This is a genomic window from Curtobacterium sp. NPDC089991, from assembly GCF_044748425.1.
Classification (GTDB): Bacteria; Actinomycetota; Actinomycetes; order Actinomycetales; family Microbacteriaceae; genus Curtobacterium.
The window spans coordinates 622,050-678,042 of record NZ_JBIVGB010000002.1; the positions used below are offsets into that span (position 1 = coordinate 622,050).

Here is a 55,993-nt window from a genome sequence, read left to right on the forward strand (position 1 = left end):
ACCCTCCAGTGACGCGACCACGTGGCGAGACGTGACCGCGTCCCGGGAAGTCTAACGGGCCTCCCGTCCGCCGTGCGCGTCAGCGCATGCCAGGGTCAGCGCGGCAGGGAGTCGAGCGCTACTGCCAGGCCGTCGTCGGACACGCCACCGGTGAGTTCGTTGCCGGCGTCGACGACGTCGTCGGGCGCCTGGCCCATCACGACGCCGCGACCGGAGGTCGAGGCCCACCGCAGCATGTCGATGTCGTTGCGGCCGTCGCCCGCAGCGAAGACGCGCGACCGCGGGATGTCGAGCCACTCGCGCACGCGTTCCATCGCGGTGGCCTTCGTCACGCCCTCTGGTGCGATGTCGAGCCACGCGGTCCACCCGACCGTGTACGAGACCTTGTGCAGGCCCATGTCCTCGACGATCTGCAGGAACTCCTCGAGCCCGTGCTCCGGCGAGATCACGACGACGCGGGTGGCCTCGACCGTGAGCAGCTGCTCGAACGGCACCAGCTCGCCGGCGTTGGTCATGGTGTCGGCGGGGAAGTTCTCGGACAACCGGAAGTGGCCGGTCTCGTCCTCGACGCCGAAGGCCGCGTTCTCCAGAGCACCACGGATGGTCTGCAGGACGTCGCTCGGGTCGAAGTGCTCGACGTGGACACGCTCGTAGGACCCGTCCGGACGACGGGCCAGGGTCAGCGCGCCGTTGGCGCAGACGAGGTACTTCGGCTCGATGCCGAGGGTCTCCAGCAGCGGAACCGTCATGCCCTCGCTGCGGCCCGTGGAGAGCATGACCTCGTGCCCGGCGGCCTCGGCATCGCGCACGGCGGCGACCACGGCCTCCGTGATGACGCCGTCCTCGCGCATCGTGGTGCCGTCGATGTCGAGCGCCACCAGCCACCGCTTCGTGCGGGCGGGAGCACCGGCGCCCGCGCCCTGCGCCGCACCGTCCACGAACCGCCCCTGCGTGCTCATCGGGGCTCGATCACCTCGACGCCACCGAGGTAGGGGCGCAGCACCTCGGGCACGACGACGGAGCCGTCGGCCTGCTGGTGGGTCTCGAGGATCGCGACGATCCAGCGGGTGGTCGCGAGGGTGCCGTTCAGGGTGGCGACCGGGGCCGTCTTGCCGCTCTCGGTGCGGTACCGGATGTCGAGGCGACGGGCCTGGAACGTCGTGCAGTTCGACGTCGAGGTGAGCTCGCGGAACGTGCCCTGCGTCGGGACCCAGGCCTCGATGTCGTACTTCTTCGCCGCGCTCGTGCCGAGGTCACCAGCGGCGACGTCGATCACGCGGTAGTGCAGCCCGAGGTCCTGCAGCATCTGCTCCTGGTACGACACCAGCTTCTCGTGCTCGGCCTCGGCCTGGTCCGGGTGGACGTACGCGAACATCTCGAGCTTGTTGAACTGGTGCACGCGCAGGATGCCGCGGTTGTCCTTGCCCGCCGAACCGGCCTCGCGCCGGTAGCAGGTCGACCAGCCGGCGTAGCGGTGCGCGGTCTTCTCGATGTCGAGGATCTCGTCGGCGTGGAAGCCGGCGAGTGCGACCTCGCTCGTGCCGGTCAGGTACAGGTCGTCGGCCTCGAGCCGGTAGACCTCGGCCGCGTGCTCGCCGAGGAAGCCGGTGCCCGCCATCGTCTCGGGGCGGACGAGCGTCGGGGTGATGAGCGGTTCGAAGCCGGCGGCGATGGCGCGGTCGAGGCCGAGCGACATGAGCGCGATCTCGAGCCGGGCGCCGAGGCCGCGCAGGAAGTAGAAGCGCGAGCCGGAGACCTTCACGCCGCGCGGGATGTCGATGATGCCGAGGTGCTCGCCGAGGTCGGCGTGGTCCTTCGGCTCGAAGTCGAACTCGGGCTTCGTGCCGACGGTGCGGAGGGTGACGAAGTCCTCTTCGCCACCGGCGGGGACGCCGGGCAGCACGACGTTCGGGATGGCGCGTACGACGGAGTTGAAGGTCTCCTCGGCCGCGGTGACGGCCGCCTGGGCTTCCTTCACCCGGGCCGAGAGCGCCTGGGCCTGCTGCACGAGCGCGGCCTTCTCGTCCTTCGGGGCCTTGGCGACGGTCTTGCCGAAGGCGTTCTGCTCGGCGCGGAGCGACTCGAACGCGGTGATCGCGCTGCGTCGGGCGGCGTCGGCGGCGACGGCCTCGTCGACCACGGCGACGGATGCGCGGCGGGACTCCTGCGAGGCCTTGATGACGTCCGGGTTGTCACGAAGCAGCTGGGGATCGATCACCGCTCCATCCTAGAGGCGGCGACATGGGGAGGAACCCGCCGCTCGCAGCGTCCGATCGGTACCGTTGATCGCATGTCGACCCCTTCGGAGACCGCGCCCGCGGACCAGGACGCCCTCCCCACCGAGCACCGGACGGCTGCCGTGGTCTACAACCCGGTCAAGGTCCACCTGCCGACCCTCAAGGCCACCGTGGAACAGCACCAGCAGGAAGCCGGCTGGGCCGAGACGCTCTGGTTCGAGACCACCGAGGAAGACCCGGGCGGGGGCATGGCCCGCGCAGCGCTCGAGGCGGGAGCCGACGTCGTCGCCGCCGCGGGTGGCGACGGCACCGTGCGCGCGGTCGCCGAGGTCGTGCACGGCTCCGGTGCCTCACTCGCGCTGCTGCCGAGCGGGACCGGGAACCTGCTCGCCCGCAACATGAAGCTCCCCCTCGACGACCTGGCGAGCAGCGCGCACACCATCTTCTCCGGCCACGAGCGGGCGATCGACTTCGGCCTCATCGGCATCGAGCGGCCGGACGGTGCCCGCGAGCAGTTCGGCTTCGTCGTGATGGCGGGCCTCGGGCTCGACGCCCGGATGATCGCGAACACCCGGCCCGAGCTGAAGAAGCGCGTCGGGTGGCTCGCGTACCTCGACTCGCTGCTGCGCTCCGTGCGGGACACCGACGGCTTCGAGTTCAAGTACCGGCTCGACGAGTCGGCTCGCAACGGTTCGGTGCGCGCGCACTCGGTCATCGTCGGCAACTGCGGCATGCTGCAGGCGAACGCGATGCTGCTGCCCGACGCCGAGATCGACGACGGCGTGTTCGACATCGTCGTGATGCGACCGCGCGGCTTCTTCGGCTGGGTGCGGATCGGTGCCCGCGTGTTCTGGGAGAACGGGATCCTGCGCTGGTTCCGGCGTTCGGCGCTGTCCGAGACCCTGATCGGTCGACGCATCACCACGGCGGCGAAGCAGGAACGTCCGCTGCGGTACATGCGCGGCGAGGAGTTCACACTGCGACTCGAGAAGCCCGACGAGTTCGAGATCGACGGCGACCCGGTGGGCGAGATCATGGCGTTCCGCGCGCGGATCGACTCCGGTTCACTGACGGTCAAGGTGCCGACGGTGGAGCCGCGGCCGAGCTGGGTGCGCGGCCGCAAGCGCTGAGCGGCGGCGGGCCGTGCGGCCCGTGCGGCGTTGCTCACTCGGTGCGAGGTTGTTCGGGCGCACGGAGTGATCAACCTCGCACCGGGCAGCACCGACCGACGAGCCAGCGCCGCGCGGAAGGACGGCAGAGCGCGTCAGCCCGCGTCAGGCTCGCCGGACACGATCGCGCGCAGCCAGTCCCGCGCCTCGACGAACGCGGCGTCCGAGTAGCGCGCCGGCACCTCGGGCTGCGCGCCGTCGGCCCGCGGGTACGACCCGAGGAACGTCACGCGCGGGCTGAACCGCCGCAGACCGAGCAGTGCGTCGGCCACGCGCTCGTCCTGCACGTGCCCGTCCAGGTCGATGACGAACCGGTAGCGGCCGAGCTCGTCACCGATCGGCCGCGATGACAGCAGCCCCATGTTGATGCCGCGGGTGGCGAACTGCTCGAGCATGTCGACCAGGGCGCCGGGGTGGTCGGCGGGCAGCTCGACGATGACGCTCGTCTTGTCGGCACCGGTCGGCTCGGGCAGCGCCAAGGTCTTGGACACGAGCACGAAGCGGGTCACGGCCGAGGCGTTGTCGCCGATCGACGACGCGAGCACGACGACGTCGTGGTGGTCGGTGATGCCGGGCGGTGCGACGGCGGCGTCGGCGGTGGGGTTCGCCTCGAGCAGGGCGAGCGCGGCGGCGACGTTCGACGACGCCGGGATGTGGCCGTGACCGGGCAGGTTCGCCTCGAGCCAGTTGTGGGTCTGCGCGTAGGCCACCGGGTGGGCGTTCACGGTGCGGACGTCGGCGAGCACGGTGCCGGGGCGCGCGACGAGCACGAAGTCGACCGGCACGAGGTACTCCCCCACGATCCGCACGCCGGGGATCCGGGCGAGGGCGTCTTGCGTCGCGCTGACGCCGCCGTCGACGCTGTTCTCGATCGCGATGACCGCGCCGACCGAGCGGCCGGACATGACGTCGTCGAGCGCTTCACCGACGTTGTTGACGCTCCGCCAGGGCTTGCCGGCCGCGGCCTCGACGAGCTTGAGGGCCGCCTCGGTGAAGGTGCCGGCGGGTCCGAGGTAGGAGTACGTGTCGGACGGCGCGGCGGGGTCGGTCATGGGCCGAGCCTATTGCAACGACCGAGCCCGCAGACGCGGGCGCAGACGCGGGCGCACAGCGCCGTTCAGTCGGTGCTGGCACCGGTCAGCCGGGCCTCGCAGATCGCGGTGTCGTCGTCGTCCCGCGGGTACGTCAGGGCAGCGAACCGCCCCTCGGGGTCGAGCCGTGTGAGCAGTGCGGCCGCGATGCCGTCGAGCTGGACGACCTGCTCGTCGCTCAGGGCGTCGATCACGACGTGGCGTGCGGTGCGGACGTGGTCCGGAGCGGCCTCGACGATCGTGGCGTACCCGGCGTCGGTGAGCCGGACGTCGGTCGCACGGCGGTCCGAGGTCGAGGGGCAGCGCGTCACGAGCCCGCGCTTCTCGAGCCGGGACACCACGTGCGACAGCCGGGGCAGCGAGGCGTTCGTCGCCGAGGCGAGGGCCGACATGCGCAGCGTGCGACCGTCGGTCTCGGAGAGCATCGCGATGACCATGTAGTCGAAGTGCGTCAGGTCCGCGTCACGCTGCAGCTGCTGGTCGAGCGCCGCCGGCAGGAGTTCCATGACGGCCACGAGCTTCATCCACGCGCGCAGCTGCTCGCGGGTGAGCCACGGGGTCTCGTCGGTCATGTCTGCATCCTACCGAATGGTTGTCGCTTTAACCAGTGCCGTCCGCCGCGCACGAACCACTCCGACGACGAGCACCGCCACCACCACGAGCAGCAGCACCCCCTCGACGATCAGCAACCGCGTGCCGTAGTCGAACGGCAGGATCGTGGGGTTCTTCTGCCCGTGCCGCTTCGCCGCGATCTCGGGCAGCACCACGAGGGCGAGCACACTGCCGAGCACGATCACCGTCTGCACCACGACGAGCACCCACGCCCGGAGCGACCGCCCCGCCCGACGCAGGAGCAGTCCGGCGCCGACGACGAACGGCGACAGGATCGCGTCGTGCAGGATCACCGCGCCGAGCAGCCAGGTCGCCAGCCCGCCGATCCGGTTCGGCTTGACCGACGTCACCAGGACGTAGGCACCGAACGCGATCACCAGCACGCCGAGCACGACGAGCACGATCCGCGCGGCCTTCACCGCAGCACCTCGATCTTCTCGATCCACTTGGTCTGCAGCACGCCCGGTCGCCCCGGAGCGATGATCCGCGCCGGGAACCCGTGGTCCAGGTCGAGCGTCGAACCGTTCAGCTCGAGCGCGACCAGGGTGGTCGGGTCCTCGGCGTACTCCGGCCCCATGTCCATGATCCGGTAGCCGCCGTGTCGTTCCAGGCTCGTGACGCGCACGTGCGATCCGGGTTCGGCCTGCACGGCGCCGAGCAGGTCGCGCATCCGCACGCCCTTCCAGCTGCCCATCTGGCTCCACCCCTCGACGCACGAGATCGGCAGGTCGACCTCGGTGCTGCCGAGGGCGACGAGTTCCGCGCGCACGAAGGTCCGGGTCACGTCGGGTCCGACGACGGTCAGCGTCCAGTCCGCGGCGGTCGCGCTGGCGAGCACCCCCGCCGCGCGGGCGGTGCGGTTGACCGGCAGGCCGTTCGCGCCGAGACCGCGCTGGCGCGCGCCGAACACGTTGAACGGTTCAGCGAGCTTCGAGGACTGCCCCGCCGTCAGGGCGACGACGCCGACGACCGCGGCCGTCACGCCGCCGAAGAACCCGCGTCGTGCGATCCGCTGGCGTCGGCCCTGTGCGCGCTCCTCGACCGACCGGGAGGCCCGGGTCGGCTCCGGCGCATCGGCCGCCGGTCCGTCCGGGGCTGCGTCGACCGCCTTGACCGCGTCGACGCCGTCGATCCAGCGGAACACGCGGCCGAGCAGGCCGGGGGCCGTGGACTGGGCCGTTTCGGCACCCGCAGCCGGCGGGGCGGACGCGGGGCGGGCCTCCCGTACCGGGGGAAGCAACTCGCTGCCGGACGCGGGGTCCACGATGAACCGGCCCTGCTCGTCGTAGGAGTCGCGCTTCCGCCAGTAGCGGGCGATCACCGGCAGCTTCGACGCGATGTGGATGATGAGCGACCCGATGATCACGTACGCCATCGCGTTGTGGACCTGGCGGAACGGGAACGGCCACGGGTACCACTGGTACGTGTTGAGCAGGCCGGTCGTGACCTGGATGATCGACGCCGACACGAGCACGGCGATCGACAGCCGCTCGAACAGGTGCAGCACGCCGCGCACCGGCGGGACCTGCACCAGCGCGGGCATGACGGTGTTGAGCTTGGCCAGCAGCAGCGGGATGATCGCGATGCCGGTGGTGATGTGCAGGCCCTGGGTGAACTGGTAGAGCTGCGTCGGCCGGGTCGGGAACCGCATCCAGCCGAGGGGCTCCTGCAGCAGGTGACTGTAGATGCCGGTGCCGAAGCACACCACGAAGGCGATGCCGAGCAGTCGTCCGAGCACCACCGCGGAGCGCGCGTTCCGGTTCGGCGAGGCCAGAGCGGCCCGCGCCTCGAACAGCAGGTGCCGCACGCCCGCTAGCCTCGACGGACCATGAGCGACCGACTGCGTGCCGTCCGACCGTCCTCCGCCGTCGGACCCGGTGCCCGCCTCGCCGTCGTGGGCGCGGTCGTCGGGGTACTGGCCCTCGCGGGCGTCATCGCCTTCGGCGTCACGCATCTGGGGTTCCTCCGATCCGACACTCGTTCGTCATTCGTTGCGTGGACGCTGATCGCTTGGACGGTGTTCGTGATCGCCGTGCTCGCGCTGCGGTTCGTGCCCGCCCGGTGGATGACCGCCGTGGTCATGGTCGGGGCAGTGGTGGTCGGTCTCGCGTCGTTGGCCGGCCCCCCGAGCACGAGCACCGACTCGGCGCGGTACGCGTGGGACGGCATCGTCCAGCATGCCGGAGTCTCACCGTACGCGCACACCCCCCAGTCCACGGCACTGTCCGGTCTGCGGCCGGACTGGCTGTTCCCGGACAAGGTGAACGGCACGTGCGACGACATCAAGCCCCGGTTCCGCGGCCTGGGCGACGGCGCGGACGGCCACTGCACCGCGATCAACCGGCCGGACGTGACGACGATCTACCCGCCGATGGCGCAGCTCTGGTTCGCCGCGGTCCGTGCGTTCGTGCCGGCGACCGCGCAGTACATGCCGTTCCAGGTGGCGGGCCTGCTCCTCTCGCTGGTCGTGACCGTCGCCCTCGTCGTGGTGCTGCGGAAGACGGGTCGCCCGACGTGGTGGGCAGCGCTCTGGGCCTGGTCGCCGCTCGTGGCGTCCGAGGCCGTGACGAACTCGCACGTCGACGCCCTCGGCGCGGCGCTCGCGACCGCGGGTGCCGTCCTCGTCGCGTTCGGTCGACCGATCTGGGGCGGGATCGCACTCGGTGCGGCGACGGCGACGAAGCTCATCCCGGCGATCGTGTACCCGCCGTTGCTCGGCCGGTGGCGTTCCTGGTGGGCGATCCCGGTCGGCATCGCCGTGTTCGGCCTGCTCTACGTGCCCTACGTGCTGACGACGGGGCTCGACGTGCTCGGGTACCTGCCCGGCTACCTGAGCGAGGAGGGCTACGAGGACGGCTCGCGCTTCGCCCTGGTGTCGCTGGTGTTCCGGGGTGACGCCGCGACCGTCGTGGTCGGGCTCGCCGTGCTGCTCGCCGCCTTCCTGGCCTGGCGGCTCTCGGACCCGTCGCGGCCGTGGTCCGGCGAGGTCCTGATGATCGGCGTCACGTTCCTCGCCGTGACCCCGCGCTACCCCTGGTACGCGCTGCTGCTCATCCCGTTCGTGGTGCTGTCGGGGCGGTGGGAGTGGCTGTCGATCGGGCTCGCCATCGCGCTGCGCGGGGTGTGGCCGTCGACGGACGCCTACCGGTGGTGGCTGCTCGCCGCCGTGGCCGTCATCGTGGTGGTGACGCTCCTGCGCACGAGCCGGTCGGACTGGCGGCGCTGGTGGGAACGGCTGTCGTTCCGGAGCGTCGAACACGTACGCTGAGCCGCATGGCACCTGCGACCCTGCTCGGCACGACCGTGGACCCGGCGTCCGCCGGGCTCGTCGACCGCTTCGGGCGTCGTGCGATCGACCTGCGGGTGTCGCTGACCGAACGGTGCAACCTGCGCTGCACCTACTGCATGCCGGCCGCCGGGCTGCCGTTCGCCCCCGACGACGCCCTGATGACCGCCGCCGAGATCGAACGGCTGGTGCGGATCGGGGCGTCGCGGTTCGGTGTGCGCAAGGTGCGGTTCACCGGCGGCGAGCCGATGCTCCGGCACGACCTGGTCGACGTGATCGCCCGGTGCGCCGCGCTGCCCGACGCCCCGGAGCTGTCGCTCACCACGAACGCCATCGGCCTCGCCCACCGCGCCCAGGCCCTGTACGACGCCGGGCTGCGGCGCGTGAACGTGTCGCTCGACACCGTCGACCCGGACGTGTTCACCACCGTGACCCGCCGCCCGTTCCTCGACAAGGTCATCGCCGGGCTGTCCGCCGCCCACGACGCCGGCCTCGACATCAAGGTCAACGCGGTGCTGCTGCGCGGGATCAACGACGACGCCGCGCCGGAGCTGCTGCGCTGGTGCCTCGACCGCGGCTACGAGCTGCGGTTCATCGAGCAGATGCCGCTCGACCCCGACCACGCCTGGGACCGCACCGAGATGGTGACCGCTGCCGAGACCCGGGCGTTGCTGGCGTCGTCGTTCGTGCTGACGCCGGACGAGGCACCGCGTGACGGCGCCCCGGCCGAGCGGTACCGGGTGCACGCACGCGACCACGCCGCTGCGTCGGGCATCGGCGTGCTGCTCGGCACCGTGGGCATCATCGCGAGCATCACCGAGTCCTTCTGCGCCGACTGCACCCGCACCCGGTTGACCGCCGACGGCAACGTCCGGAGCTGCCTGTTCTCCGACGCCGAGACCGACGTGCTCGGCCCGATGCGCGCGGGGGTCTCCGACGACGACCTGGCCGAGCTGTGGCGCCGGGCGATGTGGGCGAAGCCGCGCGACCACGGCGACGACAGCGACGAGCTCGTGCACCCGACGCGCGGCATGAGCGCGATCGGCGGCTGAGACATGACCACGATCCGGTTCTTCGCCGCTGCCCGGGCGGCGGTCGGCGCGGACACGCTGACCACCGCGGCCGACACGCTCGACGAGGCGCTGCGCGAGGCCACCGCCACCGACCCATCGCGCTGGAGTGCGCTGCAGGAGCGGTGCTCGTACCTGGTCGACGGCGTGACCACCCGCGACCGGGCCACCGCGCTGTCCGGGGTCGCGGTCGTCGACGTCATGCCCCCTTTCGCCGGCGGCTGAGCGCCCCTCGCCCGTTCTTTCCCAGAACGCCCGCGATGCCTGGTGTTTCCGGGCATACCGGGTCGAAACTTCCGACCAGGTACGCCCGATCCGACCAGCTACGCCCGATTCGACCAGGTACTCCCGACTCGTCCCCGTGTCTGCGCGCCCTGTGTCCGTTCTTTCCCAGAACGCCCGCGATGCCTGGTGTTTCCGGGCATACCGGGTCAGAACTTCCGACCAGGTACGCCCGATTCGACCAGGTACGCCGCCGCCGCCGCGCCGCCCGGCCGCGGCCGCCGCGCCCCCCTACGGCGAGACGGACAGCACGATGAACGCGGCGAAGATCACCAGGTGCACCCCGCCCTGCAGTCGCGTCGCCCGACCCGGCAGCACGGTGAGCACCGCGGCGACGATCGTCAGCGCGAGCAGCACGATCTGCGACGACCCGAGGCCGAGCAGCAGCGTGCCCGGCATGAACAGCGACGCCACCGCGATGGAGGGGATCGTCAGACCGATCGACGCCATCGCCGACCCCATCGCCAGGTTCAGGCTCGTCTGGATCCGGTTGCGGGCGGCAGCCTTCGACGCCGCGATGCCCTCGGGCAGCAGGATGAGCAGGGCGATCACGACACCGACGAACGACGGCGGGAACCCGACCGCGGCCACGCCGGCCTCGATCGCGGGCGACTCGACCTTGGCGAGCCCGACGACGGCGACGAGCGCGACGACGAGCAGTGCGAGCGAGATCATCGTCGCGCGTCCGGTCGGCCGGGCGGCGTGGGCGTCCTCGGACTCCGTGAGCACGCCGCCGGAGCGGTTGACCGGCAGGAAGAAGTCGCGGTGGGCCACGGTCTGCGTCACGACGAACAGCCCGTAGAGCACGATCGACGCCACAGCCACGAAGACGAGCTGCGTGCCGGTGAAGGACGCGTCGTCGGTGCCAGTGGTGAACGTCGGCAGCACCAGGGTCAGGACGGCGAGCGCGGCCACCGTCATCGTCGCGGCGCTCGCGCCCTCCTGGTTGAAGCGCACGGTGTTGTGCCGGAGCGTCCCGATCAGGATCGCGAGGCCGACCAACCCGTTCATCGTGATCATCACGGCCGAGAACACCGTGTCTCGCGCCAGCGTCTCGGCCTGGGCACCGCCGGAGCTCGACAGCGAGATGATCAGCGCGACCTCGATGATCGTGACCGCCACGGCGAGCACGAGTGACCCGAACGGTTCCCCGACCCGGTGCGCGACGACCTCGGCGTGGTGCACCGCCGCGAGCACGGTGGCGGCGAGCACGACCGCGACGATCGCCACGACCACGGTGCCGAGTCCGTAGCGGCCGTACGAGAACGCGAGCACGACGGCCGCCAGGATCGGGATGGCCACGGGCCACGCCTTGGGGAACCAGGAGGTCATCCGTCCATTGTCTCAACCGCGCGGCGCGTACACCGCCAGTTCGGACGCGGGAACGTCCGCGTGGACCGCATCGCCGGGTCCGATCCCGAGCGCCGTGACCCGCGCCAGGGTCAGGTCCGCGACCAGGTCGCCAGCGCGCACCCGCACCAGACCGTCCCGCGGCTCGAGCGACGTGACGGTGCGCTCCGGTCCGGCGCCGTCCCGCGTGAGCACGGCGGCCGTCGGGTGGAAGGCGCCCAGGGCGGGCCGTCCGGGAGGCACGGCGTGCGTCCCGGACGCCAACTCGCCCCCGCCGTCGGTCGCGATCCCACCCGCGGTGGCGGTCCCGCGCACCAGCGCGAGTCCGGAGAACGCCGCCGCGAAGGCACTCGTGGGCCGTCCGAGCACGGCCGCTGGGGTGCCGTCCTCGACGACCCGGCCGTGCTCGACGACGACCACCCGGTCGGCCAGGGCGACGACCTCGACCGGGTCGTGCGTGACCAGGATGCTCGGACGCCCGCCGATCGCGGTCCGGAGGGCCGCACGGACCTCGTCGCGCGCGGAGACGTCGAGCGCCGACGTCGGTTCGTCGAGCAGCAGGACCGCCGGGTCGGTGGCGAGCGCCCGGGCGATGGCGACGCGCTGGGCCTGCCCGCCGGACAGCGCATCGGGGCTCCGTCCCGCCAGGTCGTCGATGCCGAGGGCCGCCAGGGCACGGAGCGCGCGGGCACGGGCCGCGGCCCGTCGGACACCGGCGGCGCGCGGGCCGAACGCCACGTTGCCGACCACGTCGAGGAACGGGAACAGGTCGGGCCGCTGGGCGACGAGTCCGATGCGGCGGCGGTGGGCGGGGACGGTCCGCCGCTGGTCCGACACGACGGTGCCGCCGAGGACCACCCGTCCGGCGTCGATCGGCAGCAGGCCGGCGAGGGCCTCGACCACGGTGGACTTGCCCGCGCCGTTCGGCCCGATGACCGCCACGCACTCCCCCGTCGCGACCTCGATGGCGACGTCGACCCCGCGTCGCTCGACGACGATGCGTGCGGTGACCCCGCTCACGCTGCCACGCCCCGGGTCCGGAGCGACGAGGCGCCGATGACCACGACGGCGACCACGACGAGCACGACCGCCAGTGCGACAGCGGTGTCCGGGTCGACCTCGCGCTGCAGGTAGATCTCCAGCGGCAGGGTCCGGGTGACCCCCTGCAGGCTGCCCGCGAACGTCAGGGTCGCACCGAACTCGCCGAGTGCTCGCGCGAAGCAGAGCACCAGTCCGGAGACGATGCCGGGCAGGACCCTCGGGGTCGTGACGGTGAGGAACGTGCGGGTGGGACCGGCGCCGAGGGTGGCGGCGACCCGCTCGTACCGGTCCCCCTCGACGCGGAGCGCACCCTCGATCGAGGACACCAGGAACGGCATGGCGACGAACGTCTGCGCGATGACGACCGCCGTGGTGGTGAACGCGATGTGCAGCCCGTGGTCGTCGAGGAACGACCCGACCACCCCGAGGCGACCGAACGCCGCCAGCAGCGCGAGCCCGCCGACGACGGGCGGCAGCACGAGCGGCAGCAGCACGACGGCGCGGGCGACGCCCACCCACCGTGACCGGGACCGGGCGAACAGCACGGCGAGCGGGTACCCGAGCACGAACGCGACGGCCGTGGCGGTCAGCGCGGTGCCGAGGCTGAGCCCGAGGGCCGTGAGCGACGCCGTCGAGGTGACGAGGGCGACGAACGACGACCAGTCGACCCGACCGAGCATCGCGAGCACGGGGACGACGACGAACAGGCCGCCCAGCACCGCGGGCAGCGGGAGCCACCAGGCGACCGGTGGCCGTCCGTCAGCCCGCGAGGCCACGGGTCACGGCTTCCCGAACCCGGCGGCGGTGAGCACCTTCTGGCCGGTGGCGGACCGGACGTAGTCGGAGAACGCCTGCGCGAGCTCCGGGTCCTCGGACGCCTTGAGCACGCCGATCGGGTACGTGTTGACGGCCTTGCTCGACTCGTCGAACGGGACACCGTCGACCTTGCCGTCGGCACCCTGCACGTCGGTCACGTAGACCAGCCCGGCGTCGGCCTGACCGGACTCGACCTTGCCGAGCACGTCGGTGACGGACTGCTCCTCGCTGACGGGCTGCAGGTCGACGCCCGAGGCGGACTCGACCTTCGCCGTTGCGGCACCGCACGGCACCGGGGCGGCGCACGTGACGAGCTGGACGTCGGAGCCGGTCAGGTCGTCGAGGCTCGTGATGGCCTTCGGGTTGCCCGGCGCGACGGCGATCTCGAGGACGTTCGTCGCGAAGTCCTCCGGTGACCCGCTCGCCAGGTCGGTCGCGGACAGCTTCGCCATGTTCGCCTCGTCGGCGGAGGCGAACACGTCGGCGGGGGCGCCGTTCTGGATCTGGGTGACCAGGTCGCTCGATCCCGCGAACGAGAACTCGATCGAGGCGCCGGGGTTCGCGAGCTCGAAGTCCTTGCCGAGCGTGGTGAAGGTCTTCTGGAGCGACGCCGCCGCGAACACCGTGATCGAGCCCGACACGCCTGCGTCCGCGCTCGACGACGACGGCGACGGCGACGACGACCCCGCCGGAGCGTCGGCGGTGGAACACGACGCCAGGCCGAGGGCCGCGACGACGGCGAGGGGCACGAGCAGCGAGCGGGAACGACGGGTCATCGGGGGTCCTCCTGGTGGGTGGGCGCCTCGACGGTGACCATCGTGGCCTTGACGGACGCCACGGCGACGGACCCGACCTCGAGCCCGAGGTCGCGCACCGCCTCGGCGCTCATGAGCGAGACCACGCGGTGCGGGCCGCACTGCAGTTCGACCTGCGCCATGACGGTGTCGACGACCAGGTCGGTGACGATGCCGACGAAGCGGTTCCGTGCCGAGCTCTTCACGCCGGTGTCCGGGGCGGCCAGCTCGGTGCTCCGCGCCCGGGCGTACTCGGCCACCTGTCGACCGTCGACGACGGCGCGACCGGCGTCGTCGGTGGCCCGGTCGAAGGTGCCCCCGTCGACGAGTCGACGCACGGTGTCGTCACTCACCCCGAGGAAGGCAGCAGCATCGCGGATCCGCAGTTGCGTCATGATACGACGATCCTAGCCGCGGAAGCGGCGCTCTGGACCCGATCAGTGTCGGATCAGGACATCAGCCCGTTCACCACGGGCAGCCCTTCGCGGCGCCAGGCCTCGAACCCGCCGTCGAGGACCGCCACGTGCCTCCAGGCCGGTTGTGCGGCAGCCCACGCGTCCGCACGCGGACCACGGGCGCAGTAGACGACCACGTCCGCCGCCTCGGCGTCGCCAGTGACCGCGTCGCCCGTGACGGCTCCGGCGACCACACCGTCCGCCCGTTCGGCGTCGGTGCGCACGTCGACGACGACGACCGGGTCCGCGGGGTCGGCCAGGCGCGCGGCGAGCGCCGACGGGGCGATGCGGTCGGTCCGAGCGGGAGCGACCACGACGGGTCGGCGTGATGCCGGCCCGCGCCGGACGAGGCTCTCGCTCCACCGCCAGCGGCGCGCGTCGACGGTCAGGACGCGTCCGAGCAGCGGTTCGCCGGTGCCGGTGACCAGGGCCAGTACCTGTCCGGCCATCACCGCTCCGACGGCGCCGCACAGTGCCGGCACGACGCCGTCCAGGGCGCAGGAGCCCTCGTCGGGCAGGGCTTCGGGGTGCAGGTCGTGGAAGTCGACGCCGTCCGGTCCGGCGTCGCGGAACACGCTGACCTGGCCGTCGTGACCGAGCACCGTGCCCCAGACGAACGGCACGCCGGCGTCGGCGCAGGCGTCCGAGACCGCCCGGGTGACCAGGACGGAGTCCGCCGCGTCGACGACCACGTCGTGCCCGGCGACGAGCTCCGGGGTGAAGGAGCCGACCACGGCGACGGCGTCGAGTTCCGGGTCGACGGCGCGGGCGCGGGCGACGGCGACCTCGGCCTTCGACGATCCGACGTCGGCCGCGGTGAAGAGCGTCTGACGTGCGAGGTTCGACGCGTCGACCACGTCGGGGTCGACGACCGTGAGTCGGCCGACCCCGGCGAGGTACGCGACGACGGGCGCGCCGAGCCCGCCGGCGCCGACCACCAGGACGCGTGAAGCGGCCAGCCGGCGGAGCCCGACGCCGCCGACGTCGGACAGGGCAGCGGTCCGCGAGCCGAGCCGTGTCCGCCACGGGGAGAGCGCTGCGACGGGGGCGACGAGGGGGTCCATCCCGTCATTCTGGCCGGTCGCACCGAATCCCTGCATGTGAATGCTCAGCGGGTGGACGCGGCGGATGCTCAGTGCCGCTCGGTACGGTCGCGGGCGTGAGTTCTCCCCGCACCGGCACCGGCACCGTCACGGTCCGACGCACGACGTCGGACGCGTCGACGCGCGCACGGCTCCAGGCACTCGCCCTGTCGACCGTGCGGACCCTGGTGCGTGCGCCGGAGATCACCGTCGGCGTGGTCGGAGTGGTCGTCGCCGCCGCCTTCACGTGGGTGCCGTCGGTCTGGTACGACGAAGCCGCCACCCTGACGAGTGCGCAGCGCAGCTGGCCGGCGCTCTGGGCGGAGCTGCAGAACGTCGACGCCGTGCACGGTCTGTACTACGCGCTCATGCACGTGTGGCTCGCGCTGGTCGGCTACTCCCCGTTCACGCTCCGCTTCCCGAGTGCCCTGGCGATCGGGATCGCCGCCGCCCTCGTGGTGGCGCTCGGCCGGCGGCTCGGCGGTGTCCGGCTCGGGGTCGTCTCCGGTCTGGTCTTCCTGCTGCTGCCCCGCGTCGCCTGGGCCGGCACCGAGGGCCGCCCGTACGCGACCGTCACCACCTTCGCCGCGCTGCTCACGCTCGTCGGCCTGACCGCGGTCCGTCGCACGCGGGTGCGGCACCACGCGACGCGGTGGTGGGTCGTCTACGGCGTGCTGGCGGCCGTGGCCGTGCTGTTCAACGTCTACCTGTCCCTCGCCGTCGTGGCGCACGGCGTCGTGCTCGCGTGGACCGGCGTCGCCGACCGGGCAGCCCGACGGCGGGCCACGGTGACGGATCGCAGCGGCACGGTGCCCTCGGCGATGGTGGACCGCGCCGTCGTCGTCCGCTGGGCCGTCGCCGCCTCCGCCGCAGCCGTGGTCGTCCTGCCGTTCATCGGACTCGCCGCCGGTCAGGCCAAGCAGGTCGGGTGGATCACCGGCATCGGTTGGGCCACCCTGCGCCAGGTGTTCGCGACCGCGTGGTTCGGGGTCGTCTACCCGTACGCCGCCCTCGGGTGGCTGCTCATGATCGTCGCCGTCGTGCTGGCGGTGCGCGCGGCCCGACGCCCGTCGCCGGCCGCCCGCGACGTGCTCCGCATGCAGGCCGTCCGGGTCGCCGTGCCTCTGACGATCGTGCCCACCGCGCTGCTGGTCGCCGCGACCGCCGCCGGCGAGCACCTGTACTCCCCCAAGTACGCGAGCATCAGTCTGCCGTTCGTGGCGCTCCTGATCGGACTCGCGATCACGGCCCTCCGTCCGCGGCGCTGGATCGCCGGCGCGGTCGTCGCGATGCTCCTTGTGTCCGTGCCGACGTCGACGATCGTGCGGCTGCCGCACGCCAAGCAGTCCTCGCACTGGGCGAACGCGGCGGCGATCATCGAACGCGAGCGGAACGTGACCACCGACGCCGACGAAGGGGTGATCTACGGCAGCGTGTGGGAGCACCCGACCGCGACGGCGCAGGTCATCGCCGACGCCTACCCCGAGGCCTTCAGCGGCATGCGGGACCTGGCGGTGGCGAGCACGGGTGCGCAGCGCGGTCAGCTGTGGAACGTGAACGGCGACATCGCCACGACCGTGCCGGCACGCCTGGCCGACATCGACACCGTCTGGTTCGTCGGCGCCAAGTCGCGGAACATCCGCCCCGAGGTCTCCGAGACGCTCAAGGACCAGGGCTTCCACGTGGTGCGGTACTGGCACACCGACACGGTCATCCTGTGGAAGTACAGCCGCTGAGCTGACGGCCGGTCAGCGTTCGTCGTACGGTCAGCGTCTGTCGTACGGTCAGCGTCTGTCGTACGGTCAGTGCACGAGGCGGGCGCCGTGCACCGGACCGGTGGCTCGGAGCGCGACCAGGCCGGCAGCGCTGAGCTCGACCTGCAGTTCGAGCGCGGCGTCACGGTCACCGACCAGGAACGCCACCGTCGGACCGCTGCCCGACACCAGACCCGCGAGCGCTCCGGCCTTCTCGCCGAGTTCGAGGGTCGACGCGAGTCCGGGCTGCAGCCGCATGGCCGGGGCCTGCAGGTCGTTGTGGACGCAGTCGGCGAGCAGGTCGGGGTCGCCGGCACGCAGCGCCTGCAGCACGTTCGACTCCACCACGGGGTGGGACGGCGCCGGTGCGATGTCGGCGCGGTAGCGCTCCCGGTGCTCGTCGAGCGCACGGTACACCGCCGGGGTCGACAGGCCGTCGTCACTCAGCGCGAGGACCCAGTGGAACTCGCCCTTCGCCAGTGCGGGGCTGAGTTCGTCGCCGCGGCCGGTGCCCACGGCCGTGCCACCGGCGAAGGCGAACGGCACGTCCGCGCCGAGCTGCGCGGCGAGACGGAGCAGTTCCTCACGCCCGAGGGCGGTGCCCCAGAGCGTGTCCACGGCGAGCAGCGTGGCCGCGGCGTCCGCCGAGCCACCACCCATGCCGCCGGCCACCGGCACCTGCTTGTCGATCGTCAACCGGACTCCGCCCCGGTGCCCAGCGGCGTCGGCCACCAGCCGGGCCGCACGGATCGCCAGGTTCGACTCGTCGACCGGCACGTTCGACGTGTCGATCGGGCCGGTGAAGGTCACCGAGAAGTCGTCGGCGTGCTCGGCCGTGACGTCCTCGTACAGCGACACGGCCTGGTACGCGGTCGCCACGTCGTGGTAGCCGTCGTCCTGCAGCGCACCGACGGACAGGAACACGTTGATCTTGCCGGGGGCGCGCGTCCGCACGCGGGTCGGGGCGGCCAACGTGGTCATGCCCCCAACCTATCCCGCTGCGGCTGCCGCGAAGCCCCGCGCCAGGTCGGCGAGGACGTCGTCGATGTGCTCGAGGCCGATCGACAGCCGGATGAGCCCGTCGCCCACACCGGCCGCAGCCCGCTCCGACGACGTCATCTGCACGTGGGTCGTCGACGCCGGGTGCACGACGAGCGACCGGACGTCACCGATGTTCGACACGTGGTCGAACAGCTCGAGGGCGGCCACGAACCGCCGTCCGGCCTCGACCCCGCCGTCCAGGTCGAACGCCAGGACCGCCGACGGCCCCTTCGGCACGTACCGCTGCTGCAGGTGGTGCCACGGCGACGACGGCAGTCCCGCGTAGTGCACGCCGAGCACCTGGTCGTGCGCGTCCAGCCACGACGCGACGGCGGCGGCGTTCGACACGTGCCGCTCCATCCGCAGGGAGAGCGTCTGGATGCCTTGCAGCACCAGGAAGGCGTTGAAGGGGGCGATCGCCGGACCGAGGTCGGCGGAGAGCTTCGACCGGGTGCGCTGGATGAACGCGCGCCGCCCGAACTTCGACGCGAAGTCCGTGTTCGCGAACCCGGACTGTTCGGTGGTCGCGAGCTGCGGGAACTTTTCGGCGTGGGCCGCCCAGTCGAAGTTGCCGCTGTCCACGATGAGCCCGGCGATGGCGCTGCCGTGACCGGCCAGGTACTTCGTCGCCGAGTGCAGGACGATGTCGGCACCGTGCTCGATCGGACGGACCAGGTACGGCGTCGCGATGGTGTTGTCGACGATGAGCGGGACTCCGGCGTCGTGCGCGACCCCGGCCACCCCGGCGAAGTCCAGGACGTCACCGCGCGGGTTCGGGATCGACTCCCCGAAGAACGCCTTCGTCTCCGGACGCACCGCGGCAACCCACTCGTCCAGGTCCGTGGGGTCCTGCACGAAGGTGAACGCGATGCCGAGGTCGTGCAGCGTCGACGCGAACAGCGTGTACGTCGCGCCGTACAGCGAGGCACTCGACACGACGTGGTCACCGGCCCGCGCGACGCCGAGGACGGCCAACGAGGTGGCCGCCTGGCCGGACGCCAGCGCGAGCGCGCCGACGCCGCCCTCGAGGTCCGCGATGCGCCGCTCGAGCGCCGCCGCCGACGGGTTGTTCACGCGCGAGTACGTGTGCCCCGGGGCGTTGAGCATGAAGCGGTCCGCCGCGTCCTCACCGGACGGGTAGACGAAGGCCGCGGTCTGGGCGATCGGCGGGACGTTGCCACCGAACCCCGGGTCGGCCTTGAAGCCCGCGCGGATCTGCCGGGTCTCGAACGCCCACTCCTCCTCGGTCGTGCCCATCAGACGACCGCCTCGGACGCCGCGACCACCGACGGGCGGACGAGCGGGATGACCTGTTCGCCGAAGCGGTCCATCTCCTCGAGCTGCGGCGAGAACTGCAGCAGCAGTGTGTCCACCCCGGCGTCCTCGAACTCCTTGATCCGGGCAGCGACCTGCGCCGGCGTGCCGACGAAACCGGGGCGCAGGCCGCGGTTCGACACCGAGTAGTCCTCGAGCGAGGGGACGTGCTCGAGCTGCGACTTCGAGATGAAGTCCTGGTACGACTCGTACGCGTTGCCGTGCTGCACGTCGGTGATCCGCGCGAGCTCGGCCTGTGCCTCTTCCTCGGTCTCGCGGACGATGACGTACGCGGCCATGCCGAACGCCTCGAACGGCGGCAGTCCGGCGTCGATGCGGCGCTGCTTCATCTCGGCGATCTTCGTGCGGAGTTCCTCGACCGTGCCGCCGTGGGTCACGTAGGCGTCGGCGTACCCCGTGATCGCGGCCTTGCCCGCCTCGCTCTCGCCGCCGGCGTAGATGCGCGGGGTCACGCGGGGCTTCGGCTCGAGGTGCGCGTTCTCGATGTCGTAGTACTCGCCCGAGAACGAGTACGGCGTCTCCCGCCACATCCCCTTCATGACCTCGACGAACTCCGCCGTCCGCTTGTAGCGGTCGTCGTGCTCCGAGAAGATGCCGCCGTACTGCTTGGCCTCCTCCGCCCACCACGCGCTCACCACGTTGAAGGTGAAGCGACCGCAGGAGATGTCGTCGATCGTCGCCGCCTGCTTCGCCGTCACCGCGGGCAGGTGGTAGCCGGGGCGCATGGCCGCCATGATCTCGAGGCGCTCGGTCGTCGCCGCGATGGCCGCGGCGAGCGACCAGGCCTCGAGCGACGGCGCGGCCGTGCCCTTGATGTCGTTGAGGTTGAGCTCCGGCACGAGCGTCAGGTCGAAGCCGATCCGCTCGGCGCGCTGCGCCAGCCGCTTCACGTAGTCGAAGGTGACCGGCATGTTCTCGTTGTCGACGTTGCGCAGCCAGCCGCCGAAGAGCGGGGTCCAGTATCCGAATCGCACGGGGTGAGTTCCTTGGGGAGGTGGGGAGTGCCCGGGAAGGGGCGCGGAACGGACGGGAGGCCCGTGGCGGGCCCGCCAGGGGCCTCCTGTCCGGTGGTTCTTGCGTGCTCAGGCCGTGAGTTGCGCCGCGTACTGCGTCTCCAGCAGGCCACCGAGGTAGCGCGCGATGGAACGCGGGCCGGAGGCCGGCGCGGACTCCTCGACGGCAGGGTTGTAGTTCGTGTTCGTGTTGATGTCGTAGACGACCGTGCGGCCATCCGTGGTCTCCATGAACTCGACGCCCGCGATCGTGACGCGCTGGTCGGCGAGGAACGTGCGGAGCTGCTGGACGAGCGGGTGCTCGGCCGTGACCTCGGTCCGGACGGAGAACGCGCTCGGCTGTTCGGCTCCCGGCACGTCGCAGACGGCCCCGGCGATGACCTGGGGGACCTCGCACGCGTCCGCCGGGCACAGCTCGAAGCTGCCGGCGCTCGTGTCGACGCGGACGGCGTACACGAACTCGCCGCCGACGAACTCGACGCGGGTGATGAAGGGCTCGCGGGCCGTCAGGAACTCCTGCAGCAGGGTGATGCCGTCGACCGGCGCCTCGAACTCCGGGGAGTCGACGTAGGCGTCGAACTCGGCGAGCGAGTCGAACCGGCGGACGCCCAGGCCCTTGCCGCCCTGGTTGTGCTTCGTGATGAACGGGACGTCCTGGCCGTTCGTGAAGTCCCGTGCCGCCTGCTTGAGCGTCGTCGTGCCGAACACGGCGGTGGTGCGGGGCACGTCGAACCCGGCGTGCTGCAGCAGCCCGTGCTGGGCCACCTTGGAGACCTCGAGCTCGAGCACGTGGCTGCCGCCGACGACCTGGCGACCCGCTCGTTCGAGCCAGCCGAGGACCGCGCGGGTGTACTCCTTGCTGTGCTCGTGGCCGCGGGTGTGGCTCGACGCCGACATGCGCGACCAGTACACACCGGGCTCCGGCTCGGCACCGAGGTCGATCTGTCCCTCGGTCAGCAGGATCTCCTGCACCGGGACGCCCTCGGCCTCGAAGGCTGCAGCGAGCGGCGGGAACCACTCGGGGTTTTCGTGGATGACGTACACGCGGGGAGTGCTCACCCGCCCACCCTAGGCACGGTATACCGCACGCGGCCAAGTGTGTGACGCGCGGTTGCTCCGTGTGGTGCGCCCGGGTGCGTCTTCGTGGTGCGAGGTTGGTCACTCGGTGCCGGCCTGTAGGGCGGCACCGAGTGGTCAACCTCGCACGAGCCGCGCGGGCCCGCGCCGCGTCAGCCGGCGAAGGCCTGCTGGCCGACGACGCCGAGGAGCTCGAGCTTCTGCGCGTCCTCGGACCCTGGGGGTGCGGTGAAGAGCAGCAGCGCCTGGGCTTGGTCGTCGGTGTGCAGGACCTGGCAGTCGACGGTGATCCGGCCGAGCTGCGGCTGCACGATCGTCTTGTTATCGGACCAGCGACTCGTCACCTCGTGCAGTGCCCAGAGCTCGCGGAACTCGGGGCTGCGGGTCTCGAGCTCGGCGATCAGCTCGGTGGCCCGACGGTCCCCCGGTCCGGCCAGCCCCGCCGCCGCCCGCAGCGACGCCACCACGACCCGGGCCAGTCGCTCGTGTTGCTCCGGCGCGTACTTCGCGAGCTCGTCGCCGGTCACGAACCACCGCCACGCCTGGTAGCGCTCGTTGCCGGGCAGGCTGACGGACGACCCGAGCAGCGCCGCCGCGAGCCGGTTCTCGACCAGCGTCTCGCCCAGGTGGCTGACCACGATCGCGGGGGTGTCCTCGAGCCGGTCGAGCACCCGCAGGATCGCGGGGTCGACGTGGTCGGCCCGGTGCAACCGGGTCGGGGCGTTCTGTCCGGCCAGGTGGAACAGGTGGTCGCGTTCGTCGAGGCTGCAGCGGAGCGCCCGGGCGATCGCGGCGATCATCTGCTCCGACGGCTGCGGTCCGCGCTGCTGTTCGAGGCGTGTGTAGTAGTCGACTGACATGCCCGCGAGCGCAGCGACTTCTTCGCGCCGGAGACCAGGCGTCCGGCGTCGTGGTCCCTGACCGAGGCCGACGTCCTCGGGGCGCAGCAGTTCGCGGCGACGGCGGAGGAAGTCGGCGAGTGCAGCGCGGTCCATGGTCCCGATTGTCGTCGGGTTCCCGCCGCCGTGCCAGGGATCGCCGATCCCCCGATGACCGAGGTCTGGATGGGTTGCCGACGACAGCGCATGGTGGTGGACATGGACATCACGAACTCCACCGTCTTCATCCCCGGCGCGACCTCCGGCATCGGTCTCGCCCTGGCCCAGCGCCTGCAGGCCGCCGGCAGCACCGTCGTCATCGGCGGGCGCCGCCAGTCGCTCCTCGACTCGCTCGCCGCCGAGCACGGCTTCGGCACCGTGCAGATCGACGTGAGCGACGCCGCATCCATCGAGAAGGCCGCCGCCTCCGTCCTCGAGGCGTACCCGTCGCTCGACGCCCTCGTCACCATGTCGGGGATCATGCGCAACGAGGACCTGCGCTCCCCCGACCACATCCACGACGCGCTCGAGATCATCCAGACCAACCTGGTCGGCACGATCCGCCTCATCGACGCGTTCCTGCCGCACCTGCTGGCGCAGCCCGCCTCGACCATCGTCACGGTCTCGTCCGGCCTCGCGTTCGTCCCGCTCACCGCGACGCCGACGTACAACGCCACGAAGGCCGGCGTCCACTCGTACACGCAGTCGCTCCGTCAGCAGCTGCTCGGCACCCCGGTGTCGGTGCTCGAACTCGCTCCCCCGGCAGTGTCGACCGATCTGATGGGCGGAGCGGACTTCGGTGGCATGCCGCTCGACGCCTTCGCCGACGAGGTCATCGGGCTGCTGTCCGCCGGCGATTCGCCCGAGATCCTGGTGCAGAACGTGCTGCCGCTCCGGTTCGCCGAGCGCGACGGCACGCACCAGCAGATCTTCGAGGCGATGGCGTCGCGCGCGCACTGACGCGCGGCACGTCAGTCGGCTGCGCCCTCGGCTTGCTCGTTGCGAGCGATACGCCGGTCGAGGGCGCGGTTCAGCATGGGGAGTCCCGTCGCGATCACCGCTCCGCCGAGCGCCCAGCCGACCGGCACCTGTTGCCAGCGGGTGCCCGCGTAGATCCCGGTGAACACCATCACCGTCAGTGCTGCGCTCAGCAGACGATGTGCTCGGTCACGGTGCATGCGCGGCACGGACCCGACCGCTGTCGTGCCGGGCTCGTCGGTGTTCGGTTCGTCGGTGTTCGGCTCGTCGGTGTCCGGTCCGTCGTCCAAGTACGCGAACGCGACCCCCCACACGACGATGCTCAGACCGAGCACCACCGCGGCCCACGCCCCGTCGCTGGACGGATCGCGGACGATGACCGACACTGCGAAGCAGTCGATGGCGAGCCCGCCGAGCACGGCGACGATCGCGAGCCACTGGGAAAGGGTGATGCGACGCACCCGCCGATCGTAGGGCCGTGACGACCGTGCGCGCGCTCCCCCGTTCGCGGCGTCAGAGGCCGGCGAGCAGTTGCTGCAGTTCGGCCTTGGCGTCGGGCATCCGCTCGGGGCCGGTGAGCCGCTCCCGCTGCACCGAGATGCGGACGGTGTCGGGCTTGGGACCGTCCTCGGTGTTCAGCAGCACGGATTCGCGGTCGGGGAAGGTCCACCGGGCCGACGGGCGCTTGCCGCCGCGGCGCTCGGAGGTCGGCGTGGACCCGAGTGCGGCCGTGAACACCGGGACGATCCGATCGAGCACCGCCTCGCGCTCACCGGGGACCTGCCGTGAGGCCGACACCGCGAAGGTGCCGTCCGAGCGCTGCCCGGGGACGCGGAGCCCACGAGCCTGTTCGTACCCGATGGTGATGCCCTGCGCCCACCATGGCTCGACACCTTGGCCCACGATCCACGACGCGATCGCAGCGTGCCCGATGGTGGCTCCGCCCGCCGTGTCGATCAGCGCGTGCCACTCGTCCGGTGACTTGCCCGTCGCCGCGAGGACACGGTCCGGCGCCATCCCCTGCGCGTGCGAGCGAACCGTTCCGTCGGTCATGCCGTCATCGTAGGCCGGAGGACACCGCCCTCGCGGATCAGCGCTGGGAACCGGTCCGCAGGCGACGCGCCAGCTGCGCACCCTCGGCGTCGATGATCAGCGGGAGGCGCTCCTTGTCGACGACCCGAACGCGGGATCGACCGTCACGAAGCCGTCGACTTCCCAATGGAAAGCCGTGGCGACGTGCACAGCACCCGAGGCAGTCAGGCCGAACTCCTCGATCAGCCCCGGGACTCCGTCGCTGACGTCATCGATCCCGACCCAGTGCAGTTGCGTCGACCGCAGCAGGTCTCGCCATGCAGCCACATGGCGACGTGCGGCCTGCAGTCCCCTGTGGTGGGCCGATTCGAACAGTTCGAACTCGGTGAACGCGCTGTACAGGATCCGCGTGTCGGCCAGGTCGAGGTGGTCCCAGAACGCTGACGCCCCGCCATGCTGCGGCTCCGCACGGTGCAGCACGCATTCGATGAAACTCGTCTCAACGAGGACAGCATCCGGCCTGCTGGTGCATCCGTCGAACTCCAGTACCCGATGCTCGTCGAACTCATCGGATCCGAGCCGCTCGAACACGGTCAGCCCACCTGGCGGATGCGCGCGATGGGTTCAGCCCGGCAGTCCGGATCGATCGACTCGATCGCTCGTCGTCGGCGCTCGCGGCGCTCTTCGAACGTGCCTTCAGGTCGCGGCGTCCGAGCGAACAGCGCTTGCCGTTCGGCTTCGGTGAAGATCCTCGGCCCACGCTGCCGACCGGGGTCCGCACTGAGCAATGCGCGACGACGTCCCGCTGTGAGCTGTTCCTCGGTCAGGCCGCGGCGGTTCGGTCGGCGTGGTTCGGTCGGCTGCATGGTGTCTCCTTGGTCGATGTGATCAACCGTAGGAGCACCGAACGGACGGTACCAAACATTCCGTATTTCGCCGATCCGAGGCGGGAGACGAGCTACTCCGCAGCAGCCAGGACCGTCCGACCGAGCCGCACGAAGTCGTCGACCCCGATCGCCTCGCCCCGCGCCGTCGGGTCGATGCCCGCCGCCGTCAGGACCTCGGAGGCGTGGGCACTGCCGCCGAGCACACCGGACAGGCTCTGCCGCAGCATCTTCCGACGCTGCTGGAACGCCGCATCGACCAGGGTGAACACCCGCGACCGCAGCCGCTCGTCCCCCGGGGGCTCGTGCCGGTCGAACGCCACGAGCACACTGTCGACGTTCGGGACGGGCCAGAACACCTGTCGGCTGACGAGCCCGGCCGTGCTCCACGAGCCGTACCAGGCGGCCTTGACACTCGGCGACCCGTAGACCTTGCTGCCCGGGCCCGCCGCGAGGCGGTACCCGACTTCGGCCTGCACCATCACGAGCGACCGCTCGATCGACGGGAAGGTCGCGAGGAGGTGCAGCAGCACGGGCACCGAGATGTTGTAGGGCAGGTTCGCGACGAGGTGGGTCGGTTCGGTGTCGAGGTCCGATGCGGCGACGGTCATCGCGTCCTGCTGCACGACCGTCAACGAGGCCTCCGGCTGCATCGCGCTCACCGTCGACGGCAACCGCGCCGCGAGCCGCTTGTCGATCTCGACGGCGGTGACGTGGGCGCCGGTCTCGGTGAGCCCGAGCGTCAGGGAGCCGAGGCCCGGCCCGATCTCGAGCACTCGGGACGACGGCGTCACGCCGGCGACCGACACGATGCGCCGGACGGTGTTGGCGTCGTGCACGAAGTTCTGCCCGAGCTTCTTCGTCGGGGTCACGTCGAGTTCGGCGGCGAGCTCCCGGATCTCGGCCGGGCCGAGCAGCGCGCCCACTACTCGTCCACCGTCACGGGCTCGGCGTCCCACGCACCGTAGACGAGCTCGGTGTTCGACGCGATCTGCGCGGCGAGCATCGAGGCATCGGTGCCGAGGGTCTCCGCCATCGACCGCAGGGTGATCGGGATCAGGTACGGGGCGTTCGGCCGGCCGCGGTACGGCGTCGGGGTCAGGAACGGCGCGTCCGTCTCGACCATGATCAGGTGCCGCGGCGCGACGACGAGGGCTTCGCGGAGCAGTGCCGCGTTCTTGAACGTCACGGTTCCGGCGAACGACATGTACCAACCGCGCTCGGCACAGAGCCGAGCCAGGTCGGGTCCGCCGGAGAAGCAGTGGAACACGGTGCGCTCCGGAGCCCCGACGCGGTCGAGCACCTCGACCACGGCGTCGTGCGCGTCGCGGTCGTGGATGGTCAGCGCGAGGCCGTGCTCCTTCGCGATGCGGATGTGCTCTTCGAACGAACGGATCTGGGCGTCGCGCCCGTCCTCACCGGTGCGGAAGAAGTCGAGCCCGGTCTCACCGATCGCCCGGACGCGGGGCAACGCTGCCAGCGCCTCGATCCCGGCGAGGTGCTCGTCGAGCAGCCCCTGCTCCTGCAGCGACGGCGCCTCGTTCGGGTGCAGTGCGACCGCTGCGAGCACGCGGGGTTCACGGGCGGCGATCGACGCGGACCACTGCGAAGTGGCGAGGTCGGTGCCGACCTGCACGACACCGCGGACGCCGACGCTCGAGGCACGGCCGAGGTGCTCGCGGTAGTCGAGCGCCCCGTCGCCACCGTCGGCGATCTCCATGTGCGTGTGGTTGTCGTAGACCGGGACCACGAGCGCCTCGGGCAGGGGCGGGTAGGTCAGGTCGCGCTTGGAGCCGTCCCCGTCGCCACGGGAGCGGAGGTGGGCGTCGGTCACGCGGCGCCCTGCTCCGCCTGCTCGATGCGCGGGAACAGCCCGCTCTCGAGCGCCACGACGTGCGAAGCACCCTGCCACTCGAAGGCACGATCGACTCGCTGCTCGGCGATCGAGCCGCCGGCACCGATCGACGCCCACAGCTTCTCGGTGGCCTTCGGCATCACCGGGGAGAGCAGGACCGCGACGGTGCCGAGCCCACGGAGCGCGGTGGTCAGGACGGTGCCGAGCCGCTCGCGGTTCGCGTCGTCCTTCGCCAGGGCCCACGGCTGCTGCTCGGTGATGTACCCGTTCAGGGCATCGACGAGCTCCCAGACGGCAGCGATCGCCTCGTGCGGGGCGAACGCGGCGATGGCGGCGTCGGCACGCTCGGTGACCGAGACCGCCAGGGCATCGATCGCCTGGTCCGACTCGGTCAGCGAGCCGCGCGCCGGCACTGCGCCGTCGAAGTACTTCTGCAGCATCGCGACCAGGCGCGAGGCCAGGTTGCCGAAGCCGTTCGCGAGCTCGGCCTGGTACCGCGCCGAGATGTCCTCCCAGCTGAAGTTGCCGTCCTGCCCGAAGGTGATGGCGCGGAGGAAGTAGTAGCGGAAGGCGTCGGAGCCGAAGGTGTCGGTGATCTCCGACGGCGCGATGCCGGTCAGCTTCGACTTGGACATCTTCTCGCCGCCGACGAGCAACCAGCCGTGACCGAAGACGCGCTCGGGGACGGGCAGGCCGGCAGCCATGAGCATCGCCGGCCAGATGACCGCGTGGAAGCGGGCGATGTCCTTGCCGACGATGTGCACGCTCGGCCACAGGCGCTTGAAGGCCTCGTCGTCCTCGGTGCCGTAGCCCAGCGCCGTGACGTAGTTGAGCAGGGCGTCGAACCACACGTACAGGACGTGGTCGCTGTCCCACGGGATCTTGATGCCCCAGTCGAAGCTGGACCGCGAGATCGACAGGTCGCGGAGGCCCTGCTTCACGAACGAGATGATCTCGTTGCGGACGCTCTCCGGCTGGATGAACAGCGGGTTCGACTCGTACAGGTCGAGCAGGCGCTGCTCGAAGTCCGACATGCGGAAGAAGTAGTTGCGCTCGGACAGCACCTCGACCGGGATCGAGTGGATGGCACAGACCTGCTGCCCCTCGTACGCACCGGTGCCGGGGACCAGGTCGCTCGGCTGCTTGTACTCCTCGCAGCCCACGCAGTAGAAGCCCTCGAACTCGCCGGCGTAGATGAAGCCGTCGTCGTAGAGCTTCTGCAGGAACGCCGTCACACCGCGCTCGTGGCGCTCGTCGGTGGTGCGGATGAAGTCGTCGTTGGCCACGTCGACGGTGTCGAGCAGCGGCTTCCACGCCTCGGTCACGAGTCGGTCGGCCCACTCCTGGGGCGTGACCTCGTTCGCCGAGGCGGTGCGCAGGATCTTCTGTCCGTGCTCGTCGGTGCCGGTGAGCAGCCAGGTGTCGTCACCCCGCTGCCGGTGCCAGCGCGCGAGGACGTCCGCGGCGACCTCGGTGTAGGCGTGCCCGATGTGGGGCACGTCGTTCACGTAGAAGATCGGCGTGGTGATGCTGAACGAGGACCCGGCGGACATGCGGACCATCCTACGGGCGCGCGGAACCCGGATGACGCGCGCGGCGGTGGACTGTGGAAAACCGGATCCGGGAGGCCCGTGGCGGGCCCGCCCCGCGCCTCCAGACCGGCCGACGCGAACGTGACGAGCCCCGCTCAGCGCGCCGCGAGCGCCCCTTCGTACAGGTCCCGCTTCGACAGCCCGGTCGCGTCCGCGACCGCCGCTGCGGCCTCCTTCATGCGCATGCCGGCGGCCACCCGCTCGAGCACGAGGCGGACCCCGTCGTCGAGCGTCGCCTCCTCGGTGGCCTCGGCGGCACCGGCGACGACGATGCAGATCTCGCCCCGGACCCCCTCTGATGCCCACGTGACGAGCTCGTCGAGCGGACCGCGCCTGACCTCTTCGTACAGCTTCGTGAGCTCACGGCAGACCGCGGCACGACGGTCGCCCCCGAACCCGACGGCCATGTCGGCGAGCGTCTCGGCCAACCGGTGCGGCGACTCGAAGAAGACCATCGTGCGCTGCTCCCCCGCGAGCGCCTGGAACGCGCGGCGACGCTCCCCGCCCTTGCGCGTCGGGAACCCCTCGAACGTGAAGCGGTCCGTCGGCAGTCCGGAGACGGCGAGCGCCATGAGCACCGCCGACGGGCCGGGCAGTGCCGTGACCGTGACGCCAGCGGCTGCCGCTGCCTCGACGAGCGGGAAGCCGGGGTCGCTGATCGCGGGCATGCCGGCGTCGGTGAGGACCACGACGTCCTCGTCACGAGCGAGCTCGACGACCTCGGACGCCTTCGCCCGTTCGTTGTGCTCGTGCAGGGCGATGAGCCGCGGACGGTTCTCGATGCCGAGGGCACGCATGAGGTGGATGGCGGTCCTGGTGTCCTCCGCCGCGACCACGGTGGCGTTGGAGAGGGTCTCGACGAGACGGCGCGAGGCGTCCCCGAGGTTGCCGATGGGGGTTGCTGCGAGGACGATCACGCCACCCATTGTCGTCGCAGCGGGGTCGCAGCGCGGACATGCGGTCGATCCGTAGGATGCTCAACGATGACCAGCGAGCTGACCGACGACCGCACGGCCGTGTCCGACGGGCCGGTCGGCTCGCGCCTCGACGACTGGTGGGGGCGGGTGCTCTCCACCGCCCAGCGCGTCGCGGTGTGGCGCTGGGCCGGACCGATCGCGGTGACGCTGCTCGCCGCCGTGCTGCGCCTGGCGAACCTGGGGAACCCGCACTCCCTGGTCTTCGACGAGACCTACTACGTCAAGGACGGCTGGTCGATCGTCCACCTCGGCTACGAGGGCACCTGGCCGGCGAACCCGAGCAGCGACTCCGCCCCGACGACCGACGACCGGTTCTCGAGTGGTGAGACGGACATCTTCACCAGCGCCGCGGAGTTCATCGCGCACCCGCCGCTCGGCAAGTACCTGATCGGGCTCGGCATGCTCCTGTTCGGGGCGGACAACTCGTTCGGCTGGCGGTTCGCCGTCGCCGTGCTCGGCATCGCGACGGTGTTCCTCACCGCGGTGATCGCCCGGTCGCTGTTCCGCTCCACCCTGGTCGGCACGCTCGCCGGCGGCCTGCTCGCGATCGACGGCCAGGCCATCGTGATGTCCCGCGTCACGCTGCTCGACGGGATCCTGACGTTCTTCGTCGTGCTCGGGTTCGGGGCGCTCCTGCTCGACCGGCGCCGGAGTCAGCGGCGGCTCGACGACTGGGTCGCCGAGCGCGTCGCCGCCGGCCGGGACACCCTGTGGGGGCCCGTGCTCTGGTGGCGTCCGTGGCTGTTCGCGATGGGGCTGACGATGGGGTTGGCCACCGCGACGAAGTGGTCGGGGATGTACTTCCTGGCGTTCTTCGCCGTGTACTCCGTGCTGAGCGACATGATGATGCGCCGCCGTGCCGGGGTCGAGTTCTGGTCGTCGAGCGCGCTGCTGCAGCAGGCCCCCGTGTCGTTCCTGCTCACCGTGCCGATCGCCGCCGTCACCTACGTCGCGTCGTGGACCGGCTGGTTCGTGTCGAAGGACGGCTGGGACCGCAACTGGCTGGCCTCCGGCGGCGAACGCTGGACCGGATTGCTCCGGTGGGTGCCGGACAGTCTGCAGAACTGGTGGCACTACCAGTCGGAGATCTACAACTTCAACATCGGGCTGCACACGCCGCACTCGTACCAGGCGAACCCGCTGCTCTGGCTCGTGATGCAGCGGCCCACGTCGATGTTCTACGTCGGCACCGATGCCGGCCAGGACGGCTGCTCGGCGAGCCGCTGCGGCGAGGCGATCACCGGCGTCGCGAACCCGTTCATCTGGTACGCGGCGGTCATCGCGACCGTGGCGCTGCTCGTGCTCTGGATCCTGCGCCGACAGTGGCAGTACGGCTTCGTCCTGCTCGGCGTCGCCGCGGGCTACCTGCCGTGGCTGGTGTACGTCAACCGGACGGTCTTCCAGTTCTACACGATCGCCTTCGAGCCCTTCATGGTGATGGCACTGGCGGCGGCGATCGGGTTGGTGCTCGGGTCACGGACCGATCCACGGCCCCGACGGACCCGGGCGATCGTGTGGGTCGGCGTGTACCTGGTCGTGGTGGTGCTCGCGTCGGCGTACTGGTACCCGATGTGGACCGCGATCCAGGTGCCGTGGGACTTCATCCGGTCGCACTACTGGCTGCCGAGCTGGCTGTAGCGCGCGTCGGGTGTCGGCCCGGCGCGCTGGTCGCGACCAGACCGCCGGACGGGAGGCACGGGTCGACTCCGCCACGGGCCTCCGGTCCGGGGTCGGCTGGCACCGGAGCCGCGCGCGGTCCACGGGGACGCGTCAGGACTGCGCGTGCAGCGCGCGCTCGATCGACTCGCGGTCGAGCGGGTCGCCGACCATGCTCGGCGCGGTCCGGGTCTGCGGCAGGACGCCCTCGATGAGGAGTTCGGCGTACCGGCGCCAGGCGTTCGGGTCGTGCTCGCGCGTGGCATCGGCCACCGCACCCACCATGGCGGTGAGCATCGGCAGGTCGCGGTAGTCGAAGCCGGCGCGGACCACCCCGGCGGTCTCAGCCCGACCGATGATCGCGGAGACCTGGCGTTCCAGCCGGTCACGCTCCTGCACGATCGACGGACGCGCCTTGCCGGCACGCACGATGGCGTCGGCGAGCGCACGGTCGCGGGCGCGGAACTCGAACACGCCGGTCAGGTAGACCCGCAGGGCCTCGCGCGGGTCGACGACGTCGGCGGCGCGGGCTGCTGCGTCGTTCATCGCCTCGAACTTGGTGGCGAGCAGCGCCTCGATCAGGGAGTCCTTGTCGGCGAAGCGCCGGTACACGGTGCCGACACCGACCCCCGCTTCGTGCGCGATGTCGTTCAGGGTGACCGACAGCCCGCGCTCTGCGAAGCACTTGCGAGCGGTCTGCAGGATCAGCTCGCGGTTGCGTGCCGCATCGGCGCGCAGCGGGCGCTCGAGGTCGGGCGCGGACTCGGTGGTGCTCACGATGCCGAACCTAGTTGAACTTTCTGGGAATAAGTGGATGCGGACCTTCCGTTTCGGTCTACACTGTCGACAAACGGATGCGGTGCATCCGTTTGACACCTCTCCTCTTCGAAACGCCCGACGGTGCGCGCTTCGTGCTCCCCCTCCAACCTTCTCGAAGGAGGCTGCCGTGACGGCAGAACACACCGTGCCGACCCCCACCGGGGCAGCACCCACGACTTCTGGCACCACCCCCGCCAAGAGCAACCACCGCTGGATCGCCCTGGCGGTCATCGCCCTCGCCCAGCTGATGGTCGTGCTCGACGCCACGATCGTGAACATCGCACTCCCCTCGGCCCAGGCCGACCTGGGGTTCGGCACCGACCAGCGCCAGTGGATCGTCACCGCGTACTCGCTGGCGTTCGGTTCACTCCTGCTGCTCGGCGGGCGCCTCGGCGACCTGTTCGGCCGCAAGAACACCTTCATCATCGGCCTGGTCGGCTTCGCGGTCGCGTCGGTGCTCGGCGGCCTCGCCGACTCGTTCGGCCTGCTCGTCGCGGCCCGCGCCCTGCAGGGTGTCTTCGGCGCCCTGCTCGCGCCGTCCGCGCTCGGCATGCTGACCACCACGTTCCGCGACCCGAAGGAGCGCGGTCGTGCGTTCGGCATCTTCGGCTCGATCGCCGGTTCCGGTGCGGCCATCGGCCTGCTCCTGGGCGGCGTGCTCACCGAGTACGCGTCGTGGCGCTGGTGCCTCTACGTCAACGTCGTCTTCGCCGTGCTCGGCGTGATCGGCGCGCTCGTGTTCATGGAGAAGCCGCCGAAGGTCGATCGCCCGCGCATCGACGTCGCCGGCGTCATCACCATCACCGCCGGTCTGGTCGGTGTCGTCTACGGGTTCTCGAACGCCGAGACCAACGGCTGGGACTCCCCCGTCACCATCGCGATGCTCGCCGGTGGCGTCGTCCTGATCGCCGCGTTCGTGTTCATCGAGACCCGTGTGGCGCACCCGCTGCTGCCCCTGCGGGTCGTGCTCGACCGTGACCGCGGCGGGTCGTTCATCGCGATCGGCCTGGTGGCGATCGGCATGTTCGGCATCTTCCTGTTCCTGACCTACTACCTCGAGCAGACCCTCGGGTTCAGCTCGCTGCAGACCGGTCTGGCCTTCCTGCCGATGCCGCTGTCGATCATGATCTCGGCGACGCAGATCGGTGGGCGACTGCTGCCCCGCATCGGCCCGAAGATCCTGATCTTCGCCGGTGGCCTCGTCGCCGCGATCGGCCTGCTCCTGCTGCTGCGCACCGACCTGGACAGCTCCTACGCGGGCACCGTCCTGCCGGCGCTGATCGTCATCGGGCTCGGCATGGGCACGATCTTCTCGTCCGCGATGAACACCGCGACCACAGGCGTGGCCCGAGCCGACGCCGGTGTGGCCTCGGCGACGGTCAACACCATGCAGCAGATCGGTGGCTCGATCGGCACGGCGCTGCTGTCGACGATCTTCGCCGACGTCGTGAAGAACAGCCTCACCGGGCTGTCGGCGGCGCCCACGAAGCTGCAGCAGGCGCAGGCCACGCTCGACGGCTACCACGTGGCGTTCGGCATCTCGGCCGGTGTGCTCGTGCTCGTCGCCCTGGCGGGTGGACTGCTCATCAACCGGCAGTCGGTGCGGCTCGACCGGCTCGCCCACGCCGCGTCCACGACGACCGGGAGCATCCCCGCCGCCGCACACTGACGCGTCAGCTCGTCCGAACGGCCCGTCCTGGTTCTGCCGGAGCGGGCCGTTCGTGCGTGTGTGTGGCGGGGCGCCGGAGCAGGGCGGGGGTGCGGGTGCGTGCGGGGCGGGTGCCGGGTCGCGCGGGTTTTGCGACGTTCCACGAGTCGTTCAACGCGTGGATCGTCGGAACATGCACCCGCAGTCATTGCGTGTGCATGTTGCGACGAACCACCGGTCGAACAACTCGTGGATCGTCGGAACATGTGCACGCACAAGCCACCACACGCGCCCCGGTTGCGCAGTGTGTCGGTTTCCCTGTCACCCGTCAGTGGTCCGCATTATCGTGTGCGGCATGGCCCCCGTCCTGACCTCGCCGCTCGTGTCGACGCAGTGGCTCGCCGACCACCTCGGTGGTGACGAGCTCGTCGTCCTCGACGCCTCCGTGCACACGGTGGGGACCGGCCTCGAGACGATGTGGCACTCCGCGGTCGACTCCTACGAGCAGCGCGGGCACGTCCCCGGCGCCCGTTTCGCCGACCTCGTCGACGCGTTCTCCACGCCGGGCGCCGAGGTCCCCTTCACCCGACCGAGTGCCGAACGGTTCGAGGCAGCTGCTGGCGACCTCGGCGTCACGAACACCTCGACGGTCGTGGTCTACGACGACAGCGTCGGCGAGTGGTCGGCGCGGCTGTGGTGGATCTTCCGGTCGTTCGGCTTCGACTCGGTCGCGGTCCTCGACGGCGGGTTCACGAAGTGGCGCGACGAGGGCCGGCCGGTCCGCGTCGGAGCACTGCGCCAGGCACCATCGCCGGCGAAGGCGCCCGACGACGACAGCGCCTTCCTCGCCGGTGAAGAACGCCCGCTCTGGGCCGACCACGCCCGTGTCCGCCGAGCAGTGACGGGCGAACAGCCCGCGGCACTGGTGTTCGCGGCGCCCGCAGCGGCCCTCGGCGACGACCACCCACCGATCATCCCGGGGAGCACCCCGATCACCGTGGACACCCTGGTCGACCCGGACACCAACGCGTACCTGCGCGGGCCGAAGCTCGCCGAGGCGTTCGCCGCGGTCGTCGGCGAGGACGAGATCGTGACGTACTGCGGGGTCGGTAGCGCCGCGTGCGTCGATGCCCTGGCGCTGACCGTGCTCGGCCACGACAAGGTCACCGTGTACGACGGCTCGCTGCTGGACTGGTGGCGGCACGAGCCCGAGGCCCTGGCGTCCTGACGAGGACGCGCGTCCCGGCTAGCGTTGGCGCATGAGTTCCAGACGCGCGGTCATCCTCGGCGGTACCGGCGGGATCGGTTCGGCCGTCGCGCGTGAGCTCCTCGACGCCTCCGGGCGGGGCGGCGACGACTGGCAGGTCGACGTCCTCGCCCGCCGCGGAGGCCCGGCAGCCGATTCCCTCACCGCCCGCGGCGCGACCTTCACCGCGGGTGACCGCCGCGACACGAGCACCCTGCGCGACCTCCTCCGCCCCGGCGCGGACCTGCTCGTCGACACCGTGGGGCTGACCCGCGACGACGCGACGCAGCTCCTGCCGTTCCTCGACGACGTCGGTTCCAGCGTCTTCGTCTCCTCGCGTGCGGTCTACGTCGACGAGCAGGGCCGGCACGCGAACTCGACGGACAAGCCGGTCTTCGGCGCCGCGGTCACCGAGATCCAACCGACCGTCACGGCGGGCGACGGCGACCCGACCAGCCGTGACGGCTACGGCGCGGCGAAGGTGGCGTCCGAGCAGGTGCTGCTCGACCACGGCACCCCGGTCACGGTGCTGCGCCCGTCGAAGGTGTACGGCGTCGGCATCGGCCGTCCGCGCGAGTGGTTCGTGGTCCGCCGGGTCCTCGATGGCCGCGAACGCATCCTGCTCGCGGACCTCGGCCGCGGCGTGGACCACACGACGGCGGCGAGCGGCATCGGCTCGCTCGTCCGCCTGGTCGCGGACGCTCCGGACCGGCGCATCCTCAACGTCGCCGACGACTCCGCTCCGACGGCGCTCGAGATCGTGCGGACGATCGCTGGGCACCTCGACCACCGGTTCGACGAGGTCCTGCTCGACGCGGACGCCCCTGCCTTCGTCGGCACGACCCCGTGGTCGTCGCCGTCACCGTTCGTCCTCGACACGACGGCGGCACGGGCGCTCGGGTGGCAGCCGCCGACCTTCGCGGCCGCGGTCCTGCCCGAACTCGACTGGTTGGTGGAGACGGCGCAGTCCACACCGGCTGACGGTGACGTGCCGTGGGCCGACGACCCGTTCTGGGAGCGCATGTTCGACTACGGCCCCGAGGACGCTGCCCTCGCGCTCCTGTCGCTGGGCCTCGGGTGACGGTGCCGAGCACGCCCCGCTCCGAGGTCCTGTTCATCGGCGGGCGGTCCGGTGTCGGCAAGTCGACCGCTGCCGAGGCGCTGCACGACCTGCTCGTCGCCGCGGACGTGCGCCACGCGGTGATCGAGGGCGACCTGCTCGACCTGGCGCACCCGGCACCGCACGTCGAGCACCCCGAGGCGCGGCTCGCGGAACGGAACCTCGCCGCCCTGTGGACGTCCTACCGCGAGCTCGGCCACCACCGGCTGGTCTACACGAACACCGTTTCCGTGCTCGAACACGAGCGTCTGGCGGCCGCCATGGGCGACGACCCCGTGGTCACGACGGTCCTGCTGCGCGCGGCGGACGGTCCCACCGCCGAGCGGCTGGCCCGACGGTCGGGTGGCGAGGTCCCGCAGGCGCAGCTCGCGCACAGCACGCGGACGGCCGGGAGGCTCGACTCGGCTTCCGGGGACACGGTCACCCGGGTGGACACCGACGGTCGCACCCCCACCCAGGTCGCACAGCGTCTCGCCGCGTTGACGGGGTGGCTCCCCGCTGACCGTCCCGCTGCGGCCTGTGGACTCCGCGATCCGTCCACAGATCGCGTCCGTCGCTGGCCCGCTCAGTCGCCACGGGGCACGCTGGAGCCATGAACGACAACCGACTCGGCACCTCGGTCAGCCCGTACCTCCGGCTGCACGCCGACAACCCCGTGGACTGGCGCGAGTGGGGCCCCGAAGCCTTCGCCGAGGCACGTGAGCGGGGCGTCCCGGTCCTGGTGTCGGTCGGCTACGCCACATGCCACTGGTGCCACGTCATGGCGCGTGAGAGCTTCGCCGATCCGGAGATCGGTTCACTGCTCCGCCAGGACTTCGTCGCCGTCAAGGTCGACCGTGAAGAACGTCCCGACGTCGACGCCAGCCTGATGGCCGCCGCGAGCGTGTTCACGCAGCAGCTCGGGTGGCCCCTGACGACGTTCCTGACGCCCGAGGGCCACGTGTTCTTCGCCGGCACCTACTTCCCGCCGACCCCCGTCGGTCAGGTGCCCGCGTTCCGGCAGATCCTGGCGGCGGTGCTCGATGCGTGGACCGAGCGGCGGCACGAGGTCGACGCGAACGCCGCGGCCATCGCGACGGCGATCCGGCAGGGGGCCGAGGTGGACGCGACCGCCCGCGCCGGCGAGGCAGCTGGCAGAGCAGCCACGGGCCTCCCGTCCGCCGACAGCATCCGGGCCGTCACCGGCCAGTTGTCGCAAGCAGAGGACACCACCTACGGGGGTTTCGGCGGTGCTCCGAAGTTCCCGAGCACGCCGCTGCTGGAGTTCCTCGCCGACGCGGCACGCGACGGCGACGCCGAGGCCGACGGCCTGCTGGACCGGTCGCTCCACGCGATCCGGGCCTCCGAGCTGACCGATGCCGACGGCGGTGTCTTCCGGTACGCCACCAAGCGCGACTGGACTGTGCCGCACTACGAGCGGATGCTCTACGACAACGCCGGACTCCTCGCGGTCGCCGGTGCCGAACAGGCGCGCGGCATCGCGGACTTCCTGCGCGACACCCTGCGGCAGGACGACGGGGCGTTCGTCGCCGCGCAGGACAGCGAGTCCACGATCGACGGCCAGCGGGTGGAGGGCGGGTGGTACCGGCGGCCGCTGTCGGAGCGCGCGCTCCTCGAGCCGCCACCACTCGACGAACAGGTCCTGACCGGCTGGAACGGCCTGGCGATCCGCGGACTCGCGATCGCCGGTGACCGCCACGACGACCCCGAGATGATCGGCCTCGCCCGGGATGCGGCCGATGCGCTGCTGCGGTCGCACGTGCGTGACGGGCACGTCGTGGTCCGCTCGAGCACGCCTCGCGGCGCGTCAGCAGCACCGGCGACCATCGAGGACGTCGGGCTGCTGGCCGAGGGTCTGCTCCAGCTCGCCCTGGTGACCGGCGAGGTCACCTACGCCGTGACGGCTCGTTCCCTGGTCGACGACGGCCTGGCGAACCGGTTCGACGTCGACGCCGTGCTCGCCGGAGCGGGCACGGCGACCGGGGAACAGCCGCAGACCGCGATGCGCTCCGGCACGGTGGCGCTGGCCGCAGCGGCAGCCGGCCTCGCGGCGTTGACCGGGGACTCCGCGTACCGGACAGCGGCGGCGCGGTTGGTGGCCGACCGCGCGACGACGGGTACCGAGCGACCGCTCGGGCACGCCGACGCCCTCGGTGTCGCACTCGGCCTGCAACGACCCTCGCGCGAGGTCGTGGTCGTGACGTCGGACCAGCACGACCCGCTCCGCGACGCCGTCCGCGCCGCGCGCCGACCCGGCACGGTCATCGCTCGTGTGACCCCGACGCAGGCTGCGGATTGGGCGGCTGCGGGGTTCGAACTGTTCGAGGCACGGGACGCCCTCGACCCGGCTGCGTACGTCTGCCACGACCGCGTGTGCGCCCTGCCCGCTCGATCCGCGGCGGACCTCGCCGCCGGACTCGCAGCACCGGCGGCGTGACGGTATCCTGGAATGCTCATGTCTCCCACGCCGCCAGTCATCACGTACCCGCCCGAACTGCCGGTCTCGCAGCGGCGGGACGACATCGCGGCCGCCATCCGTGACAACCAGGTCGTCATCGTCGCGGGTGCCACCGGCTCGGGCAAGACCACCCAGCTGCCGAAGATCTGCCTCGAGCTGGGGCGTGAGCACATCGGGCACACCCAGCCCCGCCGGATCGCCGCTCGCACCATCGCCGAGCGCGTGTCCGAAGAGCTCGGCAGCGACCTCGGCGACCTCGTCGGCTACCAGGTCCGGTTCACCGACAAGGTGTCGTCGAACACCCGCATCAAGCTGATGACCGACGGCATCCTGCTGAACGAGATCCACTTCGACCGCGACCTGAAGCGGTACGACACGATCATCATCGACGAGGCGCACGAGCGGTCGCTCACGATCGACTTCCTGCTCGGCTACCTCAAGCGGCTCCTGGTGCGGCGCCCTGACCTCAAGCTCATCATCACGAGCGCGACGATCGACCCCGAGTCCTTCTCGAAGCACTTCGGCGATGCCCCGATCATCGAGGTCTCCGGGCGGACTTACCCCGTCGAGATCCGGTACCGCCCGCTCGTGTCCGAGGACGCCGACGACACCGACGAGGACGACGAGACCGACTCGCGTACGGCCGACCGCGGCGGGGCGAACGGCGCCGACGACCGCGACACCCTGCAGGGGATCACCGACGCACTCGACGAACTCGCGCGCGAAGAACCCGGCGACGTGCTCGTGTTCCTGTCCGGCGAGAACGAGATCCGCGACGCGCAGGAAGCGATCGAGGGCAAGCGCTACCAGGGCACCGAGGTCCTGCCCCTGTACGGCCGACTCTCCGCCGCCGACCAGCACCGCGTGTTCGACCGACGCACCACGCCGGGGATCCGCCGACGCGTGGTGCTCGCCACCAACGTCGCCGAGACCTCGCTGACGGTGCCCGGCATCAAGTACGTCATCGACACCGGCACCGCGCGCATCTCGCGGTACTCCCCGCGCGCCAAGGTGCAGCGGCTGCCGATCGAGGCGATCTCGCAGGCCAGCGCCAACCAGCGTTCGGGTCGAGCGGGCCGCACGAGCGCCGGCATCGCGATCCGGCTCTACTCCGAAGACGACTTCGAGCGTCGCGACGAGTTCACCGACCCCGAGATCCTGCGGACGAACCTCGCCGCGGTGATCCTGCAGATGATCTCGCTCGGGTTCGGCGACATCGAGTCGTTCCCGTTCCTGCAGCCACCGGACTCCCGCGGCGTGAAGGACGGCCTGGACCTGCTGCGCGAACTCCGTGCCGTCGACAAGGACGGCCGAATCACCAAGTCCGGACGACAGCTCACCCGGCTGCCGATCGACCCGCGGCTCGGCCGGATGGTGCTCGAGGCCGGGCGCCAGGGCGTCGGTCGCGAGGTCGTCGCCGTCGTCAGTGCCCTGAGCATCCAGGACCCCCGCGAACGCCCGCTCGAGAAGCGCGCCCACGCCGACCAGATGCACGCCCGCTTCGCCGACCCGACGAGCGACTTCCTCACCCTGCTCGCGCTGTGGAACTACATCGAGGACAAGCAGGACGAGCTGTCGTCGAGCGCGTTCCGCCGGCTCTGCAAGGCCGAGTTCCTCAACTACCTGCGCATCCGCGAGTGGCAGGACCTGTACCGCCAGCTCTCCCGCGCCGCGAAGCAGGTCGACGTCCGGGTCGGGCAGTCCCGCTCCGACGACGGCGACGCGGTGCACCGGTCCCTGCTCGCCGGTCTGCTCAGCCAGATCGGGCTGCGCGACCGCGAGAAGCGCGACTACCTCGGCTCGCGGAACACCCGGTTCGTGGTGTTCCCGGGCAGTGTGCTCGCGAAGAAGCAGCCCGACGCGGTGATGGCGGCCGAACTCGTCGAGACCAGTCGGCTGTTCGCACGGACCGTCGGCCGGATCGACCCCGCCTGGGTCGAGCCCCTCGCCGGTGACCTGCTGAAGCGCACCTACGGCGAACCGCACTGGGAGAAGAAGCAGGGCGCGGTCGTCGCCTACGAGCGGGTGACCCTGTTCGGCGTCCCGATCGTGCAGCGGCGCCGCGTGCAGTACGCCCGGATCGACCCGGAGCACTCGCGCGAGCTCTTCATCCGCCACGCCCTGGTCGAGGGCGAGTGGGAGTCGCAGCAGGCGTTCGACCGTGCCAACCGGAAGCTCCGCAAGGAACTCGAGCAGCTCGAGGAGCGCACGCGCCGGCGCGACATCCTGCTCGACGACGAGAACGTCTACGAGTTCTACGACGCCCGCATCCCCGCCGACATCGCGACGACCCGCGACTTCGAGGGGTGGTGGCGGACGACGCGCCGCGACCAACCGGACCTGCTCACGATGCGCCGGGCGGACCTCCTGGACGAATCCGCTGCCGAGGCGGCGGAGGACGACGTCGAGTACCCGACCCAGTGGCGGAGCGGCGACCAGCGACTCGCGATCCAGTACCGCTTCGAGCCGGGCGCGCAGGACGACGGCGTCAGCGTGCAGGTGCCGCTCGCACTGCTCCCCCGCATGCGCGAAGAGGGCTTCGACTGGCAGGTCCGCGGCCTCCGCAAGGAACTCGTGACCGCCCTCATCAAGTCGCTGCCGAAGCAGATCCGCAAGAACGTCGTCCCCGCCGCCGACTGGGCCGAGAAGATCGTCGCCGAACTGCCGGACGACGCCCCGACCGAGCCGACCGAGTCGTTCCGCGCGACCCTGGCCAAGGCGATCCAGCGCATGACCTACGTCCCGGTGTCGGAGTCCGACTTCGACCTGGCCCGCGTGCCATCACACCTGCTGCCGACCTGGGCAGTCGTCGACGAACGTGGCCGACGCGTCGAGGCCGGCAAGGACCTGTCGGTCCTGCAGACCAAGCTCAAGGACCGCACGCAGCAGAGCGTCGCCTCCGCCACGGTGCGAGGTGCGGGACGACCGGGAGGCGCGGCTCGCGTCGCCGCCGCCGGTGGCGGTGCCGGGGTGGAACAGTCCGGCCTCACCACGTGGCCGGCCCAGGACCTGCCGCAGACCCTCGACACCAAGCAGGCCGGTGGTGTCATCCGCGCCTACCCGTCCCTGGTGGAAGAGGGCTCCGGCCCGAAGGCGACCGTCGGCGTGCAGTTGCTCGCGACACCGTCCGACCGGCAGGTGCGCATGCCCGCCGGGGTCCGTCGCCTGGTGATGCTCACGGTGCCGTCGCCGGTGTCGTACATCCAGTCGCACCTGACCGCGCAGGAGAAGCTCGCACTCGCGGCGAGCCCGTACGCCTCCACGAACGCACTCTTCGACGACGTGCTCGCGGCCGTCGTCGACGCGGTGATCCGTCGCGCTCACCCGGACGGGCTCGTGTTCACGAAGGCCGGGTTCGAAGCGGTTCGTGACGCCGTGTCGGCGACGGTCGTCGACACGATGTTCACGGCGGTGTCCGAGCTCGCTGCCGTGCTCCTCGCCCAACGGTCCGCCGAACGAGCACTCAAGCAGGCGAACTCGATGTCCCTGCTCGGTGCGCTGACGGACATGCGCCAGCAGATGGAGCGTCTCGTCTCCCCGGGGTTCGTCTCCGTCGCCGGGACCGACCGGCTCCGGCGCATCCGGGTCTACCTGCAGGGCATCGAGGCGCGCGTGCAGAAGCTGCTGCAGAACCCCGGGCGCGATGCCACGTGGATGCGCGAGGTCACCGTCGCGACCGACCGCTACGTCGACGCCGGCGGGGCCTTCCCTCCGGCAGTCGGTTCGCACCCCGAGCTCGTGCACGCGCGGTGGATGCTCGAGGAGTTCCGCCTCAGCTTGTTCGCGCAGGAACTCGGCACCGCTGAGACGGTGTCGTTGCAGCGGATCACGAAGGCCCTGACCGCAGCGCGCTGATCGGTCTACCGTGACGGCCATGATCGGCACACTCGACATGGTGGTCCTGGACTGCGCAGACCCTCGCGGCCTGGCGCGCTTCTACGCGGAGCTGCTCGGCGGCGAGATCGTCGGCTTCGACGAGGACTGGGCGGAGGTCGCGCTCCCCTTCACCGACCAGCGGCCGCTCCTGGCGTTCCAGCAGGTCGAGGACTACTGCGCACCCGAGTGGCCCGGCCAGCTCGTCCCGCAGCAGAGCCACCTCGACGTGAAGGTCGAGGACCTCGACGACGGCGAGGCAGCGGTCTTGGCGATCGGTGCGACCGCGACGGGCTCGGCGACCCCGACGTTCCGCGTGTACCTCGACCCGGCGGGCCACCCGTTCTGCCTCATCCGCCCGAACGACTGATCAGGCTTCGGTCGCCAGGCCCTCGGTCGCCAGGCCCTCGACGACCTGCACACCCGGCAGCGCTCCGAGGACGGAGCCGGGCAGGAACACCTTCGCACCGCGGCGTCCGGCACCGATCACGGCGTCCGGGGCATCGAGCACACGGGAATCGACGTACACCGGCCAAGCGGAGGGCAGCCCGATCGGGGTGATTCCGCCGTACTCCATGCCCGTCAGCTCCACGGCCTGGTCCATCGGCGCGAAGCTCGCCTTCCGCACGTCGAGCAGCTTCCGGACGACACGGTTCACGTCGAGGCGGGTGTGAGCGAGCACGATGCACGCGGCGAACCGGACGTCCTCGCCGCGCTTGCCCGCGACGACGATGCAGTTCGCCCCGCCGTCGAGCGGGAAGCCGTACGCATCCGAGAACGCGGCGGTGTCGGCCAGGTCAGGGTCGATCGGAGCTGCCTCGATCCGTGCGGCGACATCGGCGGGCAACGCGGCGAGCGCTGCGGCGACGGGTGCGGCCAGCAGTTCCGGGGCGGTCAGGGAAGGAACCCGTTCGAGCGTCGGCATGGCTCCACCCTAGGGAGCACCTCGTGACCATGCTGGCTCCATGTCGACGTACGACACCCACCTCACCGCCCTCGCCGGAGCAGCGCAACGGTTCGACGACGTCCTGCGGTCCGGCGACCGCGCGGCACCGGTGCCGTCGTGCCCTGGTTGGTCCGTCGAGGACCTCGGGGTCCATCTGACCGACGTGCACCGGTGGGCGCTCGGGCAGCTGACCGGTGCGGAGCCCGCACCGCTCGCGCACGACGACCTCGCGGACCGCTTCCGCACGGGAGCCGACGAACTCGTCGCGGCGCTCCGGGCACGCTCCTCGGACACCCCGTGCTCGGCGATCTACCCGCCGGACACGGCCGCGACCTGGGCACGTCGCCAGGCGCACGAGACCGCGATCCACCTGTGGGATGCGCAGCGGGCGCTGGGAGTAGAGCCGGGCCTCCCGGTCGAGCTGGCGACCGACGGCGTTCGTGAGGTCGTCGGTGACCTGTACCCGCGTCAGGTGCGGCTCGGCCGCATCGCGGCGCTGGCGCGGACCGTCGTGTTCGCGTTCTCCGACGCACCCGGCGAGGCCTCGCTCGACGGCGCGGACGGTGGCGACGCCGCCGTCATCGTCACTGGTCGGGCGGAGGACGTGCTGCTCCTCCTGTGGAAGCGACGGGCGCTCGTCGAGGTCGCGTTGACGATCGACGGTGAGCGGGCAGCACTCGACGCCGCACTCGCGACCAGACTGGTGCCATGACGGAGCTCCGACCGATCGACCTGGACACCTGGCCCCGCCGCGAGCACTTCGAGCACTACCGGCAGCGTGTGCAGTGCACCTACGAGGTGACCGTCGACGTCGACGTCACGGCCTTCGTCGCAGCGGTCCGCACGAGCGCGGCGAAGACCTACGCGTCCCAGATCTGGGCGATCGCGACCGTCGTCAACCGCCACGCCGAGTTCCGGATGCAGCTGCTCGACGACGGCTCCCCCGGCGTCTGGGACGTCGTGCACCCGATGTTCACGGTGTTCCACCCGGACACGGAGACCTTCTCGGCGTTGGTCGTGCCCTACGACGAGGACCCCGGCCGGTTCCACGCCGCCGCGGTCGACACGATGGAGCGGTACCGGGACGACGTCCGGATGTTCCCGCAGGACGACCGGCCCCGGAACGTGTTCGACGTCTCCACCTTCCCCCGCACGTCGTTCACCGGGTTCGCGCTGCACGTCCGCGACGGGTACGACCACCTGTTGCCGATCATCACGCTCGGCAGGTACCGGACGGAGGGTGACCGCACCGTGATGCCGCTGGCGCTGCAGATCAACCACGCGGCAGCCGACGGTTTCCACACCTCGCGGTTGGTCCAGGAGCTCGAGGACCTGCTCGCCGATCCGTCGTGGCTGGTGTGAGCGCGCCGCGCTGACGGACGGGAGGCCCGTGGCGCAGGACGCCGTCGTGTGCGCGAGACGCCGCGAAACGGCGCGGCGTCTGGGCGCCACACCACGCGACGACGATCGCGTCAGGACGACCGCGCTGCCAACGCCTGCTGGTTCTCGCGGCGGATGGCGTCGCCGCCCCGGCGACGCCACTCCCGCACGGTCCCCTTCCACGACGACACCTTCGCCCGCCCGAGCAGCACGTCGTTGATCGCGTTCGTCGCGAAGGTGCCGAGGGCCGGCCCGGTCGTCGAGTTCGTCGGCGAGTACAGGCCGTAGGCGGGGTTCGGCAGCCCGCGGTCGACCCACGACGACAGCGACTCGTAGACGGTGTCCGTCATCGTCGGGTTGCCCGAGTAGTACAACGGCAGCGGGCACTCGGTGAAGTACTGCAGCGGGAACTCACCGAGTGCGGTCTCGCTGTTGCCCGTCTTCGTCAGGACAGGGGATCCGTCGCGGTACTCGAAGTCGCGGCCCTCGATGCCGAACTTGCGGTACATCCAGGCCTCGGTGCCGAAGGGCGACGCGCACCAGTTCAGGACCTCGAGGAGCATCTTCACGCGGTCCTCACCGCCGGCGGCGACGGCCGCGATCGCGTTGTTCGGGTCGCCGAGCCACGGCTTCGACTCCGCTCCGGACGGTCCGACGAAGGGGGCGATGGTCAGCTCGAACCCGCTGCCCGGGGTGGCCTGCTGCAGCAGTCCGGGGATGGCGCTGTACGTGTCGGAGAGCATGAGCGCGGAGCCCTGCACGAACCAGACCTTGCCGTTGTAGGCGGTGATGCTGTCCGGGTGGACGAGGTCCTCGGCAACGAGCTTCCGCGACACCTCGAGCAGGTCCTGGTACTCGTCCAGCTCGTACATGTGGGTGAACCGGCCACCCTCGACCTGCCACTGGTTCGGCAGTCCGAGCATCGGGCCGAGGATGTTCGTCGGCACCGAGGCGAGCGCCCAGCGGTTGCTGTGCGGGTCCGAGACGTCGCGGCAGACCTGCACGAACTCGTCGACGCTCGAGAACGCGGGGTCGACGCCGAGGGCTTCGAACCGGTCCTGCCGGCGGTACAGGGCCTGCGACGTCAACGGTCCGCGCGGGACGGGGACGCCGTAGATGCCGCCGGAGAAGACGGTGCCGCGCCACGACGCGGTCGGCAGGTTGGCGAGGTAGGGGTAGTCGCGGACGCCACTGCCGGACAGGTGCGGACTGAGGTCGGCGGCCTTGGCCTCGAGGAACTGCGGCAGGTACGGGAACGACCCGAACACCGTGAACACGTCGCCGAGGGTGTCGCCGGCGACCTGCGTGGCGAACTTGTTGCCGAAGTCGGCGTTCGGCGTGATGGTGAGGTCGAGGTCGATCCCCATCCGCTGGTCGAGCCCCTGCCAGTACGGGTTGCTGCCCTTCGAGGGCGGCACGGGCGAGTTCGTCGGGACGCTGCCGTGCACGGTCGAGCCGTCGCCGGGCTTGCCGTCGGTGGGCACGAGGGCCGCCGGGATCTTCCGGAAGGCGCTCGGCATGAGGGCGCTCGTCTTCGGGAACGCCGGCTCCGGCCCGCCGGCCCACGGCACGTAGTCCGGCAGCGTGACCGCCTGGTTGATCGCCTTGACGTCGGTCGAGCGGGTCACGGTGGAGCAGCTGGCCAGGAGGCCCGTGGCTGCGACCCCGAGACCGCCCGCGATGAGCGCGCGGCGGGTGATTCCGTTGTTCGTCACGCTGGTCAGCCCTTCACCGCACCGGTCAGGACACCCTTGGCGAAGTGCCGCTGCAGGAACGGGTAGACGATGAGGATCGGCACGATCGAGACGACGAGGATCGCCATCTGGATCGAGGCCTGGGGTGGGAGGGCATCGGCGGACGCCCCGAGGTCGGCGCCGCCGAGCTGCGCGTTGTTGATCACGTAGGTGCGGAGCACCAGCTGCAGGGGCCACTTCGCGGTGTCGTTGATGTAGAGCAGCGCGTTGAAGAACGCGTTCCAGTAGCCGACCGCGTAGAACAGGCCGATGACAGCGAGGACGGCCTTCGACAGCGGCAGCACGATCCGCCAGAACACCGCGAAGTCCCCGGCGCCGTCGATGCGTGCCGACTCGAGGAGCTCCTGCGGGATCGCCATGAAGAACGACCGCATCACGATGACGTTGAAGGCGCTCAGGGCGGTGGGCAGGATGAGCGCCCAGTACGAGTCGAGCAGCCCGAACTGCTTGACGACGAGGTAGTTCGGGATGAGGCCGGGCGCGAACAGCAGGCTGACGAGCACGAGGCCGAGCACGGCGCCCGACCCGTAGGAGCCCGGACGGCTGAGGGCGTAGGCGAGCATCGCGCTCACGAACAGGCTGATGAGCGTGCCGACGGTGGTGATGCCGATGCTCACGACCAGGGCCCGGGTGACGACACCGCCGGCGAAGATGCTCTCGTAGGCGCTGAGGTCGAAGCCCTTCGGCCACATCACGAACCCGCCGGCGTCGTTCACCTGGCTGGTGGGTGCGAGGCTCGTCGACACGATGCCGACGAACGGCAGGATCACCACGAGGCAGATCACGAGCAGGACCGCTCCGGTGAGCAGCCGTCCGGGTAGCGGAGCCGCGTCCGGGCCACCGCGCTTGCGCTTCTTTGCCCGTGGGACGGTCACGGTGTGCGTGGCGGTCATCGCGACTCCTTCTGGTAGACGCCCGCTTCACCGAAGACGTGCGCGAGCTTGTTGGCGCCGAGCACGAGCAGCACGCCCACGACGCCCTTGACGAGTCCGACGGCCGCGGCGACACCCCACTGCCCACCGAGCACGCCGTTGTTGTAGACGTAGGTGTCGAGGACCTCGCTGGCGGCACGACCGACGGCCTGCTGCTGCAGGATGATCTGCTCGAAGCCGACGGTGAGCGAGTCACCGAGCCGCAGGATGAGCAGCAGGATGATGATGCCGCGCATGCCGGGCAGGGTGACGTGCCACAGCTGCCGCCAGCGCGAGGCGCCGTCCATCTTCGCCGCCTCGTACAGGCTGGCGTCGATCGAGCTGAGGACGGCGAGGAACAGGATCGTCGCCCAGCCGGTGTCCTTCCAGATCACCTGGCTGGTGAGCAGGGCGATGAAGCCGTCGGGGTTGCCGAGGAAGTCGATCGCGTCGCCGCCGGCGGCACGGATCGCGTTGTTCACGAGTCCGGAGCCGCCGAGGATCTGCTGGAACACCGCGACGACGATCACCCACGACAGGAAGTGCGGCAGGTACAGGATCGACTGCACGACGCCCTTGATCCGCTCGGACAGCAGCGAGTTGAGCATGAGCGCCAGGATGATCGGCGCGGGGAACACGAACACGACCTGCACGAGGGTGATCACGAGGGTGTTCCGGAGCGCGCCGAGGAACTCGCCGTTGCCGTCGAACACCACCGAGAAGTTCTCGAACCCGACCCAGGGGCTGCGGCCGAGGGGCACGAACGGCAGGTACTCCTGGAATGCGATGAGGTTCCCGAGCAGCGGCAGGTAGTGGAACCCGAGCAGCAGGGCGACTCCCGGCAGGCCCATCAGCAGCAGCACCCGGTCGCGGCGGATCCGCTGCCACGTGCTCCGTCGGCGGAGCCCGGGGTCGGGTGGTGGTGCGGTGTGCGCGGTGGTCGTCGCGCGGACGTCGAGCTTCGTCACTCGGTGGCCTCCTCCGTTGGATTCCTGCAGCGACCCTGGCGTGCGGAGTTACAACGTGGCAATCCGTTGCCAAACGTTTCCATCGTTGTAACGCTCCAGTGAGCGCACACCCGCAGCCCCGCACGACGACTCCACCGGAGACCGGCCGCGCTACGCTCGTCCCGATGCGCGCAACCGTGCGGGACGTGGCCACCCTCGCCGGGGTGTCGCCGAAGACCGTCTCCAACGTCATCAACGGCGGCGTGGTGGTGCGCCCGGAGACCCGCGAGCGCGTCGAACGGGCCGTCGCCGAACTCGACTACGTGCCGAACCTGTCCGCCCGCGGGCTGCGGAACGGCCGCTCCGGTGCGATCGCCCTGACCCTGCCCGAGATGGGCAGCGCCTACTCCGCCGAACTCGCGCAGTGGTTCGTCGAACTCGCCCGCGAGCGCGGATGGGTCGTCCAGCTCGACCAGACCGGCAACGACCCGGCCCGCGAGCGCGAACTCGTCTCACGAGCCCGCGCCCACCTCGTCGACGGCCTCGTGCTCAACCCGGTGTCGCTCAGCGCGAGCGTCCTGGCCTCGACCGAGGGGCTGCCGCCGACCGTCGTGATCGGCGAGGTCGAACCCGAGCACGTCGACCAGGTGCACGTCGACAGCCGGGCCGCCGCCGAGCAGGTCACCGCCTACCTGGTGTCCCGGGGCCACCGCCGGATCGCGGTCGCCGGTGCCGCCCGGGCGTCCGAGCCCACCGCCACCAGTGAGCTGCGGGAGCGCGGGTACCTCGCCGCACTCGCCACCGCCGGGATCGAACCGGACCCCGCACTGCGGGTGCCGCTGCCGTCCTGGACGACGAGTTCGGCAGCGACGGCGTTCGCGGCCTGGCTCGACGAGCACCCCCTGCCCGACGCCGTGTTCGCCTTCACGGACTCGATCGCCTTCGGCGTGCTGCACGTCCTGGCCGCCCGAGGTGTCCGCGTCCCCGAGGACGTCAGCGTCATCGGGTTCGACGACATCGACGGTGCGGCGTACGCGATCCCCGCACTCAGCACGGTGTCGTTCGACCGGCGGGCGTTCGCGACGGCAGCACTCGACCTGCTGACCCGACGGATCGAGGACCGGAGCCTGCCGCCCGAGACCGTGGTGGTGCCGCACCGCATCGTCGAGCGCGCGAGCGTCGCCGACCGCTGATCGGTGGTCGCTGATCGGCGTACGCTCCGCCGCATGACCAGCGAAGACGCCTCGATGCCGACGCTCGCCGCGACCGTCCTGCAGTCCCCGGAGCCGATCGCCCTCGCCCGGTTCTACGGCGCCCTGACCGGGTGGACCGTGTACGAGGACGACCCGACCTGGGCCCGCATCCGCCCCGCCGAGGGCCCGGGTCTGTCCGTGCAGTACGAGCCCGAGTACGTCGCGCCGACCTGGCCCGGCACCGCCGATGCCCCCGGCATGCAGCTGCACCTCGACTTCCAGGTGGAGGACCTGCCGGCAGCCGTCGCCCGCGCCGAGGAGCTCGGTGCCACAGAGGCCGCGTTCCAACCGCAGGACGACGTCCGGGTGCTGCTCGACCCCGACGGGCACCCGTTCTGCCTGTTCCTGCCCGGGGCCTGAGGCAGGCTGGCCGCGCCCCGAGGTTCCACAACATGCCGGATGAGATCCGTCGAGGTTCCGAACTACGGCAATCCGAGCGCCGACATGCCGAGATTTCGGAACCTCGGGGACGAGGACGGGGAGAGACGGGACGAGGACGGGCGCGCCTCAGGCCGGGTCGGCGGCCGCCAGCACCGCGGCGCGCGTGCGGGCGTCACCGAGGATCCGGAAGTGCCCGCCCACCGGCAGCCGCACGTTCGTCGCCCCGGACAGTTCACTGCCCTCGGGGATGAGCGTGTCGAACACCCCGTAGACCGAGGTGATGCGGGCGTTCGCGTCGAGCTCCCGCGCCAGTCCGGCCAGCACGGGGTCGGCCGCCCGGAACACTCGCAGGTGCCGTACCGGAGCCAGTCGCGCGTAGCCCGACCCGGCGAACGGCGTCGACACGGCGACCATGCGGTCGATGCGGCCGTGATCGTCGAGCTGGGTCATCGCGTACTTCCCGATGAGCCCGCCCTTGCTGTGCGCGAGCACGAGCACGTTCCGCAGGTCGTGCTCCTCGAGGTACGCGAACACGTCGCGCGCCGAGTCCGGCACCGGCCGCAGGTTGTGCCGCAGCACCGGCAGCACGTGCACCGGGTGCCCGCGGTCGTGCAGGGCGTCCATGAGCGGCCGCATGAAGTGCCAGGTCTCGTAGACGCCGGGGATCACCACGACAGGCTGGCCGTCGCCGGTCCGGTAGTCGTCAGCGGTGGTGGGCCCGAGGCTCCGCACCTGCCACGAGATCGCGTACCACCAGTCGAGTGCGGCCCACCTCGCGCGTCGCACCAGCGGGATGCCGGGAGGCACGGGTCGACCCGTGCGCGTCGGCTCCGTGCGGAACGTGGTCGGGTCCGTCTCCAGCTCATCGCGCACGCCCCGAGGGTACGCGGCGGTTCGCAGCACTGCGTCAGGCTCGTCATCGGCTGCACATAGGGGCGCGGTGTGCACTGCCTTCCATGAGCGACACCACTCCCACGAACGGCCACGAGCCGGGCGACGCCGCCCGCACTCCCTCGGCAGCGGCACCGGCCGGCTGGGGTTCGGCCCCGACCCCGACCTCCACGGCGACCCTCGACGCACCCGCACCGAACCAGTACGCCCAGCAGCCCTACCGCCCCGACGCCGGATCCTGGAACGCGGGCGACCCGAACGGCGCCACCCCGTGGTACGGCGCCTCGGCCCCGACGAGCCGGAAGAGCGCACCGAAGCCGCCGTGGTTCTGGCCCGTCCTGGCTGCGATCGTCGGGCTGGCGGCGCTGCTCGTCGGCGGTGGCATCGGCTTCGCCATCGGGCATGCGATCGGTGGGGACCAGTCCCAGTCGACGACGCAGGTGCCCGGCACGAACGGCGGCACGAACCAGTTCCCGGGCAACGGCACCGGGCAGCTCCCCGGGTACGGATCCGGCAGCGGCACGGACGGCAGCAGCAGCGACAGCGGCACCGGCAGCTGATCCGCAGTACGCTCCGGCCATGCGCAAGGTCACCGCAGGGCTGTTCACGTCGGTCGACGGCGTCGTGCAGGACCCGTACGAGTTCCAGTACGACAGCTTCGACGACGAGCTCGGGGCCGGGATGGGCGCGTTCATGGCCCGCACCGACACCGTCCTGCTCGGCAGGAACAGCTACCTCGAGTGGTCCGAGTGGTGGCCGGCGCACCCCGACGACGGCTTCGGGCAGTGGATCAACCCGATCGAGAAGTACGTGGCCTCCACGACGCTCGGCGACGACCTGACGTGGCAGAACACCATCAGGATCCCGGGCGACCTCGACACCTTCGTCCGCGAGCTCAAGGAACGCGACGGCGCCGGCATCGCGGTGTGCGGCAGCGTGAGCGTCGTCCGGCACCTGCTGTTCGCTGGGCTCCTGGACGAGCTCCAGCTGATGGTGCACCCGGCGATCGCCGGCTCCGGCCGGAAGCTCTTCGAGCCGACCGACCCGGCCACGCGCCTGCGGCTGGTCGACAGCACCGTGACGAGCAAGGGGAACGTCGTGAGCACCTACGCACGGCTCGACGCCTGACGGAGCCGAGCCGGGCCTCCCGGTCGGCAGTGGACGGGAGCGGTCCACAGCGCGCGTACCCTCGTGGGTGACCACCTCACGAACCGAAGAAAGCCGGATCAGCATGCCCCAGGACACCCGCCCGCACGTCGTCATCGTCGGCGGTGGATTCGCCGGTGTCGCTGCCATGCGCGAGCTGGCGGACGCTCCCGTCCGGGTGACGCTCGTCGACCGGCACGTCTACAACATGTTCCAGCCCCTCATGTACCAGGTGGCGACGGGCGGACTGAACGCCGGCGACGTGACGTACTTCCTGCGCAGCCTGCGCGCCAAGCAGGACAACGCCGAGTTCCGGCACGGCCTGCTCACCGGCATCCGGACCGACGAACGCATCGCCGAGATGTCCGACGGCGAGCACCTGCACTACGACTACCTGGTGCTCGCGAACGGCGTGAACACGAGCTACTTCGGCACCCCGGGCGCCTACGAGTACGCGTACTCGATGTACTCCCGCTCGCAGGCCCTGCGCATCCGCGACGAGCTGTTCACCCGCTTGGAGGAAGCCGCCGCGAACCAGGGCCCCGACGAGATCAAGATCGTCATCGTGGGCGGCGGCGCGACCGGCGTCGAGATGGCCGGCGCGCTCGCGGAGCTCCGCGACCAGGCACTCGAGGGGGCGTACCCCGAGCTGGACAAGGGTGCCATCACGATCACCCTCGTGCACCGCAGTGGCGAACTGCTCAAGCCGTTCGCCCCGCGCCTGCGCCGGTACGCGGCCAAGGTCCTGCGGAAGCGCGGCGTCGTCCTCCGGCTGAACACCGGCGTCTCCGAGGTCAAGACCGACGGCGTGATGACGGCCGACGGCGAGTTCATCCCCGCCTCGCAGGTCATCTGGGCCACCGGCGTCGCCGCCCACAAGGAGGTCTCGGGCTGGGGCCTGCCGCAGACCAGCGGCGGACGCATCCAGGTCGGCGACGACCTGCGCGTCAACGGCGCCGAGCGGATCTTCTCGGCCGGGGACATCGCGGCGCAGTCCGATGCCCTCGCGCAGCTGGCCCAGCCGGCGCTGCAGGGTGGACGGCACGTCGCGAAGCAGATCAAGCGTCTGCTCGAGGGCAAGCCCACCGAGCACTTCAAGTACTTCGACAAGGGCACGATGGCGACCATCGGCACGAACGCCGCGGTCGCGCAGCTGCGGGGTGGCATCACGCTCGTCGGGCCCGTCGCGTGGCTGGCGTGGGTGGCGGTGCACATTGCGTCGCTGCTCGGCAACGGCAACCGGCTGTCGACGCTGTCGCACTTCTTCGTCCGCTACCTGTGGTTCATGCGGAAGCGTGCCATCCCGATCGTCGGCGACGTCCGGCCCGTGCGCCCGAACGGCGACCGCGAGCCGGAGCCGTGGCAGATGCAGAAGTCCGAGTAGTCGGCGCCGACGCGCTCGCGCGTCGCGCGTCGCTTCGCGGTTCGCTTCGTGAGTAGAAATGGTCGGGTCCGGTGACTGAACCCGGCCATTTCTGCTCACCATGCGCCGTGGTTCGGACCGGCGACGGCCGGGAGGCGCGGGGCGGGGCCGCCACGGGCCTCCCGTCCGTTGCTGGGGCGCGTGGGGCTGGCGCCGACGCGGAACGACGATGTCGACGTCGTGCGACATCGAACTCGTCGTTCCGAGTCGGGCCCGAGCCGCGCCGCCTACGCGACCCGCACGCCGGAGTAGGCGCCGGCGGCGATGTCCTCGAGCAGCCCCGGGCCGGTCGGCTCCCACCCGAGGAGCTCGCGGGTGGCGTCGGACGTGGCGGACATCTCCATGCCGAAGAACCGGCCGATGAACCCGAAGTGCGCGTCCGCGTCCGCCGGGTCGATCGAGGTCACCGGCAGCCCGAGGACCTCGCCGATGGCCTCGGCGATCGCCCGGGTCGGGATCGCGGTCTCGGCGACGGCGTGCAGCCGCGTGCCGGCGGGGGCCTGCTCCAGACCGAGGCGGACGAGCCGGGCGGCGTCGGTGACGTGCACGGCGGACCAGCTGTTCGTGCCGTCGCCGACGTAGCCGGAGACGCCGCGCTGCCGGGCGGCGCCGACGATCGCGGCGATGAAGCCGTGGTCACCGGTGCCGTGCGTGGTGGGGCTGAACCGGGCAGCGATCGTGCGTACCCCCTGGCCGACGAAGTCGAAGCCGCGGTTCTCGCTGCCGCCGCGCATGCTGTCCGGGCCGACGAACGGGTTGGCGTCCGCTTCGGTCGAGGGGCGGCCCTGGGCGAGCCCGGCGACGCCCGATGCGAGGACGAACGGGCGGTCGGTGCCGACGAGCGCTGCACCGATGGTCTCGACGGCGGCCCGCTCGCTGGCATTGGTGGCGGCGGCGTTCGCCCAGTCGTGCTTGTTGGCGAGGTGCAGCACGCCCTCGGCCTCGGAAGCGCCCCGGCGGATGACGTCGAGGTCGTCGAGGTCACCGCGAAGGACGGCGACGCCCTTCGCCTCGAGCGCGGTGGCCGACGCGTCGGAACGCGCGAGCCCGGTGACGGTGTGTCCGGCGGCGAGCAGGTCGTCGACGGTGTGGGAGCCGATCCAGCCGGAGGCCCCGGTGACGAACACGTGCATGAGTGGTCCTTTCGCAGGTGCCCACGGCGGTGATGTCATGAACTGACATCACCGTAGCACTCGATGTCAGCCGCTGTCATCAAGGTGTCCTGTTCAGTAGACTCTCCGCATGGCCCGATGGCAACCCGGAACGCGTGAACGACTGCAGGCGGTCGCGCTGCAGCTCTTCGCGTCCGAGGGCTACGACGGCACCACGGTCGCGCGGATCGCCGCCGAGGCCCAGGTCACCGAGCGCACCTTCTTCCGGCACTTCGCCGACAAGCGCGAGGTCCTGTTCGCCGGCCAGGACGACTTCCTCGCGATGTTCGTCGACCCGATCACGGCCGCCCCGGCCGACGCGGCGCCCTTCGACCTGGTCGGCCGCGCCCTCGACGCCGCCGCCGGGTTCTTCCCCGAGGACCGCCGGTCGTGGTCGCGGGCCCGGCAGACGATCATCGACGCGAACGCAGCGCTCGGCGAACGGGAGCTCGGCAAGCTCGCCACCCTGAAGGCACGCCTGGGCGAGGTCATGCGCGAGCGCGGCGTCCCCGAACCGGCGGCGACGATGGCCGCCGAGACCGCGGTGACGGTGTTCCACCTGTCCTTCGCCCAGTGGATCGCCCCGGGTGAGGACCGCCCCTTCGCTGCGATCGTGCACGAACGACTCGACGCCCTGGCGACGCTGGTGCACCCCGCTCGCTGAGTGCCCCGGAGCACGCCCGACCGTAGGCTCGGCCCGTGACCACGGAGCGCACCGACGTCCTCGTCGTCGGCGGTGGTCCCGTCGGCCTCTTCCTCGCCGCGCTGCTGGCTGCGCAGGGCATCGCCGTGCAGGTGTGGGAGCGTCGCCCCGGTCCACCCGAGGGGTCACGCGCCATCGGCATCCACCCGCCGTCCCTCGACGCCTTCGCCGCGATCGGGCTCGACGTCCCGGTGCTCGCCGAGGCCACTCTCGTGCGCACCGGCGTCGCGCGGAGCCGCGGGCGGACGCTCGGCACGCTGACCTTCGACCGCGCCTCGGACACCCACCCGTACGTCGCGACGCTCGACCAGCACCGCACCGAGTCCCTGCTGCGGGATCGGCTGGCCACTGCCGATGGGGCAGCGCTGCGCACCGGGACGACGGTGACCGTCCTGTCCCGGCACTGTGACCACGTCGACGCGGTCGGCTCCGGCCCAGACGGCGCACCGGTCACCGTCCGGGCGGCGTTCGTCGTCGGGGCCGACGGCGCACGGAGCATCGTCCGTGACCTGCTCGGCATCGGCACCACCGGACGCGACTACCCCGACCGCTACGTGATGGGCGACTTCGCCGACCCCGAAGGCGC

55 protein-coding genes and 1 tRNA gene (2 of these 56 only partly in view) are annotated in these 55,993 nt (G+C 71.2%); 23 read left to right on the forward strand and 33 right to left on the reverse strand.

The genetic code is table 11. The features are described 5' to 3' along the window. The 3 genes from ACIPV1_RS08125 to serS form a co-directional block, all read right to left on the reverse strand. Positions 1 to 7: transfer RNA gene (locus ACIPV1_RS08125), tRNA-Ser, on the reverse strand (it extends 81 nt beyond the left edge of the window). Between the two features lie 88 nt (positions 8 to 95). After that, complete coding sequence (locus ACIPV1_RS08130; protein WP_402726118.1) at positions 96 to 959, reverse strand: HAD-IIB family hydrolase; 864 nt, start codon at positions 957 to 959, stop codon at positions 96 to 98. Further along, a complete protein-coding gene (gene serS, locus ACIPV1_RS08135) occupies positions 956 to 2,218 on the reverse strand; it encodes a serine--tRNA ligase (protein WP_248703791.1) in 1,263 nt (420 codons plus the stop codon). The genes ACIPV1_RS08130 and serS overlap by 4 nt, the downstream gene beginning before the upstream one ends. A 72-nt stretch (positions 2,219 to 2,290) precedes the next feature. Between serS and ACIPV1_RS08140 the strand changes: the two genes are divergently transcribed. Next, a complete protein-coding gene (locus tag ACIPV1_RS08140; protein ID WP_402726119.1) occupies positions 2,291 to 3,367 on the forward strand; it encodes a diacylglycerol/lipid kinase family protein in 1,077 nt (358 codons plus the stop codon). A 134-nt stretch (positions 3,368 to 3,501) separates the two neighbouring features. On the opposite strand, the gene pheA is transcribed toward ACIPV1_RS08140, so the two are convergent. The 4 genes from pheA to ACIPV1_RS08160 all read right to left on the reverse strand — a co-directional run bounded on the left by pheA (position 3,502) and on the right by ACIPV1_RS08160 (position 6,916). Continuing rightward, a complete protein-coding gene (pheA, locus tag ACIPV1_RS08145; RefSeq protein ID WP_123338582.1) occupies positions 3,502 to 4,458 on the reverse strand; it encodes a prephenate dehydratase in 957 nt (318 codons plus the stop codon). A gap of 65 nt (positions 4,459 to 4,523) precedes the next feature. Beyond that, a complete protein-coding gene (locus ACIPV1_RS08150) occupies positions 4,524 to 5,069 on the reverse strand; it encodes a MarR family winged helix-turn-helix transcriptional regulator (RefSeq protein WP_123291838.1) in 546 nt (181 codons plus the stop codon). A 9-nt stretch (positions 5,070 to 5,078) separates the two neighbouring features. Next, positions 5,079 to 5,528: a hypothetical protein gene (locus ACIPV1_RS08155; RefSeq protein WP_123291837.1), complete on the reverse strand. Its 450-nt coding sequence runs from the start codon at positions 5,526 to 5,528 to the stop codon at positions 5,079 to 5,081. After that, positions 5,525 to 6,916 (reverse strand): molybdopterin-dependent oxidoreductase, encoded by a 1,392-nt coding sequence (locus tag ACIPV1_RS08160; protein WP_402726120.1) that lies wholly within the window; start codon positions 6,914 to 6,916, stop codon positions 5,525 to 5,527. Before ACIPV1_RS08160 ends, ACIPV1_RS08155 begins: the two co-directional genes overlap by 4 nt. Positions 6,917 to 6,937: 21 nt before the next feature. On the opposite strand from ACIPV1_RS08160, the gene ACIPV1_RS08165 reads away from it, so the two are divergent. Genes ACIPV1_RS08165 through ACIPV1_RS08175 form a run of 3 tightly spaced genes read left to right on the forward strand, consistent with a single transcriptional unit; the run spans position 6,938 to position 9,690 of the window. After that, positions 6,938 to 8,377, forward strand: a complete 1,440-nt coding sequence (locus ACIPV1_RS08165) for a glycosyltransferase 87 family protein (RefSeq protein ID WP_402726121.1) — start codon at positions 6,938 to 6,940, stop codon at positions 8,375 to 8,377. 5 nt (positions 8,378 to 8,382) lie between these two features. Continuing rightward, positions 8,383 to 9,447, forward strand: a complete 1,065-nt coding sequence (gene moaA / locus ACIPV1_RS08170; RefSeq protein ID WP_123938378.1) for a GTP 3',8-cyclase MoaA — start codon at positions 8,383 to 8,385, stop codon at positions 9,445 to 9,447. Between the two features lie 3 nt (positions 9,448 to 9,450). After that, a complete protein-coding gene (locus tag ACIPV1_RS08175; protein WP_123938379.1) occupies positions 9,451 to 9,690 on the forward strand; it encodes a MoaD/ThiS family protein in 240 nt (79 codons plus the stop codon). A gap of 288 nt (positions 9,691 to 9,978) precedes the next feature. Here ACIPV1_RS08175 and ACIPV1_RS08180 read toward each other — a convergent pair whose 3' ends face one another. The 6 genes from ACIPV1_RS08180 to ACIPV1_RS08205 are packed head-to-tail and all read right to left on the reverse strand — an operon-like array spanning position 9,979 to position 15,267. Beyond that, positions 9,979 to 11,079, reverse strand: coding sequence for a calcium:proton antiporter (locus ACIPV1_RS08180; protein ID WP_123938380.1), 1,101 nt, complete (start codon positions 11,077 to 11,079; stop codon positions 9,979 to 9,981). A 12-nt stretch (positions 11,080 to 11,091) separates the two neighbouring features. Continuing rightward, positions 11,092 to 12,117, reverse strand: a complete 1,026-nt coding sequence (locus ACIPV1_RS08185) for an ABC transporter ATP-binding protein (RefSeq protein WP_402726122.1) — start codon at positions 12,115 to 12,117, stop codon at positions 11,092 to 11,094. Further along, a complete protein-coding gene (locus ACIPV1_RS08190) occupies positions 12,114 to 12,914 on the reverse strand; it encodes an ABC transporter permease (RefSeq protein ID WP_123938382.1) in 801 nt (266 codons plus the stop codon). Before ACIPV1_RS08190 ends, ACIPV1_RS08185 begins: the two co-directional genes overlap by 4 nt. Before the next feature lie 3 nt (positions 12,915 to 12,917). Further along, complete coding sequence (gene modA, locus ACIPV1_RS08195; RefSeq protein WP_131880477.1) at positions 12,918 to 13,730, reverse strand: molybdate ABC transporter substrate-binding protein; 813 nt, start codon at positions 13,728 to 13,730, stop codon at positions 12,918 to 12,920. Next, complete coding sequence (locus ACIPV1_RS08200) at positions 13,727 to 14,143, reverse strand: molybdopterin-binding protein (protein ID WP_111084694.1); 417 nt, start codon at positions 14,141 to 14,143, stop codon at positions 13,727 to 13,729. The genes modA and ACIPV1_RS08200 overlap by 4 nt, the downstream gene beginning before the upstream one ends. A 53-nt stretch (positions 14,144 to 14,196) precedes the next feature. After that, entirely contained in the window at positions 14,197 to 15,267 is a 1,071-nt protein-coding gene (locus tag ACIPV1_RS08205) for a HesA/MoeB/ThiF family protein (RefSeq protein ID WP_165932393.1), read from the reverse strand. A gap of 95 nt (positions 15,268 to 15,362) precedes the next feature. Here ACIPV1_RS08205 and ACIPV1_RS08210 point away from each other — a divergent pair, with 95 nt between their 5' ends. Next, positions 15,363 to 17,021 carry a glycosyltransferase family 39 protein gene (locus ACIPV1_RS08210; protein ID WP_402726123.1) on the forward strand — a complete coding sequence of 553 codons (1,659 nt, stop codon included), beginning with the start codon at positions 15,363 to 15,365 and terminating at the stop codon, positions 17,019 to 17,021. A 66-nt stretch (positions 17,022 to 17,087) separates the two neighbouring features. On the opposite strand, the gene ACIPV1_RS08215 is transcribed toward ACIPV1_RS08210, so the two are convergent. The 5 genes from ACIPV1_RS08215 to ACIPV1_RS08235 all read right to left on the reverse strand — a co-directional run bounded on the left by ACIPV1_RS08215 (position 17,088) and on the right by ACIPV1_RS08235 (position 22,500). Continuing rightward, entirely contained in the window at positions 17,088 to 18,020 is a 933-nt protein-coding gene (locus tag ACIPV1_RS08215) for a 4-(cytidine 5'-diphospho)-2-C-methyl-D-erythritol kinase (RefSeq protein WP_111084697.1), read from the reverse strand. Between the two features lie 9 nt (positions 18,021 to 18,029). Further along, complete coding sequence (locus ACIPV1_RS08220) at positions 18,030 to 19,337, reverse strand: O-acetylhomoserine aminocarboxypropyltransferase/cysteine synthase family protein (protein ID WP_402726124.1); 1,308 nt, start codon at positions 19,335 to 19,337, stop codon at positions 18,030 to 18,032. Next, positions 19,337 to 20,389, reverse strand: coding sequence for an LLM class flavin-dependent oxidoreductase (locus tag ACIPV1_RS08225; protein ID WP_131880469.1), 1,053 nt, complete (start codon positions 20,387 to 20,389; stop codon positions 19,337 to 19,339). The genes ACIPV1_RS08220 and ACIPV1_RS08225 overlap by 1 nt, the downstream gene beginning before the upstream one ends. A 108-nt stretch (positions 20,390 to 20,497) precedes the next feature. Beyond that, positions 20,498 to 21,487, reverse strand: a complete 990-nt coding sequence (locus tag ACIPV1_RS08230; RefSeq protein WP_402726125.1) for a RimK family alpha-L-glutamate ligase — start codon at positions 21,485 to 21,487, stop codon at positions 20,498 to 20,500. 170 nt (positions 21,488 to 21,657) lie between these two features. Then, on the reverse strand, positions 21,658 to 22,500 hold the full coding sequence (locus ACIPV1_RS08235) for a helix-turn-helix transcriptional regulator (protein ID WP_123938390.1): 843 nt from the start codon (positions 22,498 to 22,500) through the stop codon (positions 21,658 to 21,660). A gap of 102 nt (positions 22,501 to 22,602) precedes the next feature. On the opposite strand from ACIPV1_RS08235, the gene ACIPV1_RS08240 reads away from it, so the two are divergent. Further along, positions 22,603 to 23,343 (forward strand): SDR family oxidoreductase, encoded by a 741-nt coding sequence (locus tag ACIPV1_RS08240; RefSeq protein WP_123938391.1) that lies wholly within the window; start codon positions 22,603 to 22,605, stop codon positions 23,341 to 23,343. 11 nt (positions 23,344 to 23,354) lie between these two features. Here the strand turns inward: ACIPV1_RS08240 and ACIPV1_RS08245 are convergent, their stop codons facing one another. The 8 genes from ACIPV1_RS08245 to rsmI all read right to left on the reverse strand — a co-directional run bounded on the left by ACIPV1_RS08245 (position 23,355) and on the right by rsmI (position 29,641). Continuing rightward, positions 23,355 to 23,822 carry a hypothetical protein gene (locus ACIPV1_RS08245; RefSeq protein ID WP_123938392.1) on the reverse strand — a complete coding sequence of 156 codons (468 nt, stop codon included), beginning with the start codon at positions 23,820 to 23,822 and terminating at the stop codon, positions 23,355 to 23,357. 52 nt (positions 23,823 to 23,874) lie between these two features. Continuing rightward, positions 23,875 to 24,414, reverse strand: coding sequence for a hypothetical protein (locus tag ACIPV1_RS08250; RefSeq protein WP_123938393.1), 540 nt, complete (start codon positions 24,412 to 24,414; stop codon positions 23,875 to 23,877). A 96-nt stretch (positions 24,415 to 24,510) separates the two neighbouring features. Next, positions 24,511 to 24,984: a hypothetical protein gene (locus ACIPV1_RS08255; RefSeq protein WP_402726126.1), complete on the reverse strand. Its 474-nt coding sequence runs from the start codon at positions 24,982 to 24,984 to the stop codon at positions 24,511 to 24,513. 2 nt (positions 24,985 to 24,986) lie between these two features. After that, positions 24,987 to 25,259, reverse strand: coding sequence for a hypothetical protein (locus ACIPV1_RS08260; protein ID WP_123938394.1), 273 nt, complete (start codon positions 25,257 to 25,259; stop codon positions 24,987 to 24,989). A 92-nt stretch (positions 25,260 to 25,351) separates the two neighbouring features. Continuing rightward, complete coding sequence (rsmA, locus tag ACIPV1_RS08265) at positions 25,352 to 26,203, reverse strand: 16S rRNA (adenine(1518)-N(6)/adenine(1519)-N(6))-dimethyltransferase RsmA (protein ID WP_123938395.1); 852 nt, start codon at positions 26,201 to 26,203, stop codon at positions 25,352 to 25,354. Next, positions 26,203 to 27,111, reverse strand: a complete 909-nt coding sequence (locus tag ACIPV1_RS08270) for a TatD family hydrolase (RefSeq protein ID WP_123338561.1) — start codon at positions 27,109 to 27,111, stop codon at positions 26,203 to 26,205. The genes rsmA and ACIPV1_RS08270 overlap by 1 nt, the downstream gene beginning before the upstream one ends. Next, the gene (metG, locus tag ACIPV1_RS08275; RefSeq protein WP_123291816.1) at positions 27,108 to 28,685 is read right to left on the reverse strand and encodes a methionine--tRNA ligase; all 1,578 of its coding nucleotides are present in this window, start codon (positions 28,683 to 28,685) and stop codon (positions 27,108 to 27,110) included. The genes ACIPV1_RS08270 and metG overlap by 4 nt, the downstream gene beginning before the upstream one ends. A 134-nt stretch (positions 28,686 to 28,819) precedes the next feature. Then, positions 28,820 to 29,641, reverse strand: a complete 822-nt coding sequence (gene rsmI / locus ACIPV1_RS08280) for a 16S rRNA (cytidine(1402)-2'-O)-methyltransferase (RefSeq protein WP_123292295.1) — start codon at positions 29,639 to 29,641, stop codon at positions 28,820 to 28,822. 66 nt (positions 29,642 to 29,707) lie between these two features. On the opposite strand from rsmI, the gene ACIPV1_RS08285 reads away from it, so the two are divergent. Beyond that, on the forward strand, positions 29,708 to 31,339 hold the full coding sequence (locus ACIPV1_RS08285) for a dolichyl-phosphate-mannose--protein mannosyltransferase (protein ID WP_402726127.1): 1,632 nt from the start codon (positions 29,708 to 29,710) through the stop codon (positions 31,337 to 31,339). Positions 31,340 to 31,471: 132 nt separating this feature from the next. Here ACIPV1_RS08285 and ACIPV1_RS08290 read toward each other — a convergent pair whose 3' ends face one another. Then, positions 31,472 to 32,134 carry a TetR/AcrR family transcriptional regulator gene (locus ACIPV1_RS08290; protein ID WP_159574131.1) on the reverse strand — a complete coding sequence of 221 codons (663 nt, stop codon included), beginning with the start codon at positions 32,132 to 32,134 and terminating at the stop codon, positions 31,472 to 31,474. Positions 32,135 to 32,303: 169 nt separating this feature from the next. On the opposite strand from ACIPV1_RS08290, the gene ACIPV1_RS08295 reads away from it, so the two are divergent. The 7 genes from ACIPV1_RS08295 to ACIPV1_RS08325 all read left to right on the forward strand — a co-directional run bounded on the left by ACIPV1_RS08295 (position 32,304) and on the right by ACIPV1_RS08325 (position 42,891). Continuing rightward, positions 32,304 to 33,845 carry an MFS transporter gene (locus ACIPV1_RS08295; protein ID WP_123291813.1) on the forward strand — a complete coding sequence of 514 codons (1,542 nt, stop codon included), beginning with the start codon at positions 32,304 to 32,306 and terminating at the stop codon, positions 33,843 to 33,845. 334 nt (positions 33,846 to 34,179) lie between these two features. Beyond that, positions 34,180 to 35,052, forward strand: coding sequence for a sulfurtransferase (locus ACIPV1_RS08300; protein ID WP_159573772.1), 873 nt, complete (start codon positions 34,180 to 34,182; stop codon positions 35,050 to 35,052). A gap of 31 nt (positions 35,053 to 35,083) precedes the next feature. Further along, positions 35,084 to 36,151, forward strand: a complete 1,068-nt coding sequence (locus tag ACIPV1_RS08305) for an NAD-dependent epimerase/dehydratase family protein (protein WP_402726128.1) — start codon at positions 35,084 to 35,086, stop codon at positions 36,149 to 36,151. A 2-nt stretch (positions 36,152 to 36,153) separates the two neighbouring features. Next, complete coding sequence (locus ACIPV1_RS08310; protein ID WP_402726129.1) at positions 36,154 to 36,786, forward strand: ATPase; 633 nt, start codon at positions 36,154 to 36,156, stop codon at positions 36,784 to 36,786. Continuing rightward, the gene (locus ACIPV1_RS08315; protein WP_402726130.1) at positions 36,783 to 38,627 is read left to right on the forward strand and encodes a thioredoxin domain-containing protein; all 1,845 of its coding nucleotides are present in this window, start codon (positions 36,783 to 36,785) and stop codon (positions 38,625 to 38,627) included. The genes ACIPV1_RS08310 and ACIPV1_RS08315 overlap by 4 nt, the downstream gene beginning before the upstream one ends. An 18-nt stretch (positions 38,628 to 38,645) precedes the next feature. Continuing rightward, complete coding sequence (gene hrpA, locus ACIPV1_RS08320; protein ID WP_402726131.1) at positions 38,646 to 42,503, forward strand: ATP-dependent RNA helicase HrpA; 3,858 nt, start codon at positions 38,646 to 38,648, stop codon at positions 42,501 to 42,503. Between the two features lie 19 nt (positions 42,504 to 42,522). Further along, a complete protein-coding gene (locus ACIPV1_RS08325; protein ID WP_402726132.1) occupies positions 42,523 to 42,891 on the forward strand; it encodes a VOC family protein in 369 nt (122 codons plus the stop codon). Here ACIPV1_RS08325 and ACIPV1_RS08330 read toward each other — a convergent pair whose 3' ends face one another. Further along, on the reverse strand, positions 42,892 to 43,446 hold the full coding sequence (locus ACIPV1_RS08330; protein WP_402726133.1) for a YbaK/EbsC family protein: 555 nt from the start codon (positions 43,444 to 43,446) through the stop codon (positions 42,892 to 42,894). A 40-nt stretch (positions 43,447 to 43,486) separates the two neighbouring features. On the opposite strand from ACIPV1_RS08330, the gene ACIPV1_RS08335 reads away from it, so the two are divergent. Continuing rightward, positions 43,487 to 44,179 carry a maleylpyruvate isomerase family mycothiol-dependent enzyme gene (locus ACIPV1_RS08335; protein WP_131880437.1) on the forward strand — a complete coding sequence of 231 codons (693 nt, stop codon included), beginning with the start codon at positions 43,487 to 43,489 and terminating at the stop codon, positions 44,177 to 44,179. Further along, the gene (locus tag ACIPV1_RS08340) at positions 44,176 to 44,829 is read left to right on the forward strand and encodes a CatA-like O-acetyltransferase (RefSeq protein ID WP_402726134.1); all 654 of its coding nucleotides are present in this window, start codon (positions 44,176 to 44,178) and stop codon (positions 44,827 to 44,829) included. Before ACIPV1_RS08335 ends, ACIPV1_RS08340 begins: the two co-directional genes overlap by 4 nt. Positions 44,830 to 44,939: 110 nt before the next feature. Here the strand turns inward: ACIPV1_RS08340 and ACIPV1_RS08345 are convergent, their stop codons facing one another. Genes ACIPV1_RS08345 through ACIPV1_RS08355 form a run of 3 tightly spaced genes read right to left on the reverse strand, consistent with a single transcriptional unit; the run spans position 44,940 to position 48,480 of the window. Then, entirely contained in the window at positions 44,940 to 46,562 is a 1,623-nt protein-coding gene (locus ACIPV1_RS08345; protein ID WP_402726135.1) for a hypothetical protein, read from the reverse strand. 5 nt (positions 46,563 to 46,567) lie between these two features. After that, entirely contained in the window at positions 46,568 to 47,494 is a 927-nt protein-coding gene (locus ACIPV1_RS08350; RefSeq protein WP_123291805.1) for a carbohydrate ABC transporter permease, read from the reverse strand. Continuing rightward, positions 47,491 to 48,480 carry a sugar ABC transporter permease gene (locus ACIPV1_RS08355; protein WP_235036018.1) on the reverse strand — a complete coding sequence of 330 codons (990 nt, stop codon included), beginning with the start codon at positions 48,478 to 48,480 and terminating at the stop codon, positions 47,491 to 47,493. The genes ACIPV1_RS08350 and ACIPV1_RS08355 overlap by 4 nt, the downstream gene beginning before the upstream one ends. A gap of 164 nt (positions 48,481 to 48,644) precedes the next feature. Here ACIPV1_RS08355 and ACIPV1_RS08360 point away from each other — a divergent pair, with 164 nt between their 5' ends. Further along, the gene (locus ACIPV1_RS08360; RefSeq protein ID WP_123938407.1) at positions 48,645 to 49,652 is read left to right on the forward strand and encodes a LacI family DNA-binding transcriptional regulator; all 1,008 of its coding nucleotides are present in this window, start codon (positions 48,645 to 48,647) and stop codon (positions 49,650 to 49,652) included. A 33-nt stretch (positions 49,653 to 49,685) separates the two neighbouring features. Beyond that, a complete protein-coding gene (locus ACIPV1_RS08365; RefSeq protein WP_260154922.1) occupies positions 49,686 to 50,072 on the forward strand; it encodes a VOC family protein in 387 nt (128 codons plus the stop codon). Positions 50,073 to 50,219: 147 nt separating this feature from the next. On the opposite strand, the gene ACIPV1_RS08370 is transcribed toward ACIPV1_RS08365, so the two are convergent. After that, positions 50,220 to 50,966, reverse strand: coding sequence for an esterase/lipase family protein (locus tag ACIPV1_RS08370; protein ID WP_402726136.1), 747 nt, complete (start codon positions 50,964 to 50,966; stop codon positions 50,220 to 50,222). An 83-nt stretch (positions 50,967 to 51,049) separates the two neighbouring features. On the opposite strand from ACIPV1_RS08370, the gene ACIPV1_RS08375 reads away from it, so the two are divergent. The 3 genes from ACIPV1_RS08375 to ACIPV1_RS08385 all read left to right on the forward strand — a co-directional run bounded on the left by ACIPV1_RS08375 (position 51,050) and on the right by ACIPV1_RS08385 (position 53,514). Then, positions 51,050 to 51,544, forward strand: coding sequence for a hypothetical protein (locus ACIPV1_RS08375; protein ID WP_402726137.1), 495 nt, complete (start codon positions 51,050 to 51,052; stop codon positions 51,542 to 51,544). Positions 51,545 to 51,563: 19 nt separating this feature from the next. Beyond that, entirely contained in the window at positions 51,564 to 52,112 is a 549-nt protein-coding gene (locus ACIPV1_RS08380; protein WP_402726138.1) for a dihydrofolate reductase family protein, read from the forward strand. Between the two features lie 67 nt (positions 52,113 to 52,179). After that, the gene (locus tag ACIPV1_RS08385) at positions 52,180 to 53,514 is read left to right on the forward strand and encodes an NAD(P)/FAD-dependent oxidoreductase (RefSeq protein WP_235036016.1); all 1,335 of its coding nucleotides are present in this window, start codon (positions 52,180 to 52,182) and stop codon (positions 53,512 to 53,514) included. Positions 53,515 to 53,780: 266 nt separating this feature from the next. Here ACIPV1_RS08385 and ACIPV1_RS08390 read toward each other — a convergent pair whose 3' ends face one another. After that, a complete protein-coding gene (locus tag ACIPV1_RS08390; protein ID WP_402726139.1) occupies positions 53,781 to 54,686 on the reverse strand; it encodes an SDR family oxidoreductase in 906 nt (301 codons plus the stop codon). Between the two features lie 109 nt (positions 54,687 to 54,795). Here ACIPV1_RS08390 and ACIPV1_RS08395 point away from each other — a divergent pair, with 109 nt between their 5' ends. Both ACIPV1_RS08395 and ACIPV1_RS08400 read left to right on the forward strand, forming a co-directional pair. Then, a complete protein-coding gene (locus tag ACIPV1_RS08395; RefSeq protein WP_402726140.1) occupies positions 54,796 to 55,368 on the forward strand; it encodes a TetR/AcrR family transcriptional regulator in 573 nt (190 codons plus the stop codon). Positions 55,369 to 55,403: 35 nt separating this feature from the next. Then, positions 55,404 to 55,993: the start of an FAD-dependent oxidoreductase gene (locus ACIPV1_RS08400; RefSeq protein ID WP_402726141.1), read on the forward strand. It continues 592 nt past the right edge of the window; the window shows 590 of its 1,182 coding nt (coding positions 1-590); its start codon is at positions 55,404 to 55,406; its stop codon lies off the right edge, out of view.

Coding starts and splice junctions, on each gene's coding strand:
- ACIPV1_RS08390 (WP_402726139.1), bottom strand. CDS start 54,686: ATGCACGTGTTCGTCACCGGGGCCTCCGGCTGGATCGGCTCCCACACC.
- ACIPV1_RS08360 (WP_123938407.1), top strand. CDS start 48,645: ATGCGCGCAACCGTGCGGGACGTGGCCACCCTCGCCGGGGTGTCGCCG.
- ACIPV1_RS08240 (WP_123938391.1), top strand. CDS start 22,603: ATGGACATCACGAACTCCACCGTCTTCATCCCCGGCGCGACCTCCGGC.
- ACIPV1_RS08180 (WP_123938380.1), bottom strand. CDS start 11,079: ATGACCTCCTGGTTCCCCAAGGCGTGGCCCGTGGCCATCCCGATCCTG.
- ACIPV1_RS08250 (WP_123938393.1), bottom strand. CDS start 24,414: ATGACCGACGGAACGGTTCGCTCGCACGCGCAGGGGATGGCGCCGGAC.
- ACIPV1_RS08215 (WP_111084697.1), bottom strand. CDS start 18,020: ATGACCACGTTGGCCGCCCCGACCCGCGTGCGGACGCGCGCCCCCGGC.
- ACIPV1_RS08365 (WP_260154922.1), top strand. CDS start 49,686: ATGACCAGCGAAGACGCCTCGATGCCGACGCTCGCCGCGACCGTCCTG.
- ACIPV1_RS08330 (WP_402726133.1), bottom strand. CDS start 43,446: ATGCCGACGCTCGAACGGGTTCCTTCCCTGACCGCCCCGGAACTGCTG.
- ACIPV1_RS08395 (WP_402726140.1), top strand. CDS start 54,796: ATGGCCCGATGGCAACCCGGAACGCGTGAACGACTGCAGGCGGTCGCG.
- ACIPV1_RS08335 (WP_131880437.1), top strand. CDS start 43,487: ATGTCGACGTACGACACCCACCTCACCGCCCTCGCCGGAGCAGCGCAA.
- ACIPV1_RS08200 (WP_111084694.1), bottom strand. CDS start 14,143: ATGACGCAACTGCGGATCCGCGATGCTGCTGCCTTCCTCGGGGTGAGT.
- ACIPV1_RS08325 (WP_402726132.1), top strand. CDS start 42,523: ATGATCGGCACACTCGACATGGTGGTCCTGGACTGCGCAGACCCTCGC.
- ACIPV1_RS08300 (WP_159573772.1), top strand. CDS start 34,180: ATGGCCCCCGTCCTGACCTCGCCGCTCGTGTCGACGCAGTGGCTCGCC.
- ACIPV1_RS08315 (WP_402726130.1), top strand. CDS start 36,783: ATGAACGACAACCGACTCGGCACCTCGGTCAGCCCGTACCTCCGGCTG.
- ACIPV1_RS08260 (WP_123938394.1), bottom strand. CDS start 25,259: ATGCAGCCGACCGAACCACGCCGACCGAACCGCCGCGGCCTGACCGAG.
- ACIPV1_RS08285 (WP_402726127.1), top strand. CDS start 29,708: ATGACCAGCGAGCTGACCGACGACCGCACGGCCGTGTCCGACGGGCCG.
- ACIPV1_RS08130 (WP_402726118.1), bottom strand. CDS start 959: ATGAGCACGCAGGGGCGGTTCGTGGACGGTGCGGCGCAGGGCGCGGGC.
- ACIPV1_RS08375 (WP_402726137.1), top strand. CDS start 51,050: ATGAGCGACACCACTCCCACGAACGGCCACGAGCCGGGCGACGCCGCC.
- ACIPV1_RS08175 (WP_123938379.1), top strand. CDS start 9,451: ATGACCACGATCCGGTTCTTCGCCGCTGCCCGGGCGGCGGTCGGCGCG.
- ACIPV1_RS08140 (WP_402726119.1), top strand. CDS start 2,291: ATGTCGACCCCTTCGGAGACCGCGCCCGCGGACCAGGACGCCCTCCCC.
- hrpA (WP_402726131.1), top strand. CDS start 38,646: ATGTCTCCCACGCCGCCAGTCATCACGTACCCGCCCGAACTGCCGGTC.
- moaA (WP_123938378.1), top strand. CDS start 8,383: ATGGCACCTGCGACCCTGCTCGGCACGACCGTGGACCCGGCGTCCGCC.
- pheA (WP_123338582.1), bottom strand. CDS start 4,458: ATGACCGACCCCGCCGCGCCGTCCGACACGTACTCCTACCTCGGACCC.
- ACIPV1_RS08380 (WP_402726138.1), top strand. CDS start 51,564: ATGCGCAAGGTCACCGCAGGGCTGTTCACGTCGGTCGACGGCGTCGTG.
- ACIPV1_RS08150 (WP_123291838.1), bottom strand. CDS start 5,069: ATGACCGACGAGACCCCGTGGCTCACCCGCGAGCAGCTGCGCGCGTGG.
- ACIPV1_RS08235 (WP_123938390.1), bottom strand. CDS start 22,500: ATGGACCGCGCTGCACTCGCCGACTTCCTCCGCCGTCGCCGCGAACTG.
- ACIPV1_RS08305 (WP_402726128.1), top strand. CDS start 35,084: ATGAGTTCCAGACGCGCGGTCATCCTCGGCGGTACCGGCGGGATCGGT.
- ACIPV1_RS08350 (WP_123291805.1), bottom strand. CDS start 47,494: ATGACCGCCACGCACACCGTGACCGTCCCACGGGCAAAGAAGCGCAAG.
- ACIPV1_RS08165 (WP_402726121.1), top strand. CDS start 6,938: ATGAGCGACCGACTGCGTGCCGTCCGACCGTCCTCCGCCGTCGGACCC.
- ACIPV1_RS08205 (WP_165932393.1), bottom strand. CDS start 15,267: ATGGACCCCCTCGTCGCCCCCGTCGCAGCGCTCTCCCCGTGGCGGACA.
- modA (WP_131880477.1), bottom strand. CDS start 13,730: ATGACCCGTCGTTCCCGCTCGCTGCTCGTGCCCCTCGCCGTCGTCGCG.
- metG (WP_123291816.1), bottom strand. CDS start 28,685: ATGTCCGCCGGGTCCTCGTTCAGCATCACCACGCCGATCTTCTACGTG.
- ACIPV1_RS08220 (WP_402726124.1), bottom strand. CDS start 19,337: ATGGGCACGACCGAGGAGGAGTGGGCGTTCGAGACCCGGCAGATCCGC.
- ACIPV1_RS08340 (WP_402726134.1), top strand. CDS start 44,176: ATGACGGAGCTCCGACCGATCGACCTGGACACCTGGCCCCGCCGCGAG.